Below are 53,461 nucleotides of genomic sequence, written 5' to 3' on the forward strand. Positions count from 1 at the left end.
TTGTTCATCGTCTGTGTCGTCAGTTTTACTGTCTCTCCCCTGTCCACAGCCGACAGATCGTTAACTTCGGCCAGTGGGGCACCGCCGTCATTGATCCGTACAAGCACATTCGCATCGGCTGTCGCGTCCGGGTCTATCGTCACCTCTGCCTCCGCGTAAACGATATCGGCGACGGATGGCCCTCTATCATCATTTGTGACTCGAATGCCCTGCCATATGGCACTTCCCGGCTTCATAGACAAGTAATTCTGCTGCTGGATTGCCCCCGTGCTGTCCCAGGTCCCGGCAAGCGGCCCGTCAAAGTCAGCGTTCAGCATATTGTAGACTACAGTTGAATCAGCCGCCGAAACGGATGGTAAAGTTGCTGGAACAACGGAAACCAGCATCGTGAATACTACAAAACCGCTTATCCATTTGCGAAACATCTGTCTCCCCCTCGAAAAGGCAATATTATGATGAATCCGCTCCCATAAGAATAAAAGAATGCTACCTCCTTCCAAAATACGTTTGGCTACCACCTCTTTCATTTTTTACAGTAAGTGTTTCATTAAATCTTACAGAAAGATTATAGTCCCGCCATTTCTCCATTGTCAACGAAAATTGCACCAGACAGCAAAAAGCACCACCTGCCCGGAACTGTAACGTTCCCAAACAGGTGGTGCGAAAAGGGATTTGACAGCCGTTTTTCCCGTCTGCCGTTCGTACCGAACCGCTATGCTCCTGGAAATTATTTAATTTCCAGTTTGCGTGTTGATGCCCGAACGATAAGTTGAACCTCGAACACTTCTCTAACCGGTTCTGTTTGCGATGTGGTGCCGTGAAGAATATCAATCAGATGTCTAGCAGCCGTCATACTCATCTGTTTCACCGGCTGGCGGATCGTGGTCAAAGGCGGAAATAAATCGGCGCTCCCGGGCACATCATCCGCACCAATCACCGACAAATCATCCGGGATCCGGATACCTCTGGCACGAAAATGACGGTACAAAGCGGGCACAAAGTTGTCATTGGCGACGAACAGCGCAGTCGTCGATGGATACCGCATCAAATAGTGGTCGATTTGCGCGCACATATCCAATTCACTCAGCTCCGTCACATTGATCAGCCGTTCTTCGTTGAAATCCGGCAACCCGTAGGCCGCCGCAGCCTCCCGGGCGCCTGCAAGCCTATCATGATGATCCGGGGATTTAAACTCATCAACGATAGCAATATCGGTATGGCTCATTGTCGCAAGATGCTGGATAGCCGCATAGCCGCCTTTATGATGATCAGCACGAATGCAGGAAACATCGGCTGTTTTCAGCCGATTGTATAGCAGCACGGATGGAATGACTGACGCAATATGGGCGTAATGCTCCTCCGAATAAGGCGGCGTCGTAAAAATTGCGCAACCGATTCCCTGCTCAGCGAAATAGCTGTCCAGTTCAGAAGGCTTTTTCGGTATATCTTCAAGCGGACACAACTTCAAACCCATTCGTTCCGCGAAGGTGACTTCGCTTATTCCTGCAATGATGCTGCCCTCCACAAGCAACGACTGCGCAGATGTATAAAAGGCCATTTCCTTTGGCCGCTGGACACTTGTACCCAGTTTAGGCGCAAAGTTCTTGCTGTTCATAATCTCCAATACCTTCTCGCGTGTTTTAATATTCACCGCCTCAGGCTTGTTGATGACTCTGGAAACCGTTGCAATCGACACCCCGGCCTCTCTGGCAATATCATAGATATTCATAGGTTTCTCCCGTTTTTGCGATTATTATAACACTGGAATTGAAAGTCTTACAACCACCATTCTGCTCCATTCAAAAAGAAGAATGCGAAGCCGTGCTGTCAATTAATTGTGGACATCTGTAAGCGCGAGCGAAGCGGACCCGAGCGGACCGTGGATGCGTTATCTGTGACAAAACAGTTAATGCGGCCAACTCGCGGACCGTGGTTCCGTTATTTTCCTCAAATTGCCGCGAAAACAAAGCAAAATCGGCGAATAACGGAACGTCTGTCCGCGTAACCTCCAAAATTAGCTGGCTTTCGACAAAATAACGGAACGTCTGTTCACATGCCTCACAGTTGCCTGCTTTTGCGGTAGTAAATCGTTCCAAAAATAACCTGATTGTATTTTTATTCATTATAATGTATATTTATTTACATGACCATTTGGTCGTCACATCTAAGGAGGTTCGGTTTCAAATGATTGGTATTCACAACTTACAATCAAGTGGTGGCCTCGTCGCCAATCTCGGCTCTCCCCGCAGCTGTGGGCAGCAGCAATGGAGCTGCATTCTTCATAGCTATAGAAACGGCCTTATGGAAGAGCAACAATTTATAAATCATGCCGCGCGCCTTCGGCAAGAGCAAATCCGGCTTCAGCTCGATGCAGGCCTTGATTTTGCAACAGTCGGAGACTTCAGCTATTATGACTACGTACTTGACCAAGCCGTCGCTTTTGGTCTCGTGCCGGAACGCTTTCGCTCGCTTGCTTCCGCAACGGAAATCTATATGGCCATGGCATTTGGGCGCCGCGGGCAAGCGGAGCCGATTGCAGCATGCAGCCGCAAATCTTGGTTTAAGACTAAGCAGCACTATGTTGTTCCCGAATGGGAGCCCGGCACGATGCCGTCATTAACTTATAACTACTGGCTAGATGCTGTATTAGAAGCTCCTGCAGACGCGCACTCCAGGCTGCGGCCTGTCATTATCGGCCCCTATACCTTCGCCGGCTTGCTGCAAAGCGCCGCTCGGCAGCTGCCGACGCAGAGTACAATCTTGCATACCTTCATACCTGTATATGCCCAACTGCTCCATGAGCTTGCCGGCACTGCCATTGAATGGGTACAATTCGATGAGCCGGCCTTAACATTTGCCGGCGAGGATGATTATCATCTCATACACGATGTATACAGTGCATTGCAGCGCAATCTTGCCCAGTTGTGCCATAATTCACCAACGAAGAAGCTTAACATTATGGTGCAAACCTATTTTGGAGCCGTTCGCTCGCCAGCACAATTGTTTCAATTGCCAGTGGAAGGGATCGGGCTTGACTTGGCGCATGACAACGGCAGCAATTTGCAGCAGCTTCACCAGTTACCGCCGCATAAATGGCTGGGAGCCGGAGTGATCGACAGCAGCCCATGGCGCTCCGATCTTACAGCAATCTGGCAGCTTATCGAGCGGCTGCAATCGCTTGTACCCGCTGATCGGCTTATTTTGCAGCCAGCCGGCAGCTTGTCTTCGCTTCCTCTCACTGTCAAAGAGGATACCGCCTCGCCCCCGCTTATCCGGCTGACCAAAGCTTTTGCCCATGAAAAATTGCTGGAACTGAACACTTTAGCCTGCGGATTAAAAAATGGCAAAAAAACGATTTTGCTTGATTTAACGGACAGCGACATTATGAAGCACGCACTTGCAGCCTCCTCCGATCATGCTATTATCCAGGCAATAGGCGCGCCGTTATAGGCTTTTTCACCTGTACGCTTCCTCATTTACCTCCGTCTCCTACCAGCGCTCTGGTCGCATACTGGACTAAAGTCCGGCTTCAAACTAGGCCAGGGACAATTCAACTGCTTGCCAACTTGATGTAAAATAAGTACAGTTGAATGGAACGGAGGCGTTTATGATGATTCAGGCGATGTTAGCGATGCATACCGCACTTGCAATTTTATATCCGCTCTTTGCCTTAGTTGCCGGGTATAGTGCAGGAGCGCTCGCTTACCGCACCGAAATCGATACGATGCGGCGGGCTGCCAAACTTAATATTAAATTGCTTACTGCTGTCGGTTTTCTTGCTGCCTGTGAGGCGATCATCATCGTCTATGCCGGCTCCTTCGGCTGGAATTTTATCCGCAATCAAGCTTTGCTCTTCATTCCGCTTATTGCTTTGCCGCTTATCGCGGTGGGCATGTTTACTATGCCGCGGCTTGTAAAGCTGGCCCACGATCTGCCGGTCGAACATCATCCGCTGAAAGGCTTGAGCCGCACGAAACGCCGCGCTGCTGCAAGCGGCTGGCTCGTCGTTCCGGTTCAGGCGATGACAATCGGCTCGCTGATCTATGCTTACAAACTGATATCGCCGTTGTCAGCAAGCTATTACTATGAATTGCTATTGATTTCGATGATGCTTATCGCTTTGTCTATCGTGCTGGCCCTGCGGCAGATGGCCATACGCAAATCGATACACCGCGCCAGTGGCCGTACAGTTATTCACCGCTTCAAACGCGGCATTGTCCTTGGGCTAGCCGTTATATTGCTGCCCATCGGCATCACTTATCCAGTCATCGAAGCCAAGAATGAGCGCTTCGATGCCGAACAAATCAGATTTGAGCTTCAGCTGCCGACCGAACTCCGCACGCTAGTAAACACTGGAGATCAGCTGGACTCGAACCGTTCGGATAAGTCCAATGGCTTTTTTGCCTCGCTTAGCCGCTACTACTTTAAATAAACTGCAGGCAGGTTATAAGGGCGTTCACTAGTGAACGTCTTTTTTGATTTTATAGAATTTATATGTTTTACCTGATAAATTCTATAAAATTTCAGGGGAAGAAACTTGCCTCGCACCAAGGACGGCGTCAGCCGTTTCTTCTCAATTTTTTCGTCGTCAGACTAAAACTAATGGTAAAATTATAGCTGTCAAACTTTTTTACGCTACCCTTCGTCTAGTTCACAGGAGGAATTGATCCCATGCTAGCTGCCTATAACTTAGGGAAAAAATATAAACGGGAATGGGCGCTCAAACCGCTGACTTTCCGCCTCGAGAGAGGAATGCACGGCCTGCTTGGACCCAATGGCGCCGGCAAATCAACTTTAATGCGGCTGCTTGCCGGACTGCTTGTACCGACTAGCGGCGATGCGCTGCTCCAGGGCGTATCCGTGCGCAATACGTCGTATGCCCGCAGCCGAATTGGCTATGTGCCGCAAGTGTTCAAAATGTATCCGCAGCTGACCGGACGCGAATTGCTGCTGCATACCGCCCGTTTAGTCAGCCAAGGGACCCGCGCCCAACAGGAAAAAGACGTTGATCGAATCATTCATGCCGTTCATCTTGAAGATAACGCCTTCCGTCCGGTGCGCACCTACTCCCACGGCATGGTGAAGCGGCTCGGTATCGCTCAGGCATTGCTCGGCAATCCGGACATTCTTATCGTTGACGAGCCTACGACCGGACTCGATCCGGAGGAACGGGTAAGATTGCGCAATTTGCTTGCAGAGCTGGCTATGCGCAGCGTCGTTTTATTGTCGACTCATATTTTGAGTGATGTAACAAGTAGCTGCAAAGATGTTATCGTGCTCAGGGAAGGCGAATTATGCTATAAGGGCTCCCTTGGCGGGCTTGCTCAATGTGCGGCAGGCCGTGTTTGGGAATGGCAAGCCGCCCAGACGGAATGGCGCTCTATGGCCCAGGAACGGCTGTTGCTCGCCAAGCGTACGCCCGACGGTATCCTGTGCCGCACGCTGGCTGATGAACGGCCCACTCCATATGCCGAGCCAGCCGAGCCTACAATGGAGGATGGCTACTTAGCGTTAATCGCTAACGGGCAAGCCGCTTTTCAGCTATGAGGGCGCTCCTGTTGCAAGTTCTTTTCGAGCTGCGGCTATTGTTCAAGATGCGCTGGCCGTTGCTGCTTCCTCCCGCCGCTGGAGGCTGGATGCTGCTGCAATGCTTGAATTTGGGCGGAAATCGCTGGCAAGATATTAACATGCATGCCAGCAATGTGCATACCCAGCTGATGATTTTTTTGACAGCCGTTCCCGTGCTGCTCGGCGTCCTGCTTGTCAGACGGGATATATTCAATCCTGTCTATGAATGGAGCCTCGGGTTCCCGGTTACGAACCGTGTGCTTATCGCTAGCAAATGGATCGCCGGCTATCTTTATTGCTGGCTCTTTATCGTCTTTGTGCAGGCTGCCTATTTATTCGCAGCTTACGAACACCAGCTGGCATGGTACGCTGCACTGCAGTTTTTAATCTTTTTCACTTTCTTGTATGCCATGTCTTTCGGCGTCGCTTTATCGCTCGGCATGCTGCTGGGGGCGCTGATGCCGCTTCGTTTTTCATTGCCGATCGCCTTTTGCGGCTGGATATTCGGTTCGGTGTTCGTTCCGCTGTTTTTGAGCCAAATCGCCAATCTGTATCCTTTGAACGCCTTCAGTCTTAATCATTTAATGAACGCTTCAACCAGTTCGCCGATTGGAGCTTGGAGCTTGCAGCTGCAAAAGATGGAGCATCGGCTGCTCTTGGCCATCAATGTCGCCTTCGGGCTGTTTATGCTGACTGCAGCATCCGCTTTATTGGCACGAGTAAGACCTGTCAGAAGACCGAAGGTGCCGCATCTTGTCATGTGGACGGCGCTGCTGGTCGCCATTGCCTCGCTTGTTCCCTATGGCGGTTTGTGGGCGGACCGCTACGAACGAGCCGGCGCGGCGCGGGCAGTAAAGCAGGGAGCGGCGGATGAACGACAGGAGCCCTATATGTTCAGCATCAAGCGGATGGCCATCGACGTTACACGTCATCCGGACAACTCGCTCATCTTTAAAGCAGTCATCGAGCTGCCAACAGCGGGCGGCAAGCCGATACCTGCAGCTCCAGGTATTACAGAAGTGAGGGAGCATGTGCCTGGACATATCACTTTTTTACTTTATCCGCAATTAAAGGTTAGCAGCATCACTGTAGACGGCAAGGCAGCATCCTGGCGGCAAGACCATGAACAAGTTTCCTTTGACCGTGCGCTGCTTACCAAAAATCAAAATACGCATGTCATCGAGTTTCAATATAGCGGCACCCTCCATGAATGGGCGCTGGCTTACGACAGATCGTATTACCGGGGCTTTGTCGATAAAGAAAATGTTTACTTGCCGGCCGCGCTGGGCTGGTATCCGATCGCCGGTGCCGCCGAGTTATTTGCGGCTAACCGCAAATCGCCGCGCAATCGTGAAGATGCGCAAACCTTTGCGAAGGCTGACCTTGAGTTGACGATGACCGGATTTCCAGGCATGCTGTATGCTTCTATCCCGCCGGCAACCGACGACAAGCCAGAAGTCAGACACTGGAAGATGGATCGCGGCGATCAATTGTTTGTTTTGGGCGGGCAATTTGAAACGGTCAGGCTTGAGGGCGAGCCCGTATCTGTTATCACTACCGCAAGCAGCATCCAAGCGAGCAAACGCTTTTTGGAAATGCTGAAAGAACGGCGCGCCTTTTTTGAGGCATGGACAGATGCCCCTTTGAACAGACTCCGGCAAATCATCTATCTTCCAATGGGACAAACGATGAGCGACCAGGAATATATCGGGGTTACGATGGCCGGCGATACGCTCCTTGTGAATCAATCACTCTACAATAGCATTTTGGATCGCATGCCGCGAATTCTCAATATGATGCTATTCGGCGATATAATCGCGGAATACGAGCACATCGAAGAGTGGGATGACGAAAATAATAAGCAGGAAGAAACGTATTCCATCATTCAAGAGCTGCGGCAGCTTATTTCCTTTTATATGTGGCAGAAGCATCTCGATCCGGGCACAGTCGGAACGTATTCTTTGTCTCCTGTGCATGAAAAAATGCTGCAAATGGTGGATGCAGCTTATAATAACGGTCAAGAAGAGCTTGTCAGGCGCGTGCTGCTGCGTTTTTATGAACAAGGGCTGAAAGTAACCTATTTGTCTCCCGTCGGGCTGACATTCAACGAGGCTGAGCCGGTAAGATTTATTTACCCAACCATTACATGGAAGGATTGGCTTAAAGTTTGGAACGAAGAGAAAGGCAGGTGATGGCTGACATGACGGATGAGGAACTGCTCGATGGCATGGCAGCCGGCGATCAAGCCAGTTTCGAGGCGCTTATTCATCGCTATCATGCTCCGCTTTCCGGTTTTTTGCAGCGGCATTTGCGAGACCAGGGGCGAGCTGAAGACTTTGTGCAGGAAACCTTCCTGCGGCTCATTCGGCAGTTGAAGGAACGGAAGCCGCCGGATAATGTTCAGGCCTGGTTATACCGGGTGGCGCTTAATCTATGCCGCGACTATTGGAAAAGCGCGCACTATCGCAATGTGCAAACCTCCTTCGCCGAGCCGCCGGAGCAGCGGGATACAACTCCGTCTGTTGTCGAGCTGGCCGAGCGTCAGGAAACGCGCAAAGAAATTCAGCATTCACTCGATTCCTTACCGGAAGTACAGAAAGAAATTATTACGCTTCGTTTTTACCAGGACTTGAAGCTGCAAGATATTGCCGACATCGTCAGTCTGCCGCTCGGATCGGTAAAAACACATTTATATAACGGCTTGCGTAAATTAAAATCGCGTCTTCGCCCGGATCAAGCTGCGGGCATTGACACCAAAGGAGGCGGACGTCATGAGCATGCCAAACGATAATGAGCTTCAACTGCTAGAGGACGAATTGCGTCAGCCTTTATCCAAACTGCTTACAGGAACGGTAACCTCTCAGGATACCGCCCGGCTTTTGCGAATTTTACAGCCTGAATTTGAACAGCTGAAACAAATCTGCGAGGATGAGCGTTATGGGCAGCGGGCTGCCGGAACGCCAAGACGGCCAACCTTGCTGCGGCTTATTCGTTCTCAGTTGTCTTCCTACTCCAAGGCTTACTGGATTGCCAGCCTGTTCGTTTTTGTCATGCTGCTCATCGTTCTGCCGACGCACGATGGCGTAACCGCTCATTCAGTCGGAGCGCTGTTTACCTTTGTATTGCCGGCATTGCTGCTCGCTTCATTGGCCTACAGCTTCCGTTCCTGGAATAAAGAGATGCGCATGATTGAAACGATTACTCCATACCCGCCGGCGCTGCTGCTGATCGTCAGAACGATGATCGTCATCAGTCTCAATCTTTTGTACGGCATCGCCGGATCAATCTATATGACGGTTCAAGTAGCCTCTTTCCCGGTTCTGCCCTTCATGCTGGAATGGATGTCGCTGCTGCTGCTTGTCAGCGGAATTGCCGCTTACGCGCTGATGTGGAAAGGCTTCAAGACGGCGATCGCCTTCGCCGGCGCTTTCTGGATCAGCTGGAACGGCTTTACGCAGCGTATTATTACGATCGACAATTTCGCTTACGATCAGAATACTTTCATTCTGCAAATTGCCTCGGTCGTTGCAGGCTTGCTGCTGCTCGCTATGGCCTACAAACGAAGCTACGGCACAAAATTGCTGCCTTAAATCAAGGAGGGACATAAGCCATGCTGGAACTCCGGCAAGTTACTTGGCGCAGGAACGGATCGGATTTCCAGCTATCCGTTCCGCGGCTCGTCCTCCGTCCCGGCATTACATTGCTGGTCGGGCGGAACGGGGCGGGAAAATCCTCTTTTTTGCAATTGCTCGCCACCGCTCAATTCCCCACCGAAGGAGAAATTCGCTATAACGGGATGTCTGTTGAACGAAATCTGGCCACAATCCGTTCGCAGATCGGCTTTGTACCGACCGGTATTGAGCTTTATGAAGAGATGAAGACTTCGAAGCTGCTTCACTATTTATCCGAGCTCAAAGGCGGAGTAGAGCCGCGCGAGCTTGACCGGCTGATCGAGCATTTCAATTTGGAAAAATACCGCTCCCATAAAATAAAAACGCTGGCTCAAGGTGTACGCCAACGGATTGCCCTTGCCCAGGCATGGATCGCCACGCCCGCTTACATTTTTTTAGATGAACCGCTGAATGCGCTCGATTCCCTGGAGCGGATAAACTTTACCCGCTTTGTAGCCGCACATGCACAAGGCCGGACCATCATCGTTTCGACCCATGAGCTGAATGAATGGGAAGCATGGGGTGACCGCGTGCTGTGGCTCGATGAAGGAAGCGTGCGCTACCACGGAACGCTTCACGATTGGCAGACCGATATCAATTTGACGGTATGGGCTGGCGAAGTAGAGCCGGCAGTTTATCGTCAGCTGGATGCTGATCGCATATTGCACGTCAGGCCGCAAAACAATAAATTTTATGTCCGGCTTATCGGCAATCATGTCCAGCCTGCGCCGCAATTTAGTGAGCAGGCGGTGACGATGGAGGATGCCTACTTTATCCGCCGGCGTCTGCAAACGGTCTCGAAATGATGAGAAGAAAAGGCTGACGCCGTCCTTGGTACTCTCGCCAAGTTTTTTCTTCTAACACCGGAGTTCAGGGGGCTAAAGCGCTGAAGGAGGGTCGCCTGCAAAGCGGTTTCATCTAGACGGAAGCGACGGACCTTATTTCGTCAATTACCTTCCTTTTTGAAATCTGACGGAAGTGAGCGATCTTAATTCGACGTTTTCTTGCGAAATCGGGCTCATCATCATCAAATAGGGGCTCACAGTTCCGTTACAATTTCAAATCGGTCGAATATTCGCTAATAGCGGCTGTGGCATCCGTTAGCATTCGTTCATCACGAACGAAGCGGACCCAAGCGGACCGTGGATCCGTTATCTGACGCTACCCATATCGCTCTCGCAGTTCGCTCTACAAAAGTCGAGTTATAAGTATACCCAATCGAGCGTGTAACGCAGCAGCGCGCGCATCTCGCACTGCTGCAGCCGTTCCAATACTAGAGCGGACTGCTCTGTCCCTTTACCACTCTCCTGCAGCTCAACCGCATCGACAAATGAGGCTGCATTCCATAACGAACCGCTCACTGCTTCACGAAGCCGCTTTCCGATTTCGCCCTCCGGCATGGAGGTTTGCGCCAGACAATCGCCAGCCGCCTTCTGCACTTCCAGCAGAGCTGGATGGCTGCCCGCTTGCCGAAACCAATACTTGGCATTCCAATAATCGCCTTCCATCCGGTGCATGATGCCATGCCAGTATGCGCCTGTACGATCATGCTCGATCTGCTGGGCAAAGGCATGCGAGCGATCGAGACTGTCGTTGCACAAATGCAAAGCGGCCCGCAGGGCAAGCGCCGCTGTACGGTTTTTGTCAGGCAGCCGTATGTCGGCAATCTCGTTATCAAGCTCCTCATCCCAAACAGATTGCGGCAGCAGCTGCTGTATCGGTTCTCGTGCTTCGAGCTTCGTTATAATGCGTTGCAATTGATCATCCACCTGCATTCACTCCCCTCCTGTTTACGAACTGGCTAAGTAATCGCGGAGCACCTGTTCAACATGGGTCAGATGAGCGCGTACTGCAGCTTCCGCTCCGGCTGCATCGCGCCGGCTGACCGCCTCAAATATTGCCTGATGCTCCTCCAGCAGCCGGACAGACATCTTCTTATGCCCGTACAGCTGAAGGCGCCTCGCTTCCCGAATGGCTGCCTCCATCTGCGAGGAAATCGTATCAAGCAGACGCACCATAATCGAATTATGCGTCGCCTTGGCCAGCAAATGATGAAATTCAATATCCGAGCTTTCGCCAAAGGCTTCGTCGCCGATCCGCTCAGCCATGACGTCCAGCAGCGCCGCAAAGGCATCCAGATCCTCGTCCGTGCGCCTTACGGCCGCAATCGCCGCATTTGCCGCTTCTAGCGCTATGCGCGCCTCCATAAGCTCAAATATCGTCTCTTTGCTAAGCAGCAGGGAATCAAAGCTTGGCATTTGAATGGCTGACGGCTCCACCGCCCGTACAAAGCAGCCTTCGCCATGGCGGATTTCGATCAGCCCCATCGCTTTCAAGGCGCTTAACGCCTCCCTCATCGTCGATCTGCCCACTTTAAACTGCTCGGACAATTCCTTCGTGGAAGGCAGCTTGTCGCCGCTCTTCCAGCCTCCGTCCAAAATATGCTGCTTCAGCTGCTCGGCGATCTGCTCATATATTTTTAGTGTTGAAATTTTTGCATATGTCATTCGTTTCCACCCCAGCAAGATCAATTGAGAAAAACTTGTATCGAAGTCCTTCGAGGATGAGCGACCGCGTTTAAAGGTAGTTTTTATCGCCAATAAGAATTTGTTTTTCCGCGCAGCCTGGAAACTTATAAATTCTTATGTGGTTGCAAAAAGGCTGCCCCGCTGAGCGGCCTTCTTCGGCAATGCTCGGTCGGGACAGCCCCATTGATCAGTTATCCGTGCGCCATGGTGCTACTTGCTGTGCAGCACTTCCGGCGTCGTCAATTTATCATAGAAGTCAACGGCTTTGTCCTTATCCGCAGTACCGCGGATCGCCATCGCCGAACGTGGATGCTCGTCCAGCATTCCTGTAATCATATACGGAATAATATAGCCCCATTCTTCCTTCTCGCGAAGCGGAATCATATATTTCTCGATCATATCGAGCATTGGACGAACGTTGTACTTGGTGTTCTTCAGGTGAGCTACCAGCAATTCTGTCGGGCAGTTGCCTGCCGCGCGCCCCATGCCGTATACGGATGCGTCCAGCAGCTCGACGCCCTTTTGCGCCGAAATGAGCGTATTGGCAAAGGCAAGCTGCATATTGTTGTGCGTATGGACGCCAAGCCGCTTGTTCGGCAGATGCTTCTGGAACTTCTCGACCAAATAGTTGAAGTCGTTTGGATCAAGGCTGCCGTAGGAGTCTACGATATATACAACGTCAACGACACTGTCGTTGATCAGCTCGAAAGCTTCAAGCAGCTGGTTTTCCATCACGTTGGACAGCGCCATAATGTTCAATGTCGTTTCATAGCCGCGCTCATGGAACAGCTTCACTAATTCGAGCGCCTTTTCGACGTCTTGAATATAGCAGGCTACGCGAATCAGGTCGAGCAGGCTTTGCTCGCGCGGCAGAATGTCATTCTCGTCTACGCGTCCGATATCAACGAGGGCGGACAGTTTCGTGTTCAGCTTTTGCGGGATAACTTCACGGAGGAAGTCATCGTCGAGGAAGCGCCATGGGCCTGCAGATTCCGCGCCCTTCAATAACTTGGGCGAGTTTTTGTAGCCGATCTCCATATAGTCCACGCCGGCTTCGTTCAGGCTGTTATACAAATGCTGAACAAAGTCGACGCTAAAGTCCCAGTTATTAACGAGGCCGCCGTCACGGATTGTACAATCTACAATTTTGCAATGAGTCGTTTTCGGTTTCGAATTCATTGGAATGAAAGCTCCTTCTTCTGCTAATAAAAAACAATCTTCTCATTATCATACTTGAAATAGACAGCGAACGCAAAACATTATTGCCAAACTGCGACAGCAAACGACGAGCGGCCGGCAAGCCGCTAATCGTTATGCGGAAACAGCTTGCGCAGCTGTTCAGGAATGGGAGTGCTTTTGCGGGCTGCCGCATCCATCGTCACAGATGTCACCGCCGCATCGATGCAGCGCGCGCCCGCCTCATTAACGATCTCCTGCTGCAGCACATAGCTGCTGTTGCCCGCCCGCTCTGCCCTTGTGCGGATGAACAGCCGCTCCCCCTGACGGCATTCCTTGCGATAGTTAATATTAATATTGACGGTAACGGTCTGGATTCCCATTTGCAAAAACACATCATAGTGAAAACCGGCCTGCTCGTACCAGTCCTCTCTTCCCCACTCCAAATATTCCAAATATTTGGCGTTATTCACATGGCCGTTCACATCAATCTCCGTAGAACGTACAACAATTTCAATCTCTGATTTGACAGCAGACATTCTCCATCCCCCTAGCAGCTCGATACTCCAATTACGCTTGCGGCTGTATCATTTGCCCGGCGCGCACGACCTCATCAAATTTTTCCGCTGTAATAAGCTTACTGTGGATGGCCGCCTCCCGCAATGTCAGCCCTTCCTTGTGCGCCAGCTTGGCGATCGCCGCGGCATTCTCATAACCGATATGAGGATTGAGCGCCGTGACGAGCATGAGCGATTGCCGGACATAACGGTCTATCGCTTCGGAATTGGCTTCAATGCCTGTCGCGCAATGCTCATCAAAAGATTTGATCGCGTCCGATAACAAACGCACAGATTGCAAAAAGTTGTAGATAATAACCGGCTTGAACACATTCAGCTCAAAATTGCCCTGGCTGGCCGCAAAGCCGATCGCCGCATCGTTGCCCATTACCTGGCAGACTACCATCGTTAGCGCCTCGCTTTGTGTCGGATTCACCTTCCCCGGCATAATCGAGCTTCCAGGCTCATTTTCCGGAATGCGAAGCTCCCCCAGTCCGCATCGCGGGCCGCTGGCCAGCCAGCGGACATCGTTGGCGATTTTCATCAGGTCCGCTGCCAGCGCCTTCATCGCGCCGTGGACAAATACAAGCTCATCATGACTTGTCAGCGCATGAAATTTATTCGGCGCACTTATGAAGGCTTTCCCTGTCAGGCGGCTAATTTCCGCAGCGGCAAGCTCGCCGAACCGGGGATGCGTGTTCAATCCTGTGCCCACTGCCGTGCCTCCGATGGCCAGCTCTCGCAGTTCTTCGCTGCTTCGCGCAATATTCCGCTCCCCCTTCTCAAGCATGCGCACCCACCCGCTTATTTCCTGACCGAGTGTCAGCGGCGTAGCATCCTGCAAATGCGTGCGGCCTATTTTGATCAGCCCGTCATACTGTTCACTTTTCCTCATCAACGTATTTTTCAGCTGTTTTACGGCCGGCAGCAGCTCGTCCTCAATCGCTACTAATGCCGCAATATGCATGGCCGTCGGAAATGTATCATTGGAGCTTTGGGAGCGGTTAACATCGTCATTCGGGTGAATCTTCAGCTCTTTATTGGCCAGCAGTTGACCCGCCCGCCGCGCCAATACCTCATTCACATTCATATTCGTCTGTGTGCCGCTGCCAGTCTGCCATATTGCCAGCGGGAACTCTTCATTCCACTGGCCTGCCAGCACCTCGTCAGCCGCAGCCGCGACTGCTCTTGCCTTGCCGCTGTCGATGCGCCCCAGCTGCTCATTGGCAAGGACCGCCGCCTTTTTCAGCCAGGCAAAGGCACGAATAAGCTCAAACGGCATCTTCTCAATCCCTATTTTGAAATTGTGCAGACTTCTCTGCGTTTGCGCCCCCCAAAGTCGGTCAGACGGTACAGTAATTTCTCCCATCGAATCGCGTTCAATACGTACATCGCTCACTATGCTTCAGCTCCCCGAATAGAATAGAATAAAATCAGCCAAGCTTGGGCGGTATGCCCGGCTTGGCTTATGATTTGTGATTGTATTGTTTATTTTGCCGCTGGATATGACTTGGTCCACGTATGATCCTTTTTCATCTGCTGATCATTCTTCAAAAAATAGGTGTAGCTTACTTTGCCCGGCTTGTCCGGAGTTGGATCGTCCCAAGTCGCATCTACATGATACCAGCGGTCATCGAGCTTCACCAAATTCCATACATGGCTCCCGGTATCGACTTCTCCTTCAATAATCCGGTTTTCTATACCGCTCTTTTCAAGCATCCGGTAGACGAGCAGGGAATAGCCCTGGCACACTGCCGTGCCCTCCGTCAACGCCTCATAAGCTGTATATCTGGACAATGAAGCATCGTAGGCCAAATTCCGCACAACCCAGTCATGGATTGCTTTCACCTTCTCTTTATCGCTCATCTTCTTGGTTACGATCTTCGGGAGCAGCCGATCGATCATCTGCTCGACCTTGGCGGTCTGCTGAGCCGATTCGCGATAGGTAACGTTCACTTTAATTTTGGCCGAAGCGCCCCAAGTACGTACCGTGTAAAAATATGAATCTACAATGTAAGCTATGTAGTCATTATCGGCAATCGCTTCCTTAAGGACATCGGCAATTTTTTCAGACAGTTCAGTTTTATTCCCGTCATAGTCGACTTGGATTTCTGGTATTTGCTTCTGTAATTGCGAGACAACCTTTTGTTTTAGCGCTTGCAGGGATGACATTTCGGATGGAGCCACTTGCGGATTGCCTAATTGCGAACCGGTCCCAAAAATCAGCAATACTGCTGACAAGACTAAACTTGAAAGCAATTTATACATGTTCAGCCTCCCTTACGCTTATTTTAGGCATATTATACCGTAAAAAAACATTTTGAATAAAGAAGGAATTATTTTCTTATATCAAGAAGAAACGGCTTACGCCGTCCTTGGCGCGAGGCAAGTTTCTTCCCTTAGAAATATAAGCTGTGTATAAGGTGAAACTTATACTTTCTTATATTTTAAAAAAAGCCATCTGAAGTTGACTTCAAGATGACTTAATAGGTCGCAGAAAATAAAGTCCGCGGCCCGCTATTTGAAAAAAAGCGGGCGGCTGACCCGGCCGGCCATTTTGCTTGATAGTATCATCGTCTTGTTGCATACGGGGCATTTGGGCTTGCGCCTTGTCAGCTTGTCTTGGGAAATCCAAATAAAGCATGACTTTCCGGAGCACTCCCAAACTTTTTCATTCAGCTTAAGCATCTGCAATCACTTAAACATGTAATAAAACGCGTAGCATATTGCGATGATTACAATTCCGGCCGTGGATAATGCGGAGACAAACATAAAAAATCTTCTATATCTGCTTTCAATTCTGTCCTGGTTGCTGTTGTTTCCTGCTGAACCCGGTTCATGCAAAGGAGGAGGCTTGGGCGCCGTCAACGGAATCGATCCCCTTTCCATTCACAATCTCCCCATTCAGTTATTATTGAGTTATTGCTTCGTGCGATAGATGACAAGGATGGAACTGCGCTGCTGTGCCGTACCGGTATGAGATGGTTTAAGAACGGAACCGTAACGGATATCGATGAATTGATTCTCATCCAGCGTCGCCAAAAATTGATTTGCCTTGTTTTCTGCATAAGAATTATCAGTGTCTACAAATTCTTTTACCTGAATCATCGCATTACCTCCTGAGGCTCTTTCATCCCAAAGGATGTGGCATTAAATGTAAAATATATTCAAAATAGAGGAAGGCACCCCGCCAAAGATGCGGAATGCCTCAAGTCACCCTAATATAACATTAAAGGCAAAGGACGTCAAACCCGGCAAAAGACTTGGCGAAACAAGTCTTTTGCCGGCTAATTTTTAGAGGAAACAGCGGCATTTTGTCGAATTAAAATGATGAACATCAGCGGAATTTATCGGAAACAGAAAGGGATTGTCATGGCACGTACCCGATCATTGTCAAAAGAAAATAAAAAAATCAGTCTAATTATTTTGCTTCCATTATTAATATCGCTCTCCATTGTGCTAACTGCCATTACGTTAATTGTCGTCTCTTACCGTACTGAGAAAGACTCCCTCTTTCAGACGACGCTGGAGCTCAACTACGACAGCGCTGCGAAGATGAGTCAGACGATTACCACTTTGTTCAAGTCGATGAGGCAAAATTTGCAATCGACCGCATCTTACGTATCGAAGCATTATGAGAACAGCCAAATCGATCTTCAAGCTGAGCTGGATCAAATCCACAACAGCAGCAATTACTTCAATTCCTTGTTTTGGGCTGATGAGACGGGGCTGATTCGACATGTCTCGCCAAGTTCGGTGGGGATTGCCGGGAAGCCGCTGTCGACAAAAGCCGGCCAAGCCGCCTTCACTTCGCGCAAGCCTTACTTATCGCCGCCTTATATCGGTTCAACCAACCGCTTGATTGTCCTCATGTCCTATCCTGTATTCGATCAAAACGGCCGCTATCGCGGGATGATCGGCGGGACGATCTATTTGCAGGAGCCGAATATTATCAATGATATTTTCGGTTCCAGCAGTACGAACGAAACGGGATCCTATTTTTATATCGTCGGTCCTGAAGGAAACCTGATCTACCATCCGGACACAGCAAGACTCGGGGAGAATGTGAGCGGTAATCCGATTGTTCAACGGCTGAGCCGCGGAGAAAGCGGGAAAGATCAGGTTGTTAACAGCCGCGGTACTGCTAATTTGGCCGGCTACTCTTCGGTCGCAGACAACGACTGGGGAGTTGTTATGCAAACACCAGAGGATGCCATCTATGAACAGCTGGACAAGCTCGTTAAGGATCAGCTGCTCAATATGATGCTGCCTGTGATTATAATGATGGCCTGCGCGATCTGGATTGCCATCAAACTTGCCCGGCCGTTCGTCGGATTATCCAGCCTCGCAGTCCGGCTTTCTGAAGGAGAGACGGTGGCAAAAACAGAGTTTCTTCCCCACTGGAATAAGGAAGCACACCGGCTGAGCCGTGCCATGAGCCTGGCGGTAGAAGCCAACGAGCGGCAAGCGGCGATGCTGGCCAAGGATGCCGCCACCGACCAATTGACCGGGCTCTTCAATCGGCGCGCAATGGAAGAGGCGACCGGGCAATGGATAGCGGCAGCGCTGCCCTATGCGATTATCGTCGTTGATATCGATCGCTTCAAAAGCGTAAACGACACATACGGCCATCATGTCGGCGACGAGGTGCTGAAGCATTTGGCCGCTATTATGCTGCAGGCAGCGCGACCCAGCGATATTTGCTGCCGATTCGGCGGGGAGGAATTTGTCATCCTGCTTCCCCATACAGACCAGTCAGGGGCACTGGAAATTGCCGAACGGCTTCGCACGGCGATGGAAACAACGTTAAGTCCTACAGGTAAGCCTGTAACGGTATCGCTGGGCATTGCCCAATATCCGCTGCAGGCGCAAACCGCAGAACAGCTCTTCCAATGCGCCGATGCGGCGCTGTATAAAGCGAAGCGTGACGGCCGGAACCGCGCCGTTGTTGCGGAGGCTTCCGCCGTCCCAATGTAGGCCGGACAGCTGTTTCTATTTCATCTAGACGGAAGCCACAGACGTTATTTCGCCAAAAACCCCTCTTTTTGAAATCTAACGGAAATGGGCGATCTTAATTCGACGTTTTCTTGCGAAATCGGGCTCATCATCGTCAAATAGCGGCGCACAGTTCCGTTACAATTTCAGATTCGTCGATTTTCCGAAAATAGCGCCCGTGAGATCCGTTAGCGTTCGTACATGTGCCAGGAGGCTGAAATATCCAAAAAAGCGCCGATCGCAAGGATCGGCGCTTTTCAAACTTATTAGTAGGCCAGTGTAAACAGACCGTTAATATGCGACAAGTAACGGGCATTACTTGCTTTTTTCATCAAGGAAGCAGGCGTGCCTTTCAGCTCAATGCCGGTCTCGCCGATAGCGCCGATGCCGTCTTTGCGGCCGAGGCTTGCCAGTGTACCCGAGAATACTGGCGAGAAGCTTTCCATTTTGTTGCCTTTGTAGGAGGCAGCGATGTTCGCGCCAACCAGCTCGCCCATTTGCCAAGCCAATTGGGCAGTTGGAGGATACGGACGGCCTTCAGGACCAAATACCACTGCGCAGTCGCCTGCCAGGAATACGTCAGGGTGCGATACGGATTGCAGCCCTTCAGTAACTGTGGCGCGGCCGCGGTTAACTTCGATACCGCAGTTGGCAACAAGGGAGTTGCCTTGAACGCCGCCAGTCCAAACGAGTGTATTGGTTTCGATTGTTCTGCCGTCTTTGAGTGTTACAACGTTGCCGTTCACTTCTGTAATCGGCAGGGCCGTCAGGAACTCAACGCCGCGTGCTTCCAGGCTGGAAGTAGCGCGCGCAATCAGATCAGCAGAGAAGATCGGCAGAATCGATGGCATCGCTTCTACCAGCTTCAGCTGGATGTCTTCGAAGTCAACGCCATTTTGGCGGCAAATAGCCGGCAGCTCGTCTGCCAATTCGCCAACAAGCTCAACACCTGTCAAACCGCCGCCACCGATTACAATCGTAGCATCAGCAGCATCTTTAGTTTGGCTGTATTGACGTACACGCTCTTTAACATGTGCAAAGATACGATTTGCGTCATTCACAGATTTCAGCACGAAGCTGTTCTCTTGCAGGCCAGGGATACCGAAGAAGTTCGTTTCGCTGCCCAGTGCCAGCACAAGGGTATCATAGTCGAAAGAGTAGCCGCTCTCAACGACAACCTTCTTTGCTTCAAGATCAATTTTGTGTACAGTTTCAACTTGTACGTTGATCTCTTTGTTTTTGAACAGCTTTTGCAGCGGCAGCGCTACAGCTTTCTCGGCTACGTTGCCGGCAGCAAGACGGTGCAGCTCAGTAATGATTTGGTGCGTGTCGAAACGGTTGATCAAAGTAATTGTAGCTTCTTCAGGAGTCAGGTGGGCACGAGCAGACAGTGCAGTCAGCAAGCCGCCGTAGCCGCCGCCCAGGATCAAAATTTGTTTACTCACGGTTATCCTCCATTCATTATGTTCAGCTGAAAAATGGCTTTATAATTAGTCTTGCTTTTTTCGCTCGCCCAAAATGTCGAGATACGCTTGTCCGAAGCGCAGCACTTTTTGCAATTCAGGGTCTTTCAGCAAACGAAGCATACCAAACAGACCGATTTGCGCGTCGCTTTGATCAGCACGGTCATTGGCTTCAATCGCGGCAGAGGCATAACCTTTCACTTTTTCTTCAATTGGCTTCCAAACCTCTTGGAAGCCGCTGACCGTATCTTGAATCAGGACGCGGTCGGAAGCAACCCGGTTTGCCAAATCATAAACTTTAGTCATAAGTGCCATCATCTCGGAAAGCTTCGGCAGTTGTTCAACAAGAACTTGCAATGCTTCCTGTACTTCCGGCTTCAGCAGCTGATCCAGCACATCCGGCTTGGCAACCGCTTGAACAGAAGTTTCTTGTTCTGCATTTTGAACAGTCGTCTCTTGCATCTTCACGTATCTCCTTTGTTCATAAAAGTTGTTACAGGACTTTCATAAAGACTAAGCTTATTATTTCACAATTTGCGCGCATTAGTAGTGAAAATAATCACAAAGAAGCTCGCATACTGCAAAAACTTTTTTCCTGTAAACTTCGGCTTTACATATGCCTCTATTATACACCCAATGGGAGCCTTTTTGGCAACAATGTTTTATGAAAGTTTAGGCATTATGAACGAATAACGGACAACTGCCGTCAGGAAGCTGCCCGTTATTCATAAAATGCCTGTCGAATGCTGTCATTTTAGCTGCCATAAAGCAGTATCGAAGGAGCAGCAAGCTAGCCCTTCACACTTCCAAGCACGATCCCCTTCATAAAATACTTCTGCAAAAAAGGGTACAGCGCTAGAACAGGAAGCGCAGCCAAAAAAATTTGCGACGCCTTTGTCGTCCGATCGGATATTTCTGCCAGCGCCTTCATGTCCTCAGCAGTCAAATTTCCGGCTTCTGTAAACATCTCCGTACTAACAACCAATGTCTGCAAATAGGTTTGCAGCGGATAGTTCGATGGCGAGTTCATATAGATCAATCCGTCGAACCAGGAATTCCACTGTCCTACACAAGTGAACAGCAAAATAGTAGCAAGCGCCGGCATAGAAACAGGCACCATTATCTTCCATAAAACTTGCCAATGGGTACAGCCATCTACAAAGGCCGCTTCCTGAATCTCTTTAGGCGTGCCGCGAAAAAAATTGAGGAGCAAAACAATATTGAAGACGGCAACCGCACCCGGCAGGACGAGCGCCCATACCGTATCGAGCAGATGATAGTTGCGAATGACCATATAAGTCGGAATCAATCCACCGCTGAATAAAATGGTCACAAAGAAAAACCATACATAGATCGTGCGCAGCGGAAACTCACTACGTTCCTTGGAAAGCGGGTAAGCCGACATCACTACAATAGCCAGACTAATGACCGTTCCCAGCACGACCCGTTCGATCGATACGAATAATGAAGTTAAAAATTCCGGTTTGGCCAGTGCATACTTGTAAGAGCTAAGCGTGAATTCAACCGGCCAAAGCTTCACAGCACCAGCACTCGCCGCTGCACTCGAGCTGAAAGAAATCGCCAAAATATTTACAAGTGGAAGCAGGCATACAATCGCCAAGCCGATAAGAAAGATATTATTGGCTGCCAAAAACAATTTTCGCCCGCGCGAGTCGTTGAAGCCCATAATCTGGATTCGCCCCTTTCTTTCATCAGAATATCCGGTATCCGGCCAGTCGATAAGCCAGCCAATAGGACACGCTGACAAATAATAAGGAAACGACGGATTTGAACAAACCGACTGCCGTTGCGACCGCATATTGGGCATCTACTAGTCCGAGCCTATAGACGAAAGTATCCAAAATATCGCCTGTCCGGAAGACTAGCGGGTTGTATAAATTGAACACCTGATCGAAGCCGGCATTCAGCACACCGCCCAGCCCGAGTGTAGCCAGCAATACGATGATCGGCAGCATGCCGGGCAGCGTAACGTGAAAGGTCTGTTTCCACCTGCCTGCTCCATCCATGATCGCGGCTTCATAAAGCGTTGGATTAATGCTCGTCAAAGCAGCCAGATAAACAATTGTCCCAAAGCCAAATTCCTTCCAAACATCGGTCGCTACAAGCACATAAGGAAAAGCGGTTTCGTTGCCCAGGAAGAAGACGGGCTTCATGCCGAACCAGGACAACACCTCATTGACCATCCCGTGCGAAGGTGACAAAATATCAATCAATATGCCGCCCAGAATGACCCAGGACAAAAAATGCGGCAAATAGATCAAGGTTTGCACTGATCTTTTTATGCTTGAACGCCTTACCTCATTTAATAGAAGCGCTGTAATGATCGGTGCGATTTGACCGAATATCATTTTCAGCAAAGCGATGTAAATGGTATTCCATAAAATTTGTCCAATGCCGGGAATGCCCAGCATGAATTCGAAATTCTCCCAGCCAACCCATTTGGAGCTGAAAAAGCCTTTGGCTGGAATGAAGTTTTGAAAGGCAATAACGATCCCCGCCATCGGGATATAGTGAAACAGCACCAGCATGACGACTCCGGGCAAAAGCATCAGGTGCAGCGGACCATACTTGCGCCAATGCCGGCTTTTGTTCGCTATCGCTTGCATCGTCATCCGCTCCTTACTGTTTCGCTTTGTACCATTCATTCACTTCGGCCGTAATATCTTCGCCGCCAAACTTGTTCCAATCGGCTACAAACTGGTCAAAGGCGCTAATATCGCTTTGGCCCATAATAATTTTGGTGAACACTTCCTGCTTCATCTTGTCGAGCGTGCTTTTCTTCGCCGCCATCGTCGGTGTGCTCGGTCCGGAATATTGGTCAACCAAATAGAGATCGTTCTTGACATAGTCGCTTACGACGTTCATACCGCCGCCCGGTCCGGCCCATTTATAGGACGACCATGCCAGCCCTTCTTCATTGCTATCGGCAAATTTGCCGGAAAGCCATTTCTGATATAAATCATAATGGTGCTTGACATCGGCAATCGGATTTTCTACATAATGTCCGGCGTCGACGGACGCCTGCACGCCGCGGTGGATATTGATCAGCTCCAGCGGATCGCTAATAATGACCGCCGCAAAAGCTGACACATTAATCTCATTATTTTCGCCGCCATACCAGTACTCCTCCAGACGGCCTTGCGGGCCGTACTGTTTCTCTACTGCGAAATTCATTAATTTCACTAATGCTTCTGGATGCTCGAAGCCTTTGCGCACGACATAGTAGGTGTTGACGGGGACGTTGCCGGAGGTGCTGGCCGGTTTATCGTCAAACGAGATCAGCGAGTAAGGCTTCCAGTCCGATTTCTCCTTCTTGTAATGATCCGTCAGCGGCCACCACACCGCCCCTTCACCGGAATAAAACATGCCAGCCTTATTGCCAGCGATCAGTTCATAGGACTTGGGGCGATCTTTGACGGCAAATTCCGGATCGATCAAGCCGGCTTTAAACAGATCTTGCAGCTGCTTTAGCGCAGTTTTTACTTCCGGCTGCACATCGCCGTATACCAATTGCCCCGAATCATCCTTTAGCCAGCGTCCGGGATAAGCATGATAGCTTTCAAACAAGCCCATCAACGAGCTTAAATCTTTATAGACGCCGCCGAGCCCTGTCGTATCCTTCTTGCCGTTGCCATCAGGGTCCTGATTGGCGAAAGCGTCTGCAATTGCAATGATGTCTTCCATCGTCTTCGGCTCCGGCAAATTGAGCTTTTTCAGCCAGTCTTGACGAATCCAGAGCATTTGAGCTGTTGTTCCGGTGAAAGTGACACCTGGCAAAGCAAGCAGCTTGCCTTCGAACTGTGAAGCCTTCATGCCATTGCCGCCATCATTGACGATCACTTCTTTCGTTTTGGCGGAGGCATATTTCTCGAACACCTCTGTCAAATCTTCCACCATATCGGCATCCACAAGCCGCTTTAGCTCATTTGCGTTTACGGCAATGATGTCAGGAATATCGCCTGAGGCAATGGTGACGTTCATTTTTTGCTCCCATTGCGTTTGCGGAACGCTCCAATTGTTAATAAGCTTAATGCCTAGCTGTGACTCATAATCGCGATACCATTTGTTATTATCGATACTGTCGCCCTTCTCAAATTTGAGTGAAGGCGCCAGCGCGCGGACAGTCGTAACTTTAATCGGCGGGTCGTATTTGCCCATCGGATCAGGCGATTCACTCGTATTTTTATCTTTGTTCCCCGCCACGCCCTCTACCGCTTTCCCGCCGCTATCACTGCCGCTGCAGGCTGATAAAACAAGCATAAGCGCGGCTATCCCCATTGCAAGCCCCTGTCTCGTTGCTCTCCGCATTTTGTTCCCCCTCTTTATTTTCTTGTACAAAGTATAAACCTGCGGGGAACGTCATCGTAACTGGCCGTTTTTTTACTTTCGCTTACCGTTTCTTTACTCATGACCGGTCATCCCCGAATTGATTGCGATAATCCTGCGGGACGATCCCTGCCGCTTTTTTGAAAAACCGCGTAAAGTGGGGCGGAGAAATGAAGCCAAGCGCCGCGCTGATCTCCTGTATTTTCATCTCTGACCGGCACAGCATGCGCTGCGCGGCTTGCAGCTTCATTTCATGAATATGGTTCAGCACATTTTGCCCGGTCGCCTTCTTGAAGGTTCGCGACAAGTAAGAGGGATTGAGGCCGGCTAATTCCGATAATCGGACAAGCGATAAATCATCAGCCAAATGATTTTGAATATAACGCTTGATCGTCTCAATGGTCTGATCGCGCCGTTCCGACTGCACCTCCTGCTGCAGCCTGAATATATTAGCTGCCAGTTGTTCATAGTATTCGCGCAAGACATCGCGTTCCAGCCGCACCTCGGACGGACGAAGCAATGGGGCAAGATCAACCGCAGCAGCCAGCTTTTCCTGCAAGTTAACGCTAAATATCGTACGCAAAAAAACGAGCGACAGAGCCGCTCCGAGCAAATCGGCGGCAACCGTTTCGGCTATTGCCTCTTCCCCGTCCCACAGACGCTGCCACTCCGCTTTGAAGGCATCCGCACTGTTGCCGGACAAGCAATCGCCAATCCGGTCTGCCTTGTGCAGCAGCTTGATGCGATCATGCTCAAGCGTATCGGTGCCGGCATCAATCAGCCCGCTCCGTTCATCCGACTGGCGGCTGCGGGCTTGCAGCAGCGCCCAGCGGTCGGCGATTTCCTCCCACTGACAAGGAGTTGTATCCAGCACGCAGGTAAGTAAAAAATTGAAATTGTCCAGAAATGCGCTGGCTGCATTTTCCGCAAACTCCCTAATCGCAAGGGCAATATCCGCCCAATTAACCGGTCCCATGCCAGACCGCGGCTGCAAAAACCAGGCAATCGTCCGCTTTGTAACAAAAAAATAGCTGATTCGCAGCCAGTTGTATCCGTATTGCTCACTAATTACCTTCATCCCGGCATGCAGCTGCGCCTTTGATACGCCCTGGCCATCAGCTGCCGGCAGCGGCAGTTTGGCCAGCATGAGCATAAGCTGGCTATGCGGCTCCATTTCAATGTGCAGCTCTTTAAATTGCGCCGCCCGCTCCTCCGCAGCTAGCGGCTCGCCCTGCAATAAATCCAGCAGCAGCTCATTACGCATAAGCGGCATCGTTTGCTCCATTTGCAGCAAAGCTTGTGTCATCAGTCCCTCCAGCTTCTGCTCCTCAATAATTTCCTGCGCCGCTATTGCTGCCGTTTTCAAAATAAACTCATGACCTTCGGTCTTTAGCAGATAGCGCGTGTTGTTATGATGAATAGCCTCATACACATAATCAAATTCACTATGTCCCGTCAAAAAGATCACCTTGCAGCGCGGCCATAAAGCATGTATTTGCTTTTGCAGCTCCAGCCCGCTAAGTACAGGCATCCGAATATCGGTAAGCACAATATCAAACTTTCCCCTCTTGGCCCAATCCAAAGCGGCTTTGCCCGAATAGGCCTTATAAATTTCCGCCTCGAAGGGGAGCCGCTCCTGCAGCAGCATATGCAAGCTATCGGCAATATCCGGCTCATCATCCACGATCATCACGCGCAGCATGTCCATGTTCCTCCCGCCATATGCTTAATGTCACTTCCATTCCGCCAAGCTCGCTGCGATCGACCCATACTCCATCGCGCGCGCCGCCATATTTAATCCGCAAACGCCGATTGATATTCAGCAGTCCGGTCATTTCCGCTGCAGCATCATCTGAGCGCAGGCTGATCTGCAGCCGCTCCAGCTTGTCCGCCTCAAGCAAGGCGCCATTATCCGCTACCCGAATCAATAGCCGGTCCTCCTCCTCCTCCTCAAACGTAATCCGCAGCCTGCCGCCTTCCTCCATATGATCAAACACATGCTCGAAAGCATTTTCGATCAAAGGCTGCAAAATAAGGCGCGGCACCATGCAGGCGCGATACGCTTCCGGCACCTCGCCGAATTCAGCCTTCATCCGCAAACGGAATCTTCGCTCCTGAATGTCTGTATAGATTTTCGCATGCCTCGCTTCCTCCTGCAGCGGTACCTCATCAGAGGAGTTGCGGGTAATATAACGCAAGTAGCTTCCCATCTGCGCAGCAAATTGTTTGGCACTGTCGTGATCCTCTACGGCGATCATATTGTAAAGCGTAAAATAACTGTTATAAAGAAAATGCGGATTGATCTGCGATTGCAGCTGCTTGAGCTCAGCCCGCTGCACCAATATTTTTTGCGTGTATACCTGTTCAATCAGCTCGCGCATATGGCGGGACATCTTGTTGAAGCCCTGGAATAGATAGCCGAATTCATTCGGGCTGTTTGAAGTAATCTGCACCTCAAGCTCCCCCTTTTCCATTTTGCGAAAAGCACGGAGCAGCCGCAGCAAGGGACGATGAATCATTTTGAACAGCAGCAGGCTTAGAATGGCAATGAACACTAAAAAAACAGCTGCAAAAATCCAAAACAAGTTGCGATACTGATAAAGCTGATTCAGCACCTGATGCTCCGGCACATAATGGATCATCGACAATTGAAGCGCTTTCGAAAACCGGGCGACGAGCATGCTTCGTTCTTTTCCTTCGCCAATACTGTCTACTCGGTTCACTGCAGCCTCTGCTTTTGCTTCTGCAACTGTCCCCCGGTAGCCGGTCATAAAATGTTCCAACGCCGTATTTGGTGTCTCATTGGAGCGTGCTGTCAGCTCGCCGGTCGGATTCATAAGCACGGTTCCGCTATAGTCGTTGACATCCAGGGCGGATAAAGATTTGATCATCTCTGTTACAGACAGCTCAACAACAATGGAAAATAGCGCATGCTCGCCTTCATACAAGCCGGGAACATCGTGAACGAGCACAATAACCGGCCGCTGCTGCCAATATTGAATCGGGCTGCCAGGCCGCGCTTTCACTTCTGCCTGCGTAGCCAAAAACTGCTCCCGGTCAAGCTCATCTACACCGTTCATCGCAGAAACCGTTTTCCCGATTGCGGGAATATGAGCATACGTATCCTTTATTAATCCGCTGCTGTTCTTGAGGGCAAAAAGGGCATTTTGTACTTGTAAAATCGCATCAGACCTAGCATATAAGTCCAAATAATCAGGCGCTACAGCTACAGTGTTCAAAAAGCCGTTGTTCATAAATTCGTACTGCAGCACTTGAATCCGCTCCACCTCCCGCTCCATCGCATGCAGTTGGGCTTCCACGCGCGCTTCCATCGACCCTAATATTTCTTTGCGCAGCGACTGCTCGCCTCCGTAAAAAAAGGTCATGCCGATTAAGACGACAGGGATGAGTAAAAATGCTAAAACGAAGGCCAGACGAAAAAATAAGGAGCGCTGAAATAGCGCTGCCTGCCGGTACATGCGAACGCCCTCCTCCCTCTCTAGTACAAACTAGTCTGCTGTAACAATAGAGAAAAACCCTTGAAAAATCAAGGGCAAGTTGTGATTATATTGCAAGCTATTCGTCCTGCTGCCTTTCCTCCCCAGCGGCGGCCGTTTCTGTATGCTGCATATTCAAACGTTCAAGCTCCCGCTCCAACTGCAAAATATAGAGCTGCGCCTCTCCCAGCCATATTCGATGCTGCGCCAGCTGCTGCTTCAACAAATACATTTCTGTAGCGGCGTCCATCCGTCCGCACCCCTTTCTAGGTCGCAATCAGTCCATGTGCGCGTAATGCTGCTAATACTGCATTTAGCTTCAAGGTCGTATCCTGTCCCGACGCATCGGCTATCGCTGCTTGCCGGCTGCCGACGACCTTCATGCCGTTCACGCGATAATACGGCGCCTCTACCGGCTTCGTTGCCGCCACAGCGTCCGCCTTCAACTGCATCACCGGTTCATTTTCCACAAAACAGCGCAGCATTCCGCCCGTTCCATCATAATCGATCCAGGTTCCGCCCGGTGTATCTGCATACCATTTGGAGCCGGTAGCGTCAGGCGTACTAGCCGCGTTCAAGTAGATGCGGTCATTGGCCTTCAAGGCGACAGCAGCCTTCGTCTCCGTAAATATCGTCGCTGTAAAATCAAGCCCGACCTTGTGGGTGCCGGCAAGCGAAATCCCAGCGTCTACAGGCTCCTGCTGAACAGATTGCAGCCGAATACCGAGCCACACTGCACTTTTGGCCCCGATGCCAACCGTACGGTGCGAATTGATCACCAGCCCTACAGCCGCTATGTCATGTCCATTATCGACCATATTGTACTCGACCGGATTGAGGTAGACGCCGTCAGCCCCGCCCATCACATCTCCATTGATCAGCACGCCGGCCGGGTTGGCCAGCCAATGCGTACTGCCTGGCTTTGTTCCTCCAATCCATACTGCGCCATTAAAACAGACCGCATCTCCTTGGCCTGCATGATTGATGACGGTGCGGTAGACTGGCATCCCGGTGCGGCCGCCATTGCCTGACAAGCTTTCATTATGGCCGGCATTCGTATTCAGCGTAACAAAATGCGGAACGATTTCCGGCGTATAAATATAACCGTCGGCCGGTGTGCCCGCCGTACCCGCCCCTGCGATCGTATAAACCTGATTTTGCACCTGGGTAAAATCGTTCGCCGACGGCTTCGCGTTGATCGCAAAGCTGCCGGAGTCGTGCGGATTGCTGCAGCAGTCCTGAACTTCATTTTTTTTGGATTTGGCATATGCCTTGCCAAGCGGACCGGCCGCAAGCAGCCCTTCCGCGGCTAATGCTACCCCCGCTATCCCCATTGAGGCAAGCAGCTTTCTTCGGCTCAAACTGATATCTGACAAGGCTTCCTGCTTTTCTGTTTTGTCTTTTTCCATCTTGACTAGTCAACCTCCATCATTCATGATTGTGATCATTAGATGCTGAAATATTGATAATGAGGAGAAACTGCATATGTCCTATTACACGATATCCGGGCACTCCCGCTTCCAAGTCAAATGGACAGAAATGTATACGATTGAGCCGCATTTTCTTGAACCGCATTCCAATCCCTATTATGAATTGATCATGGTGTCTGATGGGCCCGTACATCTCCAGGTTGAGCAGGAGAAGCTGACGCTTGAGTCCGGGGAATGCTTGCTGCTCTCCCCTTGGGAACAGCATTGCGGCTGGCGACGAGATGTGAAAGGCAGATTTTTTTGGGTGCAATTTTCCTGCGATCCTGCCATAGAAGCAACGGACAAATGGCCTGAAACGAATGCCGAGCATCAATTGCTCCATATCTCCAAAAATGATCTCCGCATTTCAGAAGAACATGAAGGGGAATCTCTTATTATTCCCCGCCGCTTCTCTCCGGGCAATCGTTATGAATGCCTGCGGACATTCGAGCTGCTCGTTCAGGAATTCAAGCGTCCGCGCAACTATTATAAATTTCGGCTCACGATCCGGCTTGCGCAGCTGCTGGAACAACTGGCCCAGGATGCGCTTGAACAGCACAATTTCACTGCGGCTGCCACTGCATCCTACTCTACTTATCAAAAGCTGCTCAGCTTGCTGCATGAAATTTACGCAACGGAATGCTCCGCTGATTTTATCGAGACGTATATGGACCGTAAATATGAATATTTGTGCCAAGTATTCAAGAAATATGCCGGCATTACCATCGGCGCCTATATTCAGCAGCTCCGTTTACAGCGTGCCAAGCATTTGCTGCAGTATACCCATAAAACAGTCGACAGCATCGCGCTGGAAATCGGCTTTCAGGATTCGCCTTACTTCCGTAAAGTGTTCAAAAAGCATGAAGGCATTACACCGACGCAATACCGGCAAGAGCAGCAAACCCGGTAAAACACTGCTATTCCTTGACGCTGCCAAGTACGATGCCCTTCATAAAATACTTTTGCAAAAACGGATATACGAGCAAAATAGGCAAGCTGCCTAAAAAGATTTGCGCGGATTTCGTCGTGCGATCCGATATTTGTGACATGAGTTCAAGGTCATCAAGGCTCATCAAGCTTAAATCCCGTTCGATGACGACTGTCCGCAAATAAGTTTGCAAAGGGTAATGATCCGGCTTGTTCATCAGGATCATCCCGTCAAACCAGCTGTTCCAATGGCCGACAGTGGAGAACAGGGTGATCGTAGCAATCGCCGGCGCTGATAAAGGAACAATAACCTTCCACAATGTAACCATATAGCCGGCTCCATCGATGAAAGCTGCCTCCTCCAGCTCTTTGGGTAAACCGCGGAAAAAGTTGAGCAGCAAAATAACGTTGAATACCGGCACCGCTCCCGGCAAAATCAGCGCCCATACCGAGTCCATAATCCCGGTCGCCTTAATGACCATATACCAGGGGACTAACCCTCCCCCAAACAAAATCGTGAAAACAAAGAACCAGACATAAGCTGTCCGCCAGCGGAAGATGTGCGGCTCCTTCGATAATGGATAAGCAACCAGCACAGTCAGCAGCAAATTTAGCGATACGCCAAGCACAACCCGTTCTGTTGATACGAGCACTGATTTAAGAAAAGCTTGCTTGGAGAGCACATACTCATACGACTTCCATGACCATTCGACAGGCCATAGCTTGACAAGCCCTGCCGTTGCAGCGGCGCTGGAGCTTAGCGACACGGCAAATACATGAACGAGCGGCAGCACGCACAAAATGCTGAGCAGGATGAGAAATGTATAATTGGCAGCAATAAATGAGCGGCGTCCGAACGTCGTTCTTTCAACCACACGAGGCCCCTCCTTTCTTAAAAAATCCGATAATTCGCAAAGCGATAGGCCAAATAATAGGAAACCGTAATTAAGATAAACGACACAAACGACTTGGCCAGTCCGACTGCGGTCGCTACGCTGTACTGCGCTTCAAGCAGACCGATCCTATACACGAATGTGTCCACAATATCTCCGCTCTCCATGACTAGCGTATTGTACAAGTTGTAGACCTGTTCAAAGCCTGCATTCAAAATCGATCCCATACTAAGCGTGGCAAGTAAAATAATGATCGGCGCCATCCCCGGCAGCGTAATATGCCATGTCTGCCGCCAGCGGCCTGCACCGTCCATTACGGCCGCTTCATAAAGCGCGGGATTAATGCTGGCGAGCGCCGCCAAATAAACAATCGTGCTGAATCCGAATTCCTTCCATACGTCAGAAATAACGAGAACATAGGGGAACCACTCATTGCTGCCGAGAAAAAATACAGGCTCGATTCCCAGGCTGCCGAGCAGCTTATTTACAATGCCGAACTGCGGAGACAATATATCGATCATAATGCCGCCAAGAATGACCCATGACAAAAAATGCGGCAAATAGATTAATGTCTGCACTCCGCGTTTAATGATCGCTTTTCTTACTTCATTCAACAGCAGCGCAATGACAATCGGTACGATTTGTCCTGCTATTATTTTCATCACAGCAATGTACAATGTATTCCAGATGACTTGCGTGAAATTCGGCAAGTTGAACACATAGGTGAAATTATCCCACCCCACCCATTTCGAATCGATGAAGCCTTTTGCCGGCACAAATTTTTGGAAAGCCATGACGATGCCCAGCATCGGGCCATAGCTGTATACAAGCACTAAAATAACTGCCGGCAAAAGCATAAAGTGGAGCGGGAGAGCGGATACTTTCTTATTCATGTCCATTCTCTCCCGAGCTTTGATATTTCGTAGAGCTACGTTACTTTACTTCGCTCGCATACCACGCATTGACTTCTTCTGTCAATTTCTCGCCGCCGAGCTTGTTCCAGTCTGCCACCAGTTTGTCGAACTCCTCAATTGGCGCGCCCATAATAATTTTCGTGAAAACCTGAGCAATCATCGTGCTTAATGTCGCACCCTTCTCAATCAGCGTTTCTGTCGGCGCTCCTACGAATGCATCGCGTACGTACATATCGTTCGTGTATTGATTTACGATGGAGAACGCACCGTTCTCGCCGAAAATCCGCTCCATCTTCCAATAGTTCTCATCGCCATTAAAGTAGCTTTGCACCTGGTTATAGGTATTTAGCTGGCCTTTTGTCAGCTTGGAGGTATCTTTATTTTTCATCGCTTCCACGATCGCAATATGCTGCTCCAGATTATCCTTGGCTCCATCGCCTCTAACAATCGGATACCAATATCTTGGCAAGCCGTTATGCAGAAAATATTCCTGATCCTCTTCTACGTACTTCTTTTCATGCAAAATATTGAGCATTTTGATCGCAGCCTCCGGGTGCTTCACCTTGCTGCTAACCGCATAATACAAATTAAAGTAAGCCGGAATTTGCACTTTCGCCTGACCGCCGCCGACCGAAGGCAGCAAATATGGCTGCCATAACGCATTTTTATCCTTCATATGCGCATCCTGCAGCGGATAAATGGCACTGGCCATCGTGCCGAAGAACATGCCGGTTTTGCCTGAAGCGATACTTTCAGCAGCACGCCCCATATCTTTGACAGCGAATTCTTTATCAATTTCTCCTGCTTTGAACATCTCTTGCAGCTTTTGCAGCGCTGCCCTCATCTCCGGCTGGATCGAGCTGTAGACCAGCTTGCCGTCCGCACCCTTCAGCCAGATGGACTGATAGGCATTGTACATATTAAGAAATCCGTCAAGTGCCGCAAAATCATTAAACAAGTCTCTGCGCAGCTCAAAGCCGAATGTATCATTTTTGCCGTTCTTGTCTGGATCCTGAGTCGCAAATGCCTTCGAAATATTGAGAATATCATCTACAGTTTTCGGCTCCGGCAGGTTCAAATTATCGAGCCAATCCTTACGGATCCACACCATCAGCGTACCGTCAATTGCCGCCCCGGAATGCGGAATCGCCATCAGCTTGCCGTCAATCGTCGCTGATTTGAGCATATGTCCGCCATCGGCATTTAAAATTTCTTTCGTTTTTTCGGAACCATATTTTCCCAACACTTCTGTCATATCGGCAAGCAAACCGGCTTCTGCCAGCTGCTGCAGTTGACTGTTGTTCACCGTAATCAAGTCCGGAATTTCACCGGCGGCAATGGCCACATTAATTTTCGCTGCAGATTGGCTGGAATCGACAACAAACTCGTTGGACACTTTAATGCCAAGCCGCGATTCATATAGCTCGGTCCATACGTTCTTATCGATGCTTTCACCCTCGCCGAATTTGAATTCCGGATTCGTCACACGTCCAACAGTCAGCTCAATCGGCGGATCAAATCTGCCAAGAGGGTCCAACTGCTCAGCATTTCCTTCTTCGGTCCCTCCTGTACCTTCTGTCTGTGCGGATTGGCCATTCTGCGGTTTATCATTGGCTTCTTTCTGATCTGTATTGCCGCTGCATGCTGATACAAGGAGCAATACCGCAATGATAAACAGGAGGAACAACGATCTAGATTTTACCGCTACCCATTTACTCACACTTTCATCCCCTTCAAAATGTTATATTCTCTCAATTGCCACCACTGAAAGCGCTGTACATTTGAGGCATGGGGCTAGTATAACAACGAACCAATAAGGGGAATATGGAGCTCATTAATATTGTCAGGGGCCGAAATCTTACTTTCTTCCCCGCAAAAAAAGAACCTTGGTTTCGGCATCGGGCTCGTTGATGTATCGGCTTAAATTGAACTTTTTCAAAGAACTGTGTTATACTATGATTAACGCATTGTATGAAGCTGTCACCATTGTCATATACTAAAAAAGAGCCTTCACCGCTGCGAACGGTAAAGACTCTTAGGACCTGAAAGGCTGTGGATCACCACGGCGCGCGTGAAACTATAAACTAGCTCAAGCGAAACCCACCGTAGGCGGTCAACCTATTACGCGGTGGGTTTTCGCTTGTTACGAAACTTTTTATCGTTGCGGCAGCGACCGCACATATTGATCCGACTTCTCCATCAGCTTGAGAATATAGTCATAATCTTTTCGGTAAGGCGTTAAATCAGTGACCGGTTCCAGTGTACGAAGCGAAACCGCCTTGCCATCCTCGAATCCCGTTCCCGGAATGTAAAGAATGTCATTGTTGAAAAACGAGCCTGTCGGCAAATAATAACGCATCCCTACAATATTATTGTCAATATTGAGCAGATCTTGACCCAAGGCTGTAAAGGATTGCTCCGCAAGCGAAACGCCGAGTAAATTAGCCATTGTCGGCATAATGTCCAATTGCCCGCCAACTGTATCAATCGTCTTACCATGCTTCACGCCCGGCCAATGGATGATTAACGGAATATTGAATTTGGACACATCCGAATGATAAGCGATGCCAAGCTGTTCGCTAACTTTCTCGGCATCGCCAGGCTGCGTCTGCAGGCCGGCATGATCGCCGTACATGACGAGCATGGTGGAATCGAGCAGCCCATTCTCCTTAAGCCGTTCAATCAGTTTGCCGATCGCATAGTCCGTATAATTGACCGCATATAAGTAGTCGCCCAGCTGCGTGCCTTCCATTTCCGCCGGCAGTTCAATTTTGCGGCGATCCTTTGGTACATAAAAGGGATGATGGCTTGATGCCGTAATAAACTGCGCATAGAACGGTTTGCCTTGCTTCGCCATCTCCGTCAGCTTCTCTACGCCAACCCGGTACAGCTCCTCGTCGGAGGCGCCAAAGCTGTTGAACCCGTCATTATTGAAGAACGGCTTATCAAAATAATGATCGAACCCGATCGCCGGATACAGCTTGACCCGATCCCAGAACGTAACATCATTGACGTGAAAAGTGTTGGTCACATAATGTTGCTCCTGCAGTAACCGCGGCAAGCTTGGCAGCTTGCGGTCGCCATATCCGGTTGACATGGCAATTTTGGCCGTAGGATAAATCGACGTATTCGACATAAACTCCGCATCTGACGTATTTCCCTGCCCGATCTGCTGAAACACATGCGGGAAGTAAAATCCTTCATCGGCCAGCCGGTTCATATTCGGAGTTAGCTCGATGCCGTCCACCTTCAAATGAATCGGGAAGTTTTGAAAAGCTTCCAGTTGCAGAACGATGACGTTTTTCCCTTTGGCCTCGCCAAAGTACGCCGGCGCTCCGCCTGTTTTTTGCGAGTAGGGGAACGATGCCTTTAATGCGGCAATCTCATCCTTCACTCCGTTAATATCGCCGGCAACGTCGACACTATTGTCACGTGCGGCTTTAATGACCGACGACACTTGATAATTTAAAAAGCCGACCTGCTCAGCTTCAGCCAATTCATTCTGAATTGGCAGCCCCAGCTGGATCATTCTCGCACACAGCGCAAGACCGCCGATAATCATCACGAGCATTGCTTTTTTATTGAGTGCTTTGCTGGCACGCAGACGAGAGCCGCGAAATTTGCATACCAGCCAGCCCAGTACCACCAAAACAATATCACTAAAAAATAAATAATTGCTCCAACGGATGGTCGCTTCGACGCTGTCTTTAATTTGCGTAACTTGATGCAATGCATAAAGCGCCGTATAGGTTGGCACAGTATTAAAATGGGTATAATAAAGAGTAGACGCAAAAAGCATGAACGTTAAAATCAAGTTAATCGGCCAATATATTACTGCCTTAAAGCGGAACGGGGTTACTAGCTCTACTAAACTTAAAAGAATGACGATTGCAGCTGCATCCGCGGCGATCCCGCTCCAGCTCAACTGTTCAAACACAAAATAGCGAAAAAGCAGCAGCTTTGCCATGCAGAGCAGAAGCATCCATGCATATAACGGAATTCGGCCTGTCTCATTGGCGCGTATAGGCTGCAAATAATGACGCTGATTCAGCGGTAAATAGTTCACAATGGATTTCTATCCTTTCTCTTTTTACATTTCCGTAATATTATATCATCTTCTCTCTCACAACAAAATTAGACTTTGCTTGGAAAAAATGATATCGTTATGGTTTAAGCTAGATTTATTTGTTAGTCTGATAGACGGAGGTATGACGCGTGCAATCCAGCCCTACCGCTCATGCAGCATCTTCATCGGTTTTCAAGCTGCTGTTTTTGCAACTGCGGCCGCATCAATGGACGAAAAACCTGCTTATTTTCGCTGCTTTGCTATTTTCATTCGAATCGATCAGCGTTGCCACTGTGGTGGATACGATTATCGGTTTTTTTCTGTTTAGCTTTGTCGCCGGCTGTGTCTATATTTTAAATGACTATATGGACAGAGAAGCCGACCGCAATCACCCGACCAAACGGAACAGGCCGATGGCCTCCGGCGCGCTGAACCCGCAGCTTGCCATTGCATTTGGTACGATTTTGCTGTTGGCATCGCTGGTTTCCTCTTATTTTCTTAATCCATTGTTTACAGTACTGCTAGTCATTTATTTTATCATGAATGTCTCCTATTCATTATCATTGAAGCATATTGTAATCATTGACATTATGATTATCGCCGCCGGTTTCGTCCTGCGTGCGATCGCTGGCGGTCTGGTCATTCATGTCCCTTTTACGCCCTGGTTTCTTATTTGTACGATGCTGCTTTCGCTTTTTCTCGCTATTGGCAAACGCAGACATGAGCTGTCCCTGCTTGAGGCCGGCATGGGATCGCATCGCAAGGTGCTGGACAACTACTCCTTTGCGCTGCTTGACCAGTTGAACAGCATCGTAACGACCGCAACCATTATCAGCTATTCACTGTTTACATTTACGTCCGGCCGCACCGTTCATTTGATGTGGACCATTCCGCTCGTCATTTACGGAATCTTTCGCTATTTGTACCTCATTCATATCGAGAAAAAAGGCGGCTCGCCGGATCGTGTCCTGTTTGAGGATAAACATATTTTAATTACTGCTGTTTTGTATGTCGTTAGCGTTGTTTGCATTTTAGCCTTTTTCGAATAAAGCTTTATAGAGGAGGTTTAGCGCGAGATCCTTATGCAAAAGCTGGCTATTTTTGATATCGATAAAACGATCATCCGCAGCGACTCCATGTTCCAATTTGTGATGTACGGCATAAAAAGGAAGCCGTGGACTGCTGCCAATCTGCTCGCGATTTGCGGAAAAACCGCGCTCTACAAGCTCAGGTTGATGGAAGTAGAACGGGTGAAGGCGGCATATTTTTATGCCATTCGCTATTTTTCAGAGCAGGATTTGGAGCATTTTTACGATACGGTCCTTGTACCAAGTATGTACGAAGTTGCCCTAGAGGAAATGAAGCGCTGCAAGGATGAAGGCTGCCATGTGCTGCTGGTGACCGCCTCTCCGCATGCTTATACCAAATATTTTAAAAAGCTGCCCTATGTTGATGAAGTGATCGGTACTGCGCTCGTATGCAAGAATGGGCGTTATAACAATCAGATAGAAGGGAATAACTGCAAGGGAGAAGAAAAAGTAGCCCGCATCAAGCAATATCTGCAAGCCGCCGGCTACGAGATCGACTATAAGCGGTCCGCCGCGTACTCCGATTCCTTGTCAGATATGCCGATGTTCCGGCTCGTGCAAAATCGCTATCTGATCAACAAGATTAGCTCGCATCCCGAATTGGAGGGGCTTAAGTGGAACCATTAACCGGTGCGCGCCGTCATATAGGTAAGGCACTCATGATTATCTCTGCTTTTTTGACTGCTACAGGGCAGCTGTTCTGGAAGTGGGGACATGACAATTGGCTCTATCTGGCCATCGGCTTCCTTTGTTACGGGGCTGGCGCTATTTTTATGATCAAAGCTTTTTCAATGGAGAAGCTGTCGGTCGCTTATCCGCTTATGTGCGTCAGCTATATCTTTGCTCTGTTTTACGGACATTGGTTTCTGGAAGAAATCATTACTTGGAAAAAGCTGGCCGCTGTCGCCTTACTAGGAATCGGGGTGACTTTAACGTCCTATGACAAATAGCTGGATTTACCTTTTACTTCCGCTCATGACCTTATGCGGCGCGCTGGGCAGTGTCTTTTTCAAACGATTTTCCATGATCAAATCGCTGGTCAGCCTGATGATCGGCGGCATGTTTTATGGCGTGGGCGCCCTGCTCAACATTTATTTACTTGGCAAGCTTGACTACACGATCGTCATGCCGGCCAATGCGCTTACCTTCATTTGGGCGCTGCTGCTGGCAAAATGGATTTTCAAAGAAACGATCGGCATGTACAAAATTGCCGGCGTCGCTTTTATTATTTCCGGACTTTTGCTGCTTATTTTATAAATTATGATAGAAGTGCGTGTTCAAAAGACGACTTTTTGAACAACCTCTATAAGAAAGGTGGACGATGATGAGTTTTCTCGGTTACGTTCTGCAAAGCAGACATGACAATAAGAAAGCACTCGTACTGTTCATCGTGCTGGCTGCTTTTTACATTGTGATGGATTTTCCCTATTTGACCTATATGAAGGATAACGCCGAGCAGTTGGCTGCACATAACCCCTTCTACGGGGCGCCATTCTCGCTCAACTTGTTCAACTTCGATCCGTCGATGTACTATGGCTACAACAATATTTCCATTATTCACCCGCTCATTAATTTTCTGGCCGGATCCCTGAATTACATAGCAGGCCACTGGGGAGGAAATTTATTTTTTCTTGTCCTGCAATCGGCAATCAATGCGCTTAGTTCTGTGCTGATTTATTACTACTTGCGGGGCAGCGAGGCCGGCAATTGGCTGGCGATGCTGTTTGCCGTCTTTTTTGGCATCAGCTCCTATAATTTATTTACTGCAATGATCCCGGATTCCTATCCGTATGTGCAGTTTATGCTAATCTGGTCGGTTCTTTATTTTCAATACACCCGGGAATCGTCCCAGCCAACGATCAGAACCGGCTCTTACGCGTCGCTGGCCTTTGTCAATTTCGCCTTAACCTCAACCAATATTGTGCCATTGACCGGCGCGATGCTGTTTAACGGCATTACCCGGCGCGACAAACGGACTTACCGCGCCTTTGGCGCCGTCGTCATTTGGGCGCTAGTACTCGTCATCGTCTTTACCGGCCTGCAATGGCTCGTCTTTGACGGAAGTTCCTGGGCAACCAACTGGTCAAACACCTTGGATGCAGGCGGCTTCAGCTATGTGGCACCTTTCTCGTTCAGCCATCATTGGCAGGCTTTCTATATGCTTGGCGTAAGTCCGGTACTGACACCGGACGTGACAATGATCGATACCGGCATCGTTGCTGTCGTTACTGATCTTGCCCAGTCATACCCGTTCTATGTGCATATTATCGGCATCGGAGTGCTTTTGCTGGCTCTGCTCGGCTTTATTCAAGGCTTCCGCACGAGAGAAGCGTGGGTGCTGGCCTCCTTTATTATTTTCGGCCTGCTGCTTCATATCGTCGTCGGTTTTGGACTGGCTGCCTTTAAATATGATATGTATCTATACGCCGGCCATTTCCTGTTCGCGATCTTCCTGCTTGCAGCGAGATTTATCAATCAGATGTATCCGGGAATAGCGAAAACAGCGCTGCTTGGCATCATTCTGTTGTTCACCCTCGTTACGCTGGGCAATAACATTATGAAACATAGCGAAGCGCTGGATCATATCAAGCAATCCTATGCTGAGCTGAAGCAGGAGCAGACAAATGCCGCCGCGCAAGCGGATTAAGCAGAAATGTGCGCTGTGCTGTGCGGCTGGACAGAGGCGGGACGGGACGGCAGCTCTGCCAGAGCGGCGCTGAGGGGCGATTGTTGCGCAAAATGCAACATTTTAGCGCCAAAGCTCTCTGATATGCCAAAAATGTTGTACGGTGTGTACGGTGTGCAACAATCAGTGCCATTTATGCCCTCTGGAGAGGCAGATTCTTGCATTTCGTACAACAATTCGAGGCACCGTGTGATTCTCACCCTGGATTTGTTGTAAAAACTGCAATATTTGAGCGCGTTTTGCCGTTTGCCGGACCGTGGTTCCGTTATCTGTGAACAATCGTGCCAAAACAGCCGGGCAGCGGACCGTGGTTCCGTTAATGGCTGCCGATAGCCGCAAATATCCAGCAAAATGGCCAATAAGGGATCGTGTGTCCGCGAAACCTGAAATTGGCCTTTTTTTCGATGAATAGCGGATCGTATGTCCGCGCTGCTCAAAAAAATGCCAGTAGCCGCACTGCGCCACTCGCGAACCCGCGGCGCGGGCTCCCCTGTCTGAGCAGCGGCTAGGCAAGCACGCACAGCACATCATCGATTTTTAATTCGAGCGATGAGAAGAAACGGCTGACGCTTTGGCACGAGGCAAGTTTCTTCCCCTGAAATTTTTATTGGCATTCATCGCTGTCAGTTAGAGCCCCTAAGAAGGGGCAAGTTGCAGAGCGGTTTCTGACGGAAGCCACAGACCTTATTTCGCTAATAACCCCTCTTTTTGAAATCTAACAGAAGTGAGCGATCTTAATTCGACGTTTTCTTGCGAAATCGGGCTCATCATCATCAAATAGCGGCTCACAGTTCCGTTACAATTTCAAACCGGTCGAATTTTCGCAAATAGCGGCCGTGAGATCCGTTAGATTAGGCCGCACTATATTAAAAATAGCCTGTTGGAATCCCCAACAGGCCGAGCATTTTCACGATTTAAAAAACAATGGCAAATAAGGCTTGTTCTTCTCCAGCATCTCATCCAGCAGCGCTTTTCCCGTATTGACTGAAGGTACCAGCGGATGGCTCACCATCGCCTGCAGGGCAATGCTGCGATCTCCCGTTATAGCCGCTTCAATTGTCAACCGCTCATAGGTCTTGACTGCGTGAATCAAGCCTCGCACATGCTCCGGCACATGAGCGACCGGCAGTGCTATCGGTCCCTGGCCGGTGACGACGCAGTTCACTTCAATGACCGCATCTTCAGGCAAAAAATCCAGGATTCGGCCATTCGGCACGTTCAACGTTTGAATATCGCGTTTGTCATTATATAGGGAATCCATCAGATTTACTGCCGCCTCGGAATAGTACGCCCCGCCGCGCTGCTCAAGCTGCTTCGGCTTCTCCTGCAAATTCGGATCTTTGTACAGGTCGAACAATTCATCCTCCACCTGCTTGACGACCTCGGCCCGGGTTCCGCCTGACTTCATCGCTTCCAGCTGCTCCTCGAGCATAACGTCGGTCATATAGAAGTATTTCAAATAATAGGATGGAAGACCGTCTAACGCCCGCAGAAAATCGAGATCCCATTCCGAAGCCGGCACGTTTTTGCCGGAGTATTCTTCCCTTTTGTCAAGCAGCTCCGCCAGCTTATTCACTCCGTCTACCTCGACGCGCGTCACCCAATGCAAATGATTCAGCCCGACAAACTCGGTATAGAGATGATTAATGTCTGTTTCGTACTTTTGGCTCAGCCACTTGTGCAGGCCGATTGGCGCATTGCATAAGCCGATGCTTTTGACCTTGGAGAAACGGGCCACTGCCTCTGTAACCATCCCTGCTGGATTCGTAAAATTGAGCAGCCAGGCGTCGGGCGCCAGTTCTTCAATATCTTTGCATATATCCAGCAGCACCGGAATGGTGCGCAGCGCCTTCATCATGCCGCCCGGGCCCGTCGTCTCCTGGCCGATCACTCCATATTTATTCGGGATGTGCTCATCCCATTTGCGCGCTTCCAGCAAGCCGACACGCATTTGTGTGGACACAAAGTCCGCCCCTTCAATCGCCTTGCGGCGATCCAGTGTAAGATGGACCTCAATCGGCAATCCTGACTTCTCTACCATCCGCTTTGCCAGCCCGCCTACGATTTCGAGCTTGTGCAGGCCTGCCTCTATATCTGCCAGCCATAACTCCCTGACCGGCATTTGATTGTACCGCAAGATTAAACCTTCTACAATTTCCGGCGTATAAGAGGAGCCGCCCCCTATAACTGCAATTTTCAATCCATTGCCTCTAGCCATCCGTTCTACCTCCCACTGTTGCTGTTCAAATCAAGCTGTAGTCCGATACTTGACGCAGCCGCTCGTAGATTGGCCCCGGCAGCTCGATTCCTGTGGCTTCAACGGCCAGCCATACTGCGCCGACGACCGGCTCTACTGCCAGCTTTATAATATTCGCTTGCGGCGCAACCTCCTGTACCGCTTGCTCGATATAAGCCTGGATATAGTCGCCCTTGCTCCGGGTTACGACACTGCCCGCAAGCACTACATCAAAGATCTGTTTCTCCATGCCAAGATGTCTGATAACCGCCTGCGCAGATTTGCCAAGCTCGACCCCTTGGCGGCGCAGAATGGCTTTGGCGACCTCATCTTCCTGCTCCGCAGCTGTAAACAGCAGCTTCGTTAAGCGGAGCGGAGGGGATTTATGATGGTCCAAATAATTATCAAACATTTCCTTCACGCTGTCATACCCGAGATCGTCGAGGACAAGCTGCGTCAGCAAGGTCGGCCGCTCGCGCCCGTCCCAGGCCCGGATAACAGCCCGGAACGCCTCTACGCACAGTGTGTCGCCGCCGCCAAAATCCCCCAGTAAGTAGGAAAAGCCCCCACACTGATAAAAATGCCCATATGGGTTCACGCCTGCACTGTTAGTGCCCGTACCGCAAATCAATACAACGCCATAGGGCCGGCTCGTTCCCGCCCGCAGCGCGATCATCGTATCGCAATTGATCGTATGCCTGGGAAATCCCAGCTCGGCGATCATCGGCCGTAAAATGTCATAATCGATTTCCCGGTCGGCCCCCGCCAATCCGAAATAGGCGAATTCAATATCGTCCTGCACCAATCCGGCCTGCGCCAGCGCCATCTCCACTGATTCCCGAATATTGCGGCTGGCATCGTCATAGCCGACCTGGTGGTTGCCGTTGCCGCTAGTTCCTTTGCCTGCAATTGTTCCCTGCTCATCAACGATAAAAGTAACCGTCTTGCTGCCTCCGCCGTCAACGCCCAAATAATATTTCACAGCACTCACTCCCACCCTATACTTTCTTTATGTTTGACCGATTGTTCATCTCACTGATTCCAAGTCTGGGGGAGGTCGACTCTCTAATGACAAGCTCCGGCTCCAGCATCGTCGTCATTCCGCGCCGCAACGCGCTGTTCATGCTCCTTAAGAGCAGCTCTACGCCGATCTTCCCCATCTGCTCGGCAGGCTGGCGGACTGTTGACAGCTGCGGATGAAATTCTGAAGCGAGTATCTGATCGTCAAAGCCAATGACCGAGACGCTCTGTGGCACAGCAATCCCTGCACCCTTGAGAGCATCGATGACGCCAAGCGCTATGTAATCATCCGCTGCAAAAATGGCGGTTGGCAGCCGTTCCGCCGCCAACCATTTTCGGGCAATGCGGTAGCCTGACGCAATCTCGAAATCGCCGCGCTCGACACAGAACGGCTGCACTCCGTGATCTTTCAGCGCCTCCCGGTAGCCCCGCTCCCGTTCACGGCTGCTGAGAAACAGCTCCGGTCCGCTAATATGGGCAATATCCGTGTGCCCCAAGTCGATTAAATGCTTGGTAGCTTCGTATCCGCCCTTGAAATTGTCTACCATCACGGAAACCGCCGACGGGTTGCGCTGCTGATTGTCCAGCAGGACGAACGGGATTTTGTTTCGCTTCAATTCAAGCACGTACTCTTCCTCATACATCGGCGACAGCAGCAACACCCCATCCACCCGATCTTCCTGAAACAACGATTTGTGATACGCATCAGGCTCTCCAGTCGAAATGGACAAAGCCAAAAAATAGCCTTTTGCCTCCAGAAGATCGTTGACTTCTTTTACGACAGCATCGAGAAAGGAATCATTCAACGTTGTAATCATCATGCCGATAATGCCCGTACTGCCTCGGGCGAGACTGCGCGCCGAGGCGTTCGGATGATAGTCAAGCTCCTGCATTGCTCTTATGACCCGCTCCCGGTTATGCGGCCGCACGGAGGGGGAATTGTTCAACACCCGGGATACCGTCACTACGGACAAACCCGATTTTTTGGCTACATCAAAAATACTAACTTTCATCGCAATTCCGTCCCCGACAAATATTTATAGGAAAATGCAGCGATGCCAAAGAGGAACTGCTTCATGCGCCTCTTCAAGGCTCGTTACTTGTTCACCCTGGCCAGCAAATCCTTCAGCTTCTGCTCGATCCCCGGCAGCACGTCTTCGACCTTCTTCTCGCCGTTCTCGACGCCCGCCAGCTCATTGATAAACAATTCATTGATTTGCGAGTAGTTGGAGATGAGGTGATTATAGGATTCGAAGCCGTATTTATAGGCCCCTTCGAACACTTGCTTAATTCCTGCAGGATCGATGCCCTCAAAATTATTGTAATATTTCTCGGCTGCTGCTTGGTTAACAGGCGGGTTGCCGCCGCTGAGTTCGATGGATTTCTCCTGAACCTCTGTCGAAAGGAGGTATTTAATCCACTCCAGAGCTTCCTTCGGATGCTTGGAATCTTTAAGCACGAATAACGGATCGACATACAGCACGCTTCTTACTTTCTCGTTCGGTCCTTGCGGAACAGCGGCAACGCCTACATTAAAGCTGAAATCGGAGGATGCGGCAAGGCTCCAGGAGCCAACGACCGACATGCCGATTTTGCCGGATAAGAACGGATCGCCAAATTGCCCGGATACCGTCTGGGAAAAAGCGGGGGTAGGCGAAACCTTTTTATCGTAAATGAGACCATAAATTGTTTTATAGGCTTCAATGACCTCCGGCTTTGTCAGGTTGACCTCGGAAGGCTTGCCTCCGTTGGTCCATGTATCTTCAGAGTAGACGTTCGCCCCGAAATATTGCGGACGCTGATCGCGCTCTCCGAACCCGAAATCGACACCGTATTGCGCCTCGTCCAGATTTTTGGAATCTACTGTGATTTTTGCCGCATACTCTACCATCTTCTCGAATGTCCAGCTTTTATCCTCATAATCCGTTGGCGGGTAAGGCAGGTTGGCTTTATCGAACAGGTCCTTGTTGTAAAGCATGACCGTCACATAGCTGTTAAGCGGAATGCCGTATGTTTTGCCATCTACCTTATAGATGTTCATGACATCCTCGGGAATGTTATAATCCGCTCCGCTGAATCCGTCCAAATGAGGAGTCAGATCCATCAGCATGCCTTTGTTGTAGTACTCCATAAAACCGCCGTAGCCCCAATGAGAAGTCACATCCGGCGAGTTTTTTGCCGCTATTGAGGATTGCAGTTTGGAGTCGAACTGCTCATAAGGCGCTTTGGTGACCTTTACTTTAATGTTAGGATGCTTGGCTTCAAAATCAGGAATTAATTTTTCGACAAAAGTCCGGTCAGGAGAGTCGATCGTATAGTGTGTAATTGTAACCTGCTCCTCTTTGCCGCCGTTTCCTGAACCAGAGCCATCCTTGCTGGAGCATGCCGATGCCAGCAGCAGCGGCACAAGTGACATACTAACGAGAACAGACATCCACTTTTTGTTCATGTTTCTCATTTCCCCCTTAAAATTAATAAAGCTACTTGATGCCTGTCAGCACAATGCCTTCCACAAATCTCTTCTGGGCGACTGCGAACAGCAGCACAATCGGCAGCACCGCCAGAATCGAAGCCGCCATCAGCAAATGCCACGGAGCAAGACGGAATTTCGAGGAGAGCATCGCCGCCATCCCGACCGGGAGCGTGAAGTTCTCTTGCGAATCCAAATAAAGCACCGGACCGAGCAAATCGTTCCAACTCCAGATGAAGGAGAAGATGGCTACGGTCGCAAGCGCAGGCTGCGCCAGCGGAAGGGTAAGATTCCAGTAAAGCCGGAATTCGCTGCATCCGTCTATGCGGCCGGCATCATAAAGCTCATCAGGCATCGTGGAGAAAAATTGCTTTAACAGAAAAATCATATAAGCCGAGCCGAAAAAGGACGGCAAAATAAGCGGAAGCAAGGAATCGTGCAGGCCCAGATTCATGAACAGCAAAAATTGTGGAATCATAATCGCCGGATAAGGCAGCATCAAAGTGCTGAGCACCAGCATAAACATAAAGCCGCTCGCTTTCGTCCGGTATCTGGCGAATCCGAACGCCACAAACGACGAAGAGAGCACTGTGCCGATTACCGTTACTACAGCTACGATAAGACTGTTTTTGTACTGCTCGCCTAACTTGATATCATTGTTAATGAACAGCTCGCTAAAATTTTCCCAGGCAAATACCTTCGGTATAAATGTTGGCGGAAACACCAGCAGTTCTTTGGAAGTCTTCAGGGAGGTCGAGATCATGAACCAGACAGGAGACAGCATGGTGACCGTCGCAACCAGCAAAATCAGAAACCCGGCAATCCGCGCCAAATCCAGTCGTTTCCTGCCGGCTCCCGCTGGAACATCGCGGGTATGGATCGACACTTCTTTCAACGGCCGCGCCTCCCTTCATAATACACATACCGATTCGACGCTCTCATTATCAGATAGGTGACCAGCATGACTGCGACCAGCAGCAGCCAAGCCATCGCCGATGCATATCCGTAGCGGAAATTTTTAAAGGCGTTGATGTAGATATTGTACACATAGAACCAGGTGGAGTAGCTCGGACCGCCCCTTGTAATCGTATACGCTTGTGTAAATACCTGAAAGGAATCAATGACGCCGATAATGAGCTGGAAAAGGAATACTGGAGATATCATCGGAAAGGTCACGCTCCAGAACGTTCTCCAGCGGCCTGCCCCATCCAGCCTTGCCGCTTCCAGCAGATGGGCGGGCACCCCTTGCAGCCCGGCGAGAAAGATCAGCATCCCGCCGCCCATGCCCCAGAATGACATAATAATCAGCGCCCACAGCGCATAGTTCTCATCGAGAAACCAGTGGATCGGCTTAATGCCGAACAAGGACAATCCGTAATTGAACAATCCCGCTTGCGGGTTAAACACCCAGAACCACAATAGCGACATCGATACCCCTGAAATCATGCTGGGAAAATACATCGCTGTCCGAAAGAACCCGCGAAACGGCACCTTCTGGTTAATCAAAATCGCAAAAATCAGGGAAAGAAACAGCGTGATTGGGACACTGATGAAGGTATATTTAAGTGTTACCACGATCGAGTTCCAGAAGTGATCGTCATGAAGCAGCTCCTTGAAGTTATTCAGACCGACATAGACGGGCGCATGAATAATGTCATAGTCGGTGAAGCTGTAATAAAACGATGCAGCGACTGGATATAAGGCAAAAACAAGGAAACCGATCAGCCAGGGCGAGATAAAAAAATAGAAATATCTGCTTTCGCGCCTTTGCTCTCTGCTGCGCTTCATACAATGCCCCCTTTACTCGCTTGTCAGAAAGTTAAAGCGTTTAAACTTTATACAGGAATTTTATAACAAAAAAACCATTTGCGCAAGCACAGATTTTTCAAAAAATCCGCAGGGTGCAATAGAGGGAATCCGCCCTGAGACGGCTCGCCTCTATTACTTATAACCGGCAAGAAATATCGCCTACTTCTCCATAAAACGCTGCATTCTCAACAGAATCGTAACCGCTTCAGCACGGCTCGTCACAGCTTCCGGTACGAACTTGTTGCCGCTTCGCCCCAGGATAAGTGCGCGCTTCTCGGCCGTCTCGGCCGCTTTCTTGGCCCAAGCAGGTATTGTCCTGTCGTCAGCAAAGCTTGTCGTCCCAGTAGCATCATCGTCAATACCGACGACGGCCGCAATTATTTTGACCATCTCTGCTCTGGAAATCGGCGCATTCGGACGGAAACTGCCATCCGTGTAGCCTTTAACGATTTGCGCATCGGCAGCCTGGGATACCGCTTGAAGCGCCCAGCCGCCAATCGCCGCCTTATCTGTAAAAGACAGCTCCGCTCCCGCCGTTTGCGGTTTCAGCACCCGCATCAGCATCACTGTAAATTCTGCCCGGCTTACCGGGTTTCCTGGTTTAAATGTTCCGTCTGCATACCCTTTGACGATGCCGTCTGCAAGCGCCTGGCGAATATCCGTTTCCGCCCAATGTCCGGAAATATCTTTGAAACTCGGCTTGCCCGGTTCCGTTACAGTTTCATCAGATTGATCGACCGCCATTACAGCAAATTTATAAAACTGATCAACGGCCACCTCAATTTTACCGTCCTTTACTTTGCCGCCGAGCTTCACCCACTTCTTGGCCGCTTCATCGAAGTAGAATACTGCTGGCACTTGATTGTTCTGCAATTTGGCGGCGTCGAATCCGAATATGAGGGTTACTGGCTTACTGAATTTATCCGCAAAGTTTTTGCGAATTTCAAATATCGGACTGAGGAGCGTCTCGCCTTTGACAATGAGCTGATCGGTCTGAGCCAATTGTTCGATCGCAAGCTTCAACTGCTGCGTTGTCGCTCCTTCGGGAATGATTATTTTTACCTTGTCGCCCAAGTTTGCAACGCCGCTGCTGCCGGCAGAGAACGTATAGGCCCAGTCTGACGGCGGGCTTACAATGATGCCTCCTGTGTCAGAGCCGCCCTGCAATGTTGCAACATTACGCGCATTGCTCGCCTTCGAGAAGTTGCCGGCCGCATCGAAAGCAATAACGTAATACTGATAGAGCGTGCCTGGGCTTAGTCCCGTATCGCTGTAGAAAGTATCCGTCGTTTCAGCAATCTCCTTGCCGTCGCGGAATATTTTGTAGCCGGCAACCCCCAGATTGTCGGTGGAGGCCGTCCATTTTAGATCGATGCGGGTACTGGATACACTTTCGGCCCGCAAATTTACCGGCGCCGAAGGAGCTTCCATATCTGTAATTGCCGGAGTCCACCAGTTGCCGGATACGACAATCATGCTGAGCAGCCGGAGATTATTGCCGAAATAAAGATCATCCTCCGTCTTCACCGCAACATTATAGTCCCACAATTTGTTCAGCCATTGCTGATTGGCGCCGTCGATCATCGCGCTGACCATGAATGGGGCCGTGAACGAAATATCTTCGTAATCCGCTATCGGCTCCGAGCCGTCAAGCTTGTAGCCGGCCATAACGCCCTTCGGATCTTCGTTTGTCGTTTCGCGTATCCATTTGTTGATCATGCTTAGCTGCGCTTTCGCTCGAGTATCTCCGGTCAAGAGATAATCGGTGCCGATCCGCCATGGCACACGCGAGGAATTGTAGTTATAATCGCCATCATACTCCGACTCCAAAAACAACGGTGGCGCCGGGATATGCCCTTGAGCGCCCTTCACGACAAAATCGGGAAGGAGACCGGCGTTCGGACTGTATTTCTCAAACAGGCTCTGTGTAATGGTGTACGTTTTATCGATGACCTGATCCCACCTGCTGTCGCCGGATACAATTCTGTAATCCTTCATATGCTGCAGCATAAAATCGGATGGGCGGGTAGCGCCGGCATATTTTCCGTCGGTCGCCCAATCGGCAATTCTTAATGTCCATTCCGTCTGATTGACTTCACTTTGCATAATCGCATCGATTAATTTGCGCGCCTGCGCAAAATAGTTAATTTCTCCGGCGCTGCCCCACTGCTCATGCGCGAGCAGCAATGCGTAGGCAATATCCATATCACCGTCTGTAGCGGAATCTGCACCGTTAATATCGATGATCGCCGTCCCATTATCCGCCTGCTGCCAGGCCATTAGCTCGGGATTGATTTCACTCGGATGCGCCTTGAAGTAACGGTACATGCCGTCAAAATATTTTTTGGCCTCCGCATCATGTCCGGCCATAATCGCTGTAATCAGCATGCCGTAACCATGGGCCTCAGATACCGTTATCTCCCCATCCTCAAACCAATCGCCATCCGCATACCAGACATAATATTGATCCGGCGCATACGGGTTTTGTTTCAAATATTTCTTTTTCCATTCGTCATACAACCTCTTTACGGTCGCATCCATCTCCGCTTGGGTCACATGGCTAGGCTTGATTGTTCCTCCCGCATAAGCTGTATGCTGCGGAAAAGCTTTGAACGGGCCTTGACCTGCCGCCGGCCGCTTCGTCGTTACCTGGACTTCATTGCTTGCCAAAGATTCAATATCCTCCGCGCTAACCGCTGTCACCTTATACGTATAGATCGTATCCGGGGACAGACCCGTGTCCTGATAAGAGAGCGTTGACGCATTGACCGCCCCAACCTTCACACCGTTCCGGTAAACATTGTATCCAGAGACTGGCACAGATCCCGGGGAGGCCGACCATGTCAAATGAACCTGATAGGCGGACATTGCTTTTCCTTGCAAATCTGCCGGCGCCGAAGGTGGCTCGTGCTCAACCGGCCCCTCAATTGTCGACACCTCGACCGGATCGGAATTCAATCTCGTCCCTACAGCTTTAATGATAAAGTCATATTTCTTATCTGCGTTGATGTTGTCCAGCGTGTAGCTGTATTCACTCTTGCCTTCCTCTGCCGGAACATAGACACTCCAAAATTGCTTCACTTTATCGTTCTTCTCATAGATGCGGAACCCTCTGACAGGCTCCGGGCCAACAGCAGGCCTACTCCAGGAGATGACCGCTTTGCCGCCCTCTATCCGCACCTTGGCGTTTTCCGCCTTGGCCGGCTTGACGTCTGTTCGCTTAATGCCATATTTGTCATAGGCAACAAGCCCCTCGCCGACAGCGCCGGCTTTGCCGGCATCTTCCACTGCAGCCGTGTAAGCAGTAAAAGCCAGCACCTGATCCGCTACCGATACATCTGTGAACATTTTTTTGAATGGCTGTTCATCGATCGCAGCAAAATAGTCGTCATAAGGAATCGGGTTGCCGTTTTCGTCCAGCAATTCCTGGGCGTCGCCATTCTCATCAATGTAATGCTTGTTGTTTTTCGTATAAAATTTATTGCCGAACGCGTTGGACATCAAGTAGACGGTTCCTTTCGGATTGAGGGCATTGCCCTGCTCATCAAACTTGATATCCGTTACAATTTCATCATTGTACATTTGGAAGGATCTCATATACATATGATCATGGGCTTCGAACACCATATCGATTCCCATCTCGTCAAAGGCGGGGATTAAATACTTTTTATAAAACTGTACGCGCTCATCCTCCCATTGCGCAGAGTTGTCGCCCGCTCCATAAGGCCCTTTATGGAACGTCACAAACTTCCACTTTTTATCGCTTTTTGCCACCGTGTTCTTCATCCAGGCGACCTGATCCCAAAACTCCTTATCAGCCCAGTCTACCGTTTTTCCGTCTTCAGCAAGCGCCCCTTCAAATTGCGAATTGAAAACCATGAAGAGCGCATCGCCATATTCGAAGGCATAGACTGACCCTTCATGCGTTCCGGCCACAACCTGCTTCGGCAAATTGAAATGGTTGTAGAAGTTATTGTTAGGCGTCGTAACATCGCCGTCATAATCGTTAACCTCATGTCCGCCAAGCACCGGGACGAACGGGACATTGGCCAGCGACTGTTGTGCTGCATCCAGCATCCACTGCCATTGCTCCTCCAAGTCTCCATTGTCCACCAAATCGCCTGCATTGATCAAAAATTTGGGATTGCCGATGAAATCGACTGCCTTCCTGAACGTATCGGCCCACGGTTCGAAATCCGACTTGCTTGAAGCCTGCGAGTCTGATCCGGCAATAAAGCGAAATGGCTGATTGCCGGCTGTATCAGTGGTGAATGAGCCGATCGCGCTCCACCCATCGGCATTGCCGTTGCCGACACGATATTTATAAGCCGTGCCTGGCTTCAGCTGATCAGCGATCGCTTTATGGCTAATAAACTTCGCGTAGGTTTTGGAATCCCGGTCAGAGGTTTTCATAAATGTTGCGATTTCCTCAGCCGTTCCCTTGTAGATCAACGCTTCATCGTCAGGGAAGACATTTCCTTGCACCTTGGAAGCTTCCGCTACCTGCACCACAGTATCCGTCATTTGATCCGTATACCAGGCAAATGCAATGCTCGACTTCGGATCGCCATTAAAGGTCATATTGATCAGCTTCGGAGCGAATGGCGAAGCCTGAGTCGTAAAGCTCCAGGAAATGCCGCGGACAAGAGCCGTATCGTCAGTACCGGTTACGAAAGTTTGCGGAATCGTGACCGTGTATGTTTTGCTATACTTGAATTGCGGGTGGCTGATTTTTATTGTATTCCCGTTCACGATCTCCGCCGCCACATTATGTACTGGCACGTTCTCATCATCGACGATCGTCAGAGCGGAGCCGGCGTTAGTCGCAATGGCTTTATTAAATTTTACGGTTAACGGCTCTTCGACTGGCACATTCTCGGCCGCGTCTTTAGGCAGCTTGAATATATCGATCGTTGGAACGATAATCCCGGCATTGTCCGTCCGTTCCCCCTGCACCGCAATGTTCCGGATCAGACTGGAGCCGCCGCCTCCTATCGCATTGGGCTCGCCCTTCGTATTGAACCCAGACCGGACGATCCAGCGCACATAGATCAGCTCCTGATCGTTGGCGGCCTCCGGGAGGGCAACATTTTTCAGCTTGCATGCATCATCCGGGCAAGTGAAGGACGAAATCGCCGTCATCTGAATATTCGTATTCGCCACGTCCGACCACGCCTGCCCGTCAGTACTCAGCTGCACCTTAAAATCTCGCGGCCCGGATCCCGAAGAAGTCTGCTCCGACGATAAGGTTATGTTTTTAAACCCTTTAGTCGGGAAGGCAGCCAGCCAATACTTCTGACTGTAATCTCCGCCCCAGCCCTGATAGCTAAGCGCTTTGCTGCTGTAATATTCGAAAGTTGCTCCCACATTCTGAAACAGGGCTGCCGCTTGATAGGCGCCTCCCGTCGCTGCCGAGACTCCGTTCTCTCCTTCGTCAGCAAACTGCCATTCTGCCAATATCTGAGGTTCAGCGGATTCATCGGCGGCAACTGCCAGATTCGTGAAATTCATTGCCAGCAGCATGACCGCCAGCAACAGACAAGTCATCATGCGGTACATTTTATTTCTGCTTCTTCCTGCATTCACGTACATTCAACCCCTTCCCCGTCTAATTCATCATGATCGTTCATTCCAGCCTACTGCCATCGCCAAACGATGTATGCGGTTTCAATCAGCCGATAATTATCCCCTCCTTACCTCTCATTAGCCTGCCTTCACTAACCTGATTGCACGAAAGTTAAAGCGATTTAACTTTCAAACCGAGTGTATCCTGTTACAACTAAGCTGTCAATATAAAATATTCCTTTTACAAAAAATTAGTCATGCATTACATAATTATTAAAACGTTTAAACTTTTATGATGAGAAAAAGCGACTGACGACGTCCTATGGCATCTGTTACCGGCAGGCGAAGTCCAGGGGGGTGAGCCCCGTTTCATCTAACGGACGCCAATGCTAAGCTTGACCCACATCGGTTCCATGAAATTCCAGCAGACTATTTGTGGAGTAGAACCTGCTATTTAGGCGCTTTTAGGCAAACCATATTCATTGAGTATTTCCAACGAAAAACTTAATGTGGAAT

The 53,461-nt window shown here is 49.9% G+C and carries 44 protein-coding genes (1 of these 44 only partly in view); 14 read left to right on the plus strand and 30 right to left on the minus strand.

Going from position 1 to position 53,461, the window contains the following annotated elements:
• A protein-coding gene (locus ACFQ0N_RS11255; protein ID WP_379325914.1) for an S-layer homology domain-containing protein crosses the window boundary here: on the minus strand, window positions 1-425 show its 5' portion. 4,402 nt of this gene lie to the left of the window's left edge; the window shows 425 of its 4,827 coding nt (coding positions 1-425); it begins with the start codon at window positions 423-425; the stop codon falls past the left edge of the window.
• 302 nt (window positions 426-727) lie between these two features.
• On the minus strand, window positions 728-1,729 hold the full coding sequence (locus ACFQ0N_RS11260; RefSeq protein WP_379325916.1) for a LacI family DNA-binding transcriptional regulator: 1,002 nt from the start codon (window positions 1,727-1,729) through the stop codon (window positions 728-730).
• Window positions 1,730-2,184: 455 nt separating this feature from the next.
• Here ACFQ0N_RS11260 and ACFQ0N_RS11265 point away from each other — a divergent pair, with 455 nt between their 5' ends.
• The 7 genes from ACFQ0N_RS11265 to ACFQ0N_RS11295 all read left to right on the plus strand — a co-directional run bounded on the left by ACFQ0N_RS11265 (window position 2,185) and on the right by ACFQ0N_RS11295 (window position 10,045).
• Window positions 2,185-3,450 (plus strand): hypothetical protein, encoded by a 1,266-nt coding sequence (locus tag ACFQ0N_RS11265; protein WP_379325918.1) that lies wholly within the window; start codon window positions 2,185-2,187, stop codon window positions 3,448-3,450.
• Window positions 3,451-3,610: 160 nt separating this feature from the next.
• Window positions 3,611-4,432: a hypothetical protein gene (locus tag ACFQ0N_RS11270; protein ID WP_379325920.1), complete on the plus strand. Its 822-nt coding sequence runs from the start codon at window positions 3,611-3,613 to the stop codon at window positions 4,430-4,432.
• Window positions 4,433-4,671: 239 nt separating this feature from the next.
• The gene (locus ACFQ0N_RS11275) at window positions 4,672-5,547 is read left to right on the plus strand and encodes an ATP-binding cassette domain-containing protein (RefSeq protein WP_379325922.1); all 876 of its coding nucleotides are present in this window, start codon (window positions 4,672-4,674) and stop codon (window positions 5,545-5,547) included.
• An 11-nt stretch (window positions 5,548-5,558) separates the two neighbouring features.
• Window positions 5,559-7,760 (plus strand): ABC-2 transporter permease, encoded by a 2,202-nt coding sequence (locus tag ACFQ0N_RS11280; RefSeq protein ID WP_379325924.1) that lies wholly within the window; start codon window positions 5,559-5,561, stop codon window positions 7,758-7,760.
• Complete coding sequence (locus ACFQ0N_RS11285) at window positions 7,760-8,359, plus strand: RNA polymerase sigma factor (RefSeq protein ID WP_379325926.1); 600 nt, start codon at window positions 7,760-7,762, stop codon at window positions 8,357-8,359. Before ACFQ0N_RS11280 ends, ACFQ0N_RS11285 begins: the two co-directional genes overlap by 1 nt.
• Window positions 8,340-9,158, plus strand: a complete 819-nt coding sequence (locus ACFQ0N_RS11290) for a hypothetical protein (RefSeq protein WP_379325928.1) — start codon at window positions 8,340-8,342, stop codon at window positions 9,156-9,158. Before ACFQ0N_RS11285 ends, ACFQ0N_RS11290 begins: the two co-directional genes overlap by 20 nt.
• Window positions 9,159-9,178: 20 nt before the next feature.
• Window positions 9,179-10,045, plus strand: a complete 867-nt coding sequence (locus tag ACFQ0N_RS11295) for an ATP-binding cassette domain-containing protein (protein ID WP_379325930.1) — start codon at window positions 9,179-9,181, stop codon at window positions 10,043-10,045.
• Window positions 10,046-10,441: 396 nt separating this feature from the next.
• Here ACFQ0N_RS11295 and ACFQ0N_RS11300 read toward each other — a convergent pair whose 3' ends face one another.
• The 8 genes from ACFQ0N_RS11300 to ACFQ0N_RS11335 all read right to left on the minus strand — a co-directional run bounded on the left by ACFQ0N_RS11300 (window position 10,442) and on the right by ACFQ0N_RS11335 (window position 16,608).
• Window positions 10,442-11,014: a hypothetical protein gene (locus ACFQ0N_RS11300; protein ID WP_379325932.1), complete on the minus strand. Its 573-nt coding sequence runs from the start codon at window positions 11,012-11,014 to the stop codon at window positions 10,442-10,444.
• Between the two features lie 15 nt (window positions 11,015-11,029).
• Window positions 11,030-11,746, minus strand: a complete 717-nt coding sequence (locus ACFQ0N_RS11305; RefSeq protein WP_379325934.1) for a FadR/GntR family transcriptional regulator — start codon at window positions 11,744-11,746, stop codon at window positions 11,030-11,032.
• A 231-nt stretch (window positions 11,747-11,977) separates the two neighbouring features.
• Entirely contained in the window at window positions 11,978-12,946 is a 969-nt protein-coding gene (locus ACFQ0N_RS11310) for an aldolase catalytic domain-containing protein (RefSeq protein WP_379325936.1), read from the minus strand.
• 125 nt (window positions 12,947-13,071) lie between these two features.
• Entirely contained in the window at window positions 13,072-13,482 is a 411-nt protein-coding gene (locus ACFQ0N_RS11315; RefSeq protein ID WP_379325938.1) for an acyl-CoA thioesterase, read from the minus strand.
• Window positions 13,483-13,513: 31 nt separating this feature from the next.
• The gene (gene fumC, locus ACFQ0N_RS11320) at window positions 13,514-14,899 is read right to left on the minus strand and encodes a class II fumarate hydratase (protein WP_379325940.1); all 1,386 of its coding nucleotides are present in this window, start codon (window positions 14,897-14,899) and stop codon (window positions 13,514-13,516) included.
• Window positions 14,900-14,988: 89 nt separating this feature from the next.
• Window positions 14,989-15,768: a transglutaminase domain-containing protein gene (locus ACFQ0N_RS11325; protein WP_379325942.1), complete on the minus strand. Its 780-nt coding sequence runs from the start codon at window positions 15,766-15,768 to the stop codon at window positions 14,989-14,991.
• Window positions 15,769-16,017: 249 nt separating this feature from the next.
• Window positions 16,018-16,188 (minus strand): cold-inducible protein YdjO-related protein, encoded by a 171-nt coding sequence (locus ACFQ0N_RS11330; protein WP_379325945.1) that lies wholly within the window; start codon window positions 16,186-16,188, stop codon window positions 16,018-16,020.
• 231 nt (window positions 16,189-16,419) lie between these two features.
• Window positions 16,420-16,608, minus strand: a complete 189-nt coding sequence (locus tag ACFQ0N_RS11335) for a sporulation protein Cse60 (protein ID WP_379325947.1) — start codon at window positions 16,606-16,608, stop codon at window positions 16,420-16,422.
• A 264-nt stretch (window positions 16,609-16,872) separates the two neighbouring features.
• On the opposite strand from ACFQ0N_RS11335, the gene ACFQ0N_RS11340 reads away from it, so the two are divergent.
• Window positions 16,873-18,477: a sensor domain-containing diguanylate cyclase gene (locus tag ACFQ0N_RS11340; RefSeq protein ID WP_379325949.1), complete on the plus strand. Its 1,605-nt coding sequence runs from the start codon at window positions 16,873-16,875 to the stop codon at window positions 18,475-18,477.
• A gap of 284 nt (window positions 18,478-18,761) precedes the next feature.
• On the opposite strand, the gene ACFQ0N_RS11345 is transcribed toward ACFQ0N_RS11340, so the two are convergent.
• The 9 genes from ACFQ0N_RS11345 to ACFQ0N_RS11385 form a co-directional block, all read right to left on the minus strand.
• Window positions 18,762-19,940: an NAD(P)/FAD-dependent oxidoreductase gene (locus ACFQ0N_RS11345; RefSeq protein WP_379325951.1), complete on the minus strand. Its 1,179-nt coding sequence runs from the start codon at window positions 19,938-19,940 to the stop codon at window positions 18,762-18,764.
• 45 nt (window positions 19,941-19,985) lie between these two features.
• Window positions 19,986-20,420, minus strand: coding sequence for a DUF1641 domain-containing protein (locus tag ACFQ0N_RS11350; protein WP_379325953.1), 435 nt, complete (start codon window positions 20,418-20,420; stop codon window positions 19,986-19,988).
• A gap of 328 nt (window positions 20,421-20,748) precedes the next feature.
• The gene (locus tag ACFQ0N_RS11355) at window positions 20,749-21,645 is read right to left on the minus strand and encodes a carbohydrate ABC transporter permease (RefSeq protein ID WP_379325955.1); all 897 of its coding nucleotides are present in this window, start codon (window positions 21,643-21,645) and stop codon (window positions 20,749-20,751) included.
• Window positions 21,646-21,670: 25 nt separating this feature from the next.
• Window positions 21,671-22,585, minus strand: a complete 915-nt coding sequence (locus ACFQ0N_RS11360; protein WP_379325957.1) for an ABC transporter permease — start codon at window positions 22,583-22,585, stop codon at window positions 21,671-21,673.
• A gap of 13 nt (window positions 22,586-22,598) precedes the next feature.
• Window positions 22,599-24,287, minus strand: a complete 1,689-nt coding sequence (locus ACFQ0N_RS11365) for an extracellular solute-binding protein (RefSeq protein WP_379325959.1) — start codon at window positions 24,285-24,287, stop codon at window positions 22,599-22,601.
• Between the two features lie 97 nt (window positions 24,288-24,384).
• On the minus strand, window positions 24,385-26,007 hold the full coding sequence (locus ACFQ0N_RS11370) for a response regulator (protein WP_379325962.1): 1,623 nt from the start codon (window positions 26,005-26,007) through the stop codon (window positions 24,385-24,387).
• Entirely contained in the window at window positions 25,982-27,784 is a 1,803-nt protein-coding gene (locus ACFQ0N_RS11375) for a sensor histidine kinase (RefSeq protein ID WP_379325964.1), read from the minus strand. The genes ACFQ0N_RS11370 and ACFQ0N_RS11375 overlap by 26 nt, the downstream gene beginning before the upstream one ends.
• Before the next feature lie 97 nt (window positions 27,785-27,881).
• Entirely contained in the window at window positions 27,882-28,052 is a 171-nt protein-coding gene (locus ACFQ0N_RS11380; protein WP_379325966.1) for a hypothetical protein, read from the minus strand.
• A 16-nt stretch (window positions 28,053-28,068) separates the two neighbouring features.
• On the minus strand, window positions 28,069-29,211 hold the full coding sequence (locus ACFQ0N_RS11385; RefSeq protein WP_379325968.1) for a hypothetical protein: 1,143 nt from the start codon (window positions 29,209-29,211) through the stop codon (window positions 28,069-28,071).
• 76 nt (window positions 29,212-29,287) lie between these two features.
• Here ACFQ0N_RS11385 and ACFQ0N_RS11390 point away from each other — a divergent pair, with 76 nt between their 5' ends.
• Window positions 29,288-30,181 (plus strand): helix-turn-helix domain-containing protein, encoded by an 894-nt coding sequence (locus tag ACFQ0N_RS11390; RefSeq protein WP_379325970.1) that lies wholly within the window; start codon window positions 29,288-29,290, stop codon window positions 30,179-30,181.
• A gap of 7 nt (window positions 30,182-30,188) precedes the next feature.
• On the opposite strand, the gene ACFQ0N_RS11395 is transcribed toward ACFQ0N_RS11390, so the two are convergent.
• The 4 genes from ACFQ0N_RS11395 to ACFQ0N_RS11410 form a co-directional block, all read right to left on the minus strand.
• Window positions 30,189-31,073 (minus strand): carbohydrate ABC transporter permease, encoded by an 885-nt coding sequence (locus ACFQ0N_RS11395; protein ID WP_379325972.1) that lies wholly within the window; start codon window positions 31,071-31,073, stop codon window positions 30,189-30,191.
• A gap of 17 nt (window positions 31,074-31,090) precedes the next feature.
• Window positions 31,091-31,984 carry an ABC transporter permease gene (locus ACFQ0N_RS11400; RefSeq protein ID WP_379325974.1) on the minus strand — a complete coding sequence of 298 codons (894 nt, stop codon included), beginning with the start codon at window positions 31,982-31,984 and terminating at the stop codon, window positions 31,091-31,093.
• 40 nt (window positions 31,985-32,024) lie between these two features.
• Window positions 32,025-33,725 carry an extracellular solute-binding protein gene (locus ACFQ0N_RS11405; protein WP_379325976.1) on the minus strand — a complete coding sequence of 567 codons (1,701 nt, stop codon included), beginning with the start codon at window positions 33,723-33,725 and terminating at the stop codon, window positions 32,025-32,027.
• Between the two features lie 435 nt (window positions 33,726-34,160).
• Window positions 34,161-36,071: an LTA synthase family protein gene (locus ACFQ0N_RS11410; protein ID WP_379325978.1), complete on the minus strand. Its 1,911-nt coding sequence runs from the start codon at window positions 36,069-36,071 to the stop codon at window positions 34,161-34,163.
• Window positions 36,072-36,220: 149 nt separating this feature from the next.
• Here ACFQ0N_RS11410 and ACFQ0N_RS11415 point away from each other — a divergent pair, with 149 nt between their 5' ends.
• The 5 genes from ACFQ0N_RS11415 to ACFQ0N_RS11435 all read left to right on the plus strand — a co-directional run bounded on the left by ACFQ0N_RS11415 (window position 36,221) and on the right by ACFQ0N_RS11435 (window position 39,806).
• Window positions 36,221-37,120, plus strand: a complete 900-nt coding sequence (locus ACFQ0N_RS11415; protein ID WP_379325981.1) for a decaprenyl-phosphate phosphoribosyltransferase — start codon at window positions 36,221-36,223, stop codon at window positions 37,118-37,120.
• A 33-nt stretch (window positions 37,121-37,153) separates the two neighbouring features.
• A complete protein-coding gene (locus tag ACFQ0N_RS11420; RefSeq protein ID WP_379325983.1) occupies window positions 37,154-37,786 on the plus strand; it encodes an HAD family hydrolase in 633 nt (210 codons plus the stop codon).
• 32 nt (window positions 37,787-37,818) lie between these two features.
• Window positions 37,819-38,109 carry an EamA family transporter gene (locus tag ACFQ0N_RS11425; RefSeq protein ID WP_379326035.1) on the plus strand — a complete coding sequence of 97 codons (291 nt, stop codon included), beginning with the start codon at window positions 37,819-37,821 and terminating at the stop codon, window positions 38,107-38,109.
• Window positions 38,099-38,416 carry an EamA family transporter gene (locus ACFQ0N_RS11430; protein ID WP_379325985.1) on the plus strand — a complete coding sequence of 106 codons (318 nt, stop codon included), beginning with the start codon at window positions 38,099-38,101 and terminating at the stop codon, window positions 38,414-38,416. Before ACFQ0N_RS11425 ends, ACFQ0N_RS11430 begins: the two co-directional genes overlap by 11 nt.
• Before the next feature lie 67 nt (window positions 38,417-38,483).
• Window positions 38,484-39,806, plus strand: coding sequence for a DUF6080 domain-containing protein (locus tag ACFQ0N_RS11435; protein ID WP_379325987.1), 1,323 nt, complete (start codon window positions 38,484-38,486; stop codon window positions 39,804-39,806).
• A 946-nt stretch (window positions 39,807-40,752) separates the two neighbouring features.
• On the opposite strand, the gene ACFQ0N_RS11440 is transcribed toward ACFQ0N_RS11435, so the two are convergent.
• From ACFQ0N_RS11440 to ACFQ0N_RS11470, 7 genes are all read right to left on the minus strand, one after another.
• Window positions 40,753-42,063 carry a 6-phospho-beta-glucosidase gene (locus ACFQ0N_RS11440; protein ID WP_379325989.1) on the minus strand — a complete coding sequence of 437 codons (1,311 nt, stop codon included), beginning with the start codon at window positions 42,061-42,063 and terminating at the stop codon, window positions 40,753-40,755.
• A gap of 25 nt (window positions 42,064-42,088) precedes the next feature.
• Window positions 42,089-43,063, minus strand: a complete 975-nt coding sequence (locus ACFQ0N_RS11445; protein ID WP_379325991.1) for an N-acetylglucosamine kinase — start codon at window positions 43,061-43,063, stop codon at window positions 42,089-42,091.
• A 16-nt stretch (window positions 43,064-43,079) separates the two neighbouring features.
• Window positions 43,080-44,114 (minus strand): LacI family DNA-binding transcriptional regulator, encoded by a 1,035-nt coding sequence (locus ACFQ0N_RS11450; RefSeq protein WP_379325993.1) that lies wholly within the window; start codon window positions 44,112-44,114, stop codon window positions 43,080-43,082.
• Window positions 44,115-44,197: 83 nt separating this feature from the next.
• Window positions 44,198-45,550 (minus strand): ABC transporter substrate-binding protein, encoded by a 1,353-nt coding sequence (locus ACFQ0N_RS11455; protein ID WP_379325995.1) that lies wholly within the window; start codon window positions 45,548-45,550, stop codon window positions 44,198-44,200.
• Window positions 45,551-45,581: 31 nt separating this feature from the next.
• Window positions 45,582-46,457, minus strand: coding sequence for a carbohydrate ABC transporter permease (locus tag ACFQ0N_RS11460; RefSeq protein WP_379326037.1), 876 nt, complete (start codon window positions 46,455-46,457; stop codon window positions 45,582-45,584).
• A 5-nt stretch (window positions 46,458-46,462) separates the two neighbouring features.
• Window positions 46,463-47,359, minus strand: a complete 897-nt coding sequence (locus ACFQ0N_RS11465) for a carbohydrate ABC transporter permease (RefSeq protein ID WP_379325997.1) — start codon at window positions 47,357-47,359, stop codon at window positions 46,463-46,465.
• Between the two features lie 180 nt (window positions 47,360-47,539).
• Window positions 47,540-52,966: a glycosyl hydrolase family 8 gene (locus ACFQ0N_RS11470; RefSeq protein ID WP_379325999.1), complete on the minus strand. Its 5,427-nt coding sequence runs from the start codon at window positions 52,964-52,966 to the stop codon at window positions 47,540-47,542.
• Window positions 52,967-53,461 lie beyond the last annotated feature (495 nt).

The sequence above is a fragment of the Paenibacillus sp. GCM10027626 genome (assembly GCF_042676285.1).
Lineage (GTDB): Bacteria > Bacillota > Bacilli > Paenibacillales > Paenibacillaceae > Paenibacillus_Z.

Bases quoted from the DNA above. Each gene is read 5' to 3' on its own strand.
- ACFQ0N_RS11340 (WP_379325949.1), top strand. From the start codon at position 16,873: ATGGCACGTACCCGATCATTGTCAAAAGAAAATAAAAAAATCAGTCTA.
- ACFQ0N_RS11375 (WP_379325964.1), bottom strand. From the start codon at position 27,784: ATGTACCGGCAGGCAGCGCTATTTCAGCGCTCCTTATTTTTTCGTCTG.
- ACFQ0N_RS11425 (WP_379326035.1), top strand. From the start codon at position 37,819: ATGATTATCTCTGCTTTTTTGACTGCTACAGGGCAGCTGTTCTGGAAG.
- ACFQ0N_RS11385 (WP_379325968.1), bottom strand. From the start codon at position 29,211: ATGGAAAAAGACAAAACAGAAAAGCAGGAAGCCTTGTCAGATATCAGT.
- ACFQ0N_RS11335 (WP_379325947.1), bottom strand. From the start codon at position 16,608: ATGATTCAGGTAAAAGAATTTGTAGACACTGATAATTCTTATGCAGAA.
- ACFQ0N_RS11315 (WP_379325938.1), bottom strand. From the start codon at position 13,482: ATGTCTGCTGTCAAATCAGAGATTGAAATTGTTGTACGTTCTACGGAG.
- ACFQ0N_RS11400 (WP_379325974.1), bottom strand. From the start codon at position 31,984: ATGAATAAGAAAGTATCCGCTCTCCCGCTCCACTTTATGCTTTTGCCG.
- ACFQ0N_RS11295 (WP_379325930.1), top strand. From the start codon at position 9,179: ATGCTGGAACTCCGGCAAGTTACTTGGCGCAGGAACGGATCGGATTTC.
- ACFQ0N_RS11350 (WP_379325953.1), bottom strand. From the start codon at position 20,420: ATGCAAGAGACGACTGTTCAAAATGCAGAACAAGAAACTTCTGTTCAA.
- ACFQ0N_RS11310 (WP_379325936.1), bottom strand. From the start codon at position 12,946: ATGAATTCGAAACCGAAAACGACTCATTGCAAAATTGTAGATTGTACA.
- ACFQ0N_RS11360 (WP_379325957.1), bottom strand. From the start codon at position 22,585: ATGCAAGCGATAGCGAACAAAAGCCGGCATTGGCGCAAGTATGGTCCG.
- ACFQ0N_RS11455 (WP_379325995.1), bottom strand. From the start codon at position 45,550: ATGAACAAAAAGTGGATGTCTGTTCTCGTTAGTATGTCACTTGTGCCG.
- ACFQ0N_RS11430 (WP_379325985.1), top strand. From the start codon at position 38,099: ATGACAAATAGCTGGATTTACCTTTTACTTCCGCTCATGACCTTATGC.
- ACFQ0N_RS11355 (WP_379325955.1), bottom strand. From the start codon at position 21,645: ATGGGCTTCAACGACTCGCGCGGGCGAAAATTGTTTTTGGCAGCCAAT.
- ACFQ0N_RS11420 (WP_379325983.1), top strand. From the start codon at position 37,154: ATGCAAAAGCTGGCTATTTTTGATATCGATAAAACGATCATCCGCAGC.
- ACFQ0N_RS11380 (WP_379325966.1), bottom strand. From the start codon at position 28,052: ATGGACGCCGCTACAGAAATGTATTTGTTGAAGCAGCAGCTGGCGCAG.
- ACFQ0N_RS11390 (WP_379325970.1), top strand. From the start codon at position 29,288: ATGTCCTATTACACGATATCCGGGCACTCCCGCTTCCAAGTCAAATGG.
- ACFQ0N_RS11465 (WP_379325997.1), bottom strand. From the start codon at position 47,359: ATGAAGCGCAGCAGAGAGCAAAGGCGCGAAAGCAGATATTTCTATTTT.
- ACFQ0N_RS11370 (WP_379325962.1), bottom strand. From the start codon at position 26,007: ATGCTGCGCGTGATGATCGTGGATGATGAGCCGGATATTGCCGATAGC.
- ACFQ0N_RS11275 (WP_379325922.1), top strand. From the start codon at position 4,672: ATGCTAGCTGCCTATAACTTAGGGAAAAAATATAAACGGGAATGGGCG.
- ACFQ0N_RS11365 (WP_379325959.1), bottom strand. From the start codon at position 24,287: ATGCGGAGAGCAACGAGACAGGGGCTTGCAATGGGGATAGCCGCGCTT.
- ACFQ0N_RS11440 (WP_379325989.1), bottom strand. From the start codon at position 42,063: ATGGCTAGAGGCAATGGATTGAAAATTGCAGTTATAGGGGGCGGCTCC.
- ACFQ0N_RS11305 (WP_379325934.1), bottom strand. From the start codon at position 11,746: ATGACATATGCAAAAATTTCAACACTAAAAATATATGAGCAGATCGCC.
- ACFQ0N_RS11270 (WP_379325920.1), top strand. From the start codon at position 3,611: ATGATTCAGGCGATGTTAGCGATGCATACCGCACTTGCAATTTTATAT.
- ACFQ0N_RS11325 (WP_379325942.1), bottom strand. From the start codon at position 15,768: ATGTATAAATTGCTTTCAAGTTTAGTCTTGTCAGCAGTATTGCTGATT.
- ACFQ0N_RS11330 (WP_379325945.1), bottom strand. From the start codon at position 16,188: ATGCTTAAGCTGAATGAAAAAGTTTGGGAGTGCTCCGGAAAGTCATGC.
- ACFQ0N_RS11300 (WP_379325932.1), bottom strand. From the start codon at position 11,014: ATGCAGGTGGATGATCAATTGCAACGCATTATAACGAAGCTCGAAGCA.
- ACFQ0N_RS11450 (WP_379325993.1), bottom strand. From the start codon at position 44,114: ATGAAAGTTAGTATTTTTGATGTAGCCAAAAAATCGGGTTTGTCCGTA.
- ACFQ0N_RS11285 (WP_379325926.1), top strand. From the start codon at position 7,760: ATGGCTGACATGACGGATGAGGAACTGCTCGATGGCATGGCAGCCGGC.
- ACFQ0N_RS11260 (WP_379325916.1), bottom strand. From the start codon at position 1,729: ATGAATATCTATGATATTGCCAGAGAGGCCGGGGTGTCGATTGCAACG.
- ACFQ0N_RS11265 (WP_379325918.1), top strand. From the start codon at position 2,185: ATGATTGGTATTCACAACTTACAATCAAGTGGTGGCCTCGTCGCCAAT.
- ACFQ0N_RS11290 (WP_379325928.1), top strand. From the start codon at position 8,340: ATGAGCATGCCAAACGATAATGAGCTTCAACTGCTAGAGGACGAATTG.
- ACFQ0N_RS11435 (WP_379325987.1), top strand. From the start codon at position 38,484: ATGAGTTTTCTCGGTTACGTTCTGCAAAGCAGACATGACAATAAGAAA.